Annotated in this window: 37 protein-coding genes and 2 pseudogenes; 16 read left to right on the top strand and 23 right to left on the bottom strand. The window is 46.5% G+C overall.

Annotated elements, in window-relative coordinates:
* Positions 1-89: 89 nt before the first annotated feature.
* From QUA62_RS23330 to QUA62_RS23390, 13 genes and pseudogenes are all read right to left on the bottom strand, one after another.
* Entirely contained in the window at positions 90-527 is a 438-nt protein-coding gene (locus tag QUA62_RS23330) for a DUF3574 domain-containing protein (RefSeq protein ID WP_333407062.1), read from the bottom strand.
* 577 nt (positions 528-1,104) lie between these two features.
* Positions 1,105-1,464, bottom strand: coding sequence for a hypothetical protein (locus tag QUA62_RS23335; protein WP_333214380.1), 360 nt, complete (start codon positions 1,462-1,464; stop codon positions 1,105-1,107).
* A gap of 330 nt (positions 1,465-1,794) precedes the next feature.
* Complete coding sequence (locus QUA62_RS23340) at positions 1,795-2,877, bottom strand: ABC transporter ATP-binding protein (RefSeq protein WP_333407064.1); 1,083 nt, start codon at positions 2,875-2,877, stop codon at positions 1,795-1,797.
* 168 nt (positions 2,878-3,045) lie between these two features.
* Positions 3,046-3,909 carry a carbohydrate ABC transporter permease gene (locus tag QUA62_RS23345; protein WP_333214384.1) on the bottom strand — a complete coding sequence of 288 codons (864 nt, stop codon included), beginning with the start codon at positions 3,907-3,909 and terminating at the stop codon, positions 3,046-3,048.
* Between the two features lie 57 nt (positions 3,910-3,966).
* Positions 3,967-4,875: a carbohydrate ABC transporter permease gene (locus QUA62_RS23350; RefSeq protein ID WP_190737363.1), complete on the bottom strand. Its 909-nt coding sequence runs from the start codon at positions 4,873-4,875 to the stop codon at positions 3,967-3,969.
* Positions 4,876-5,023: 148 nt separating this feature from the next.
* Positions 5,024-6,337: an ABC transporter substrate-binding protein gene (locus QUA62_RS23355; RefSeq protein ID WP_333280999.1), complete on the bottom strand. Its 1,314-nt coding sequence runs from the start codon at positions 6,335-6,337 to the stop codon at positions 5,024-5,026.
* A 570-nt stretch (positions 6,338-6,907) separates the two neighbouring features.
* Entirely contained in the window at positions 6,908-7,090 is a 183-nt protein-coding gene (locus tag QUA62_RS23360) for a hypothetical protein (RefSeq protein WP_333407066.1), read from the bottom strand.
* A 147-nt stretch (positions 7,091-7,237) separates the two neighbouring features.
* Positions 7,238-8,572 (bottom strand): DUF4912 domain-containing protein, encoded by a 1,335-nt coding sequence (locus tag QUA62_RS23365; RefSeq protein ID WP_333281004.1) that lies wholly within the window; start codon positions 8,570-8,572, stop codon positions 7,238-7,240.
* 98 nt (positions 8,573-8,670) lie between these two features.
* Positions 8,671-8,934, bottom strand: a complete 264-nt coding sequence (locus QUA62_RS23370; protein WP_333407067.1) for a hypothetical protein — start codon at positions 8,932-8,934, stop codon at positions 8,671-8,673.
* Between the two features lie 455 nt (positions 8,935-9,389).
* Positions 9,390-9,522, bottom strand: a pseudogene (locus QUA62_RS23375) (ISKra4 family transposase); the annotation flags it as partial.
* A 54-nt stretch (positions 9,523-9,576) separates the two neighbouring features.
* Complete coding sequence (locus QUA62_RS23380) at positions 9,577-11,490, bottom strand: TolC family protein (RefSeq protein ID WP_333407069.1); 1,914 nt, start codon at positions 11,488-11,490, stop codon at positions 9,577-9,579.
* 53 nt (positions 11,491-11,543) lie between these two features.
* Positions 11,544-12,716 (bottom strand): ABC transporter permease, encoded by a 1,173-nt coding sequence (locus tag QUA62_RS23385; protein WP_333281010.1) that lies wholly within the window; start codon positions 12,714-12,716, stop codon positions 11,544-11,546.
* Between the two features lie 73 nt (positions 12,717-12,789).
* Positions 12,790-14,502, bottom strand: coding sequence for an HlyD family efflux transporter periplasmic adaptor subunit (locus tag QUA62_RS23390; RefSeq protein ID WP_333281013.1), 1,713 nt, complete (start codon positions 14,500-14,502; stop codon positions 12,790-12,792).
* Positions 14,503-14,639: 137 nt separating this feature from the next.
* Between QUA62_RS23390 and QUA62_RS23395 the strand changes: the two are divergent.
* Both QUA62_RS23395 and cysS read left to right on the top strand, forming a co-directional pair.
* A pseudogene (locus tag QUA62_RS23395) lies at positions 14,640-14,804 on the top strand (Uma2 family endonuclease); the annotation flags it as partial.
* Between the two features lie 71 nt (positions 14,805-14,875).
* Complete coding sequence (gene cysS, locus QUA62_RS23400; protein ID WP_333407071.1) at positions 14,876-16,459, top strand: cysteine--tRNA ligase; 1,584 nt, start codon at positions 14,876-14,878, stop codon at positions 16,457-16,459.
* Positions 16,460-16,550: 91 nt separating this feature from the next.
* Here cysS and QUA62_RS23405 read toward each other — a convergent pair whose 3' ends face one another.
* Positions 16,551-17,501 carry an alpha/beta hydrolase gene (locus tag QUA62_RS23405; protein WP_333407073.1) on the bottom strand — a complete coding sequence of 317 codons (951 nt, stop codon included), beginning with the start codon at positions 17,499-17,501 and terminating at the stop codon, positions 16,551-16,553.
* A 146-nt stretch (positions 17,502-17,647) separates the two neighbouring features.
* On the opposite strand from QUA62_RS23405, the gene QUA62_RS23410 reads away from it, so the two are divergent.
* Positions 17,648-18,760 carry an AI-2E family transporter gene (locus tag QUA62_RS23410; RefSeq protein ID WP_333407074.1) on the top strand — a complete coding sequence of 371 codons (1,113 nt, stop codon included), beginning with the start codon at positions 17,648-17,650 and terminating at the stop codon, positions 18,758-18,760.
* Between the two features lie 429 nt (positions 18,761-19,189).
* On the opposite strand, the gene QUA62_RS23415 is transcribed toward QUA62_RS23410, so the two are convergent.
* Entirely contained in the window at positions 19,190-20,125 is a 936-nt protein-coding gene (locus QUA62_RS23415) for an OmpA family protein (protein WP_333407076.1), read from the bottom strand.
* 240 nt (positions 20,126-20,365) lie between these two features.
* Here QUA62_RS23415 and QUA62_RS23420 point away from each other — a divergent pair, with 240 nt between their 5' ends.
* Positions 20,366-21,037: a hypothetical protein gene (locus QUA62_RS23420; RefSeq protein WP_190658483.1), complete on the top strand. Its 672-nt coding sequence runs from the start codon at positions 20,366-20,368 to the stop codon at positions 21,035-21,037.
* A gap of 164 nt (positions 21,038-21,201) precedes the next feature.
* Positions 21,202-23,121 carry an abortive infection protein gene (locus QUA62_RS23425; RefSeq protein WP_333407078.1) on the top strand — a complete coding sequence of 640 codons (1,920 nt, stop codon included), beginning with the start codon at positions 21,202-21,204 and terminating at the stop codon, positions 23,119-23,121.
* A 175-nt stretch (positions 23,122-23,296) separates the two neighbouring features.
* On the opposite strand, the gene QUA62_RS23430 is transcribed toward QUA62_RS23425, so the two are convergent.
* From QUA62_RS23430 to QUA62_RS23445, 4 genes are all read right to left on the bottom strand, one after another.
* Positions 23,297-24,496: a DUF4335 domain-containing protein gene (locus tag QUA62_RS23430; protein ID WP_333407080.1), complete on the bottom strand. Its 1,200-nt coding sequence runs from the start codon at positions 24,494-24,496 to the stop codon at positions 23,297-23,299.
* A gap of 3 nt (positions 24,497-24,499) precedes the next feature.
* A complete protein-coding gene (locus tag QUA62_RS23435; RefSeq protein WP_333214411.1) occupies positions 24,500-25,126 on the bottom strand; it encodes a DUF3038 domain-containing protein in 627 nt (208 codons plus the stop codon).
* 279 nt (positions 25,127-25,405) lie between these two features.
* Positions 25,406-25,984, bottom strand: a complete 579-nt coding sequence (locus QUA62_RS23440) for a hypothetical protein (RefSeq protein WP_333407082.1) — start codon at positions 25,982-25,984, stop codon at positions 25,406-25,408.
* Positions 25,985-26,060: 76 nt separating this feature from the next.
* Positions 26,061-28,265 carry a cation:proton antiporter domain-containing protein gene (locus QUA62_RS23445; RefSeq protein ID WP_333407084.1) on the bottom strand — a complete coding sequence of 735 codons (2,205 nt, stop codon included), beginning with the start codon at positions 28,263-28,265 and terminating at the stop codon, positions 26,061-26,063.
* 435 nt (positions 28,266-28,700) lie between these two features.
* Here QUA62_RS23445 and rpsB point away from each other — a divergent pair, with 435 nt between their 5' ends.
* From rpsB to QUA62_RS23480, 7 genes are all read left to right on the top strand, one after another.
* Positions 28,701-29,528: a 30S ribosomal protein S2 gene (gene rpsB / locus QUA62_RS23450; RefSeq protein ID WP_190731913.1), complete on the top strand. Its 828-nt coding sequence runs from the start codon at positions 28,701-28,703 to the stop codon at positions 29,526-29,528.
* 322 nt (positions 29,529-29,850) lie between these two features.
* The gene (tsf, locus tag QUA62_RS23455) at positions 29,851-30,510 is read left to right on the top strand and encodes a translation elongation factor Ts (protein WP_190658473.1); all 660 of its coding nucleotides are present in this window, start codon (positions 29,851-29,853) and stop codon (positions 30,508-30,510) included.
* Positions 30,511-30,713: 203 nt separating this feature from the next.
* Positions 30,714-31,655 (top strand): hypothetical protein, encoded by a 942-nt coding sequence (locus QUA62_RS23460; RefSeq protein ID WP_333407086.1) that lies wholly within the window; start codon positions 30,714-30,716, stop codon positions 31,653-31,655.
* Positions 31,656-31,659: 4 nt separating this feature from the next.
* On the top strand, positions 31,660-31,797 hold the full coding sequence (locus tag QUA62_RS23465) for a hypothetical protein (RefSeq protein ID WP_333407088.1): 138 nt from the start codon (positions 31,660-31,662) through the stop codon (positions 31,795-31,797).
* Positions 31,798-31,937: 140 nt separating this feature from the next.
* Positions 31,938-34,451, top strand: coding sequence for an ATP-dependent DNA helicase RecG (gene recG / locus QUA62_RS23470; RefSeq protein WP_333407090.1), 2,514 nt, complete (start codon positions 31,938-31,940; stop codon positions 34,449-34,451).
* Between the two features lie 554 nt (positions 34,452-35,005).
* On the top strand, positions 35,006-37,090 hold the full coding sequence (gene fusA / locus QUA62_RS23475) for an elongation factor G (RefSeq protein ID WP_333407092.1): 2,085 nt from the start codon (positions 35,006-35,008) through the stop codon (positions 37,088-37,090).
* 304 nt (positions 37,091-37,394) lie between these two features.
* Positions 37,395-38,039, top strand: coding sequence for a Uma2 family endonuclease (locus tag QUA62_RS23480; protein ID WP_333407094.1), 645 nt, complete (start codon positions 37,395-37,397; stop codon positions 38,037-38,039).
* Between the two features lie 164 nt (positions 38,040-38,203).
* On the opposite strand, the gene QUA62_RS23485 is transcribed toward QUA62_RS23480, so the two are convergent.
* Positions 38,204-39,586: a UDP-N-acetylmuramoyl-tripeptide--D-alanyl-D-alanine ligase gene (locus QUA62_RS23485; protein WP_333407096.1), complete on the bottom strand. Its 1,383-nt coding sequence runs from the start codon at positions 39,584-39,586 to the stop codon at positions 38,204-38,206.
* Positions 39,587-39,994: 408 nt separating this feature from the next.
* Between QUA62_RS23485 and QUA62_RS23490 the strand changes: the two genes are divergently transcribed.
* Entirely contained in the window at positions 39,995-41,275 is a 1,281-nt protein-coding gene (locus tag QUA62_RS23490; RefSeq protein WP_333407098.1) for a hypothetical protein, read from the top strand.
* Positions 41,276-41,562: 287 nt separating this feature from the next.
* On the top strand, positions 41,563-41,895 hold the full coding sequence (locus tag QUA62_RS23495) for an RNA recognition motif domain-containing protein (RefSeq protein WP_006635107.1): 333 nt from the start codon (positions 41,563-41,565) through the stop codon (positions 41,893-41,895).
* 239 nt (positions 41,896-42,134) lie between these two features.
* On the opposite strand, the gene clpS is transcribed toward QUA62_RS23495, so the two are convergent.
* On the bottom strand, positions 42,135-42,416 hold the full coding sequence (clpS, locus tag QUA62_RS23500; RefSeq protein ID WP_190658451.1) for an ATP-dependent Clp protease adapter ClpS: 282 nt from the start codon (positions 42,414-42,416) through the stop codon (positions 42,135-42,137).
* A gap of 288 nt (positions 42,417-42,704) precedes the next feature.
* On the opposite strand from clpS, the gene QUA62_RS23505 reads away from it, so the two are divergent.
* A complete protein-coding gene (locus QUA62_RS23505) occupies positions 42,705-43,301 on the top strand; it encodes a DUF3172 domain-containing protein (RefSeq protein WP_190658449.1) in 597 nt (198 codons plus the stop codon).
* A 214-nt stretch (positions 43,302-43,515) separates the two neighbouring features.
* Here the strand turns inward: QUA62_RS23505 and QUA62_RS23510 are convergent, their stop codons facing one another.
* Entirely contained in the window at positions 43,516-44,844 is a 1,329-nt protein-coding gene (locus QUA62_RS23510) for an AMIN domain-containing protein (RefSeq protein ID WP_333407100.1), read from the bottom strand.
* Between the two features lie 90 nt (positions 44,845-44,934).
* Between QUA62_RS23510 and QUA62_RS23515 the strand changes: the two genes are divergently transcribed.
* Positions 44,935-45,492 carry an NUDIX hydrolase gene (locus QUA62_RS23515; RefSeq protein ID WP_333407102.1) on the top strand — a complete coding sequence of 186 codons (558 nt, stop codon included), beginning with the start codon at positions 44,935-44,937 and terminating at the stop codon, positions 45,490-45,492.
* Between the two features lie 47 nt (positions 45,493-45,539).
* Here QUA62_RS23515 and QUA62_RS23520 read toward each other — a convergent pair.
* Positions 45,540-46,040: calcium-binding protein (locus tag QUA62_RS23520; RefSeq protein WP_445301704.1), on the bottom strand; the 501-nt coding region annotated here is incomplete at its 5' end.

Consider the following 46,040-nt stretch of genomic DNA (forward strand, 5'->3'; position numbering starts at 1 on the left):
GAAATCAGTTCACTATCTTCTTACACTTTCATTCTGGAAGCTTTATTCTATGCAGCTTCATATTAAATTGGTATGATTGGATAACCGCATCAGAAAGAAACCTTAACTTCGCTGGTAGCCCGCAACACAGATTCTTGCTGGAAAGTGCGCTTGTAAGTTTCGATAATTTCATTAATAGCTTGATTTTTTTCCTGGCTACTTTCATAAATCAAAATAACTATTTTAGATTTTTCTCGAATCAGAATTCCCGAACTGTTGAGAAATTGCCCCGATCCGTCTAATACCGTTAGCCCTTCCCGAAAGCGAGGGGTAATAACTGCGCTGACAAACTCCTGCCATTCTGCTTCAGAAACTGGCTCGCCTCCCGGTTTAGTTAACCCAAAATACAGTTCATCTTTGAGGAGATTTGTTTGCTTGGCGTTAGTATCCGAAGTTTCAGGAAGTTGAGCGCGGGCAATTGTTGCCGGACAAACAGGCAGGATGAACAGCAGGCCGGTCAAGCAAAGAGTGTTAAAATGTTTATTCATCAGGAATTACGCGGAACTTCTATATGTAGGGTGCAACCTAAGTGCCTTACCCCTTATTTATTACTCTCAAGCGAGAGGGACAAAAGTTTGTGTAGTTTGACCTCGAACTCGCATTCCAGGGGCGATCGAAGCCAGATAGGAGTTTGAAGTGAAAAGCGGTTTTAACTGACCTAATAGCACCATTTTCATGGACCAGCTTTCCGGCGTGTTCCACTCATACTTCAATTTTCTTGTGGGCCGTTGCTCAGAGCAACGCCCTTGAAATGCTGATTGAGAATGTTGCAATATCTCAGTTTCAACCGCCGAGTCTTATCAAGGGGTTTTTAACGCGACTTTGATTTAATTTAACATAAAAAGCTTCCTACTCAAAAACCCAGTTTCACATGAGAAACCGGGTTTATGAACGTCAGCCTTAGTTTATTTATGTTCGCCTACTTGATTGTCTCTGCCGTATTAAGTAGCTCAACCTATTTAAACGTCAAACTGTTCACGCCTTGAGAAACCCGCCAGGGCGAACACTCTTGAGGCTGCCCCTACAGCAATCAGGTTTCTCAGTGTTAGATTTTTTTAGCTGGACCTACTTATCCTTTAATTCGCGGACACTTCTCTTAGCAGTGTCTTGGTACATCTCACCGAATTCTTTCACGGCTGCTCCTGCCTCTTGACCAATCTTCTGAACTCGTTCGCCCGGAGAGTCTGACGTTTCGCGAGCTTCTTGCCTCCATTCCCGCGTTGTTTGGGGTCTTTCAGAATTGTTTAGATCTGCCTTTGAGCTGGCTTGCCCGCCAATACCTTGGTTACTGCGCGCCGAATCAACATTTGTTGTCAGAAGCAGAAAACCGACTAGGACAACACTCAAAAAACTCTTGATTTGAAAGCCCTTAAGCAGGGAACTAATGCGAGCAATGGCTGTGGAAATCAAATTCATCTCGGTCATACTCCCTAAGTTGATTGGTGATAATTTTCAACATTTTTTCATCTACTAATTGACTTGCTCCAACATGAGCAGTTAACGCGAGGGAAAGCCAACTTAGCTTCAACTTGCCATTAACCACATAAATAATAGAGTTATAGGTTAGCGATAAAATCTGGTAAACACGCAACCTATGTGTCAGCCAATTAGCTTTTTCACACATGAATATCACCTTAACAGCAGCCAAAGAGTTCTACCTCTAACTAAAGTCATAACTTAGTTATAAGCAAAAAAAATATTTTTCAGCACAGGGTTAGACCATTTCTAATCAATCATGCTATGCAGGGCAAATTCTTATTGCAAGCGATCGCCCGTTTTCACGTCAAACCAGTGCAGCAACTGAGGCGGGAAAACCAGCTCTACAATTTCTGAATTCCAGTGGCGGTCATTGGGCAGCAAAGCCCGCACCGTTACTGAGTCCACGCCTTTAACTCGGACGCTAACTAAATTTTGCATTCCCAAGTTTTCCACTAAATAAACCTCACCTTTAATGGCGTCTGGGCCCGGCACATTGCCGGACTCAGCATCTGCAAAGCCGACGTGTTCAGGACGAATTCCTAAAACAATTTCTGGCGGCACAGTCGGCATATTTGGGAGTGGAACTCGAAAATCCCCCAACTTAGCAAAATTTCCCTGGCATTTAAGCACGAGCAAATTCATTTGCGGGCTGCCCACAAAACCGGCTACAAACTGATTTGCAGGACGGGTATAAATTAAGTGTGGCGGATCGAGCTGCTGCACGTTGCCGCTGTTGAGAACTGCGACTTTTGTAGAAAGCGTCATTGCTTCCGTTTGGTCGTGAGTTACATACACTACAGGAGCTTTTTGGGAGGAAAATAATTGTTTGAGTTCTGCCCTAACTTTTTCCCGCAATAATGCGTCGAGATTGCTCAAAGGTTCGTCGAGCAAAAATACTTCCGGTTGGCGCACTAATGCGCGGCCGAGGGCTACTCGCTGTCGCTGTCCGCCTGATAGTTTTCCGGGTTTGCGATCGATTAATTCCGTCAATCCGAGGGATGTTGCAACTTCCGTCACTAACCGATTGATTTCGCTGGAGGGGATTTTGCGAAGTTTGAGGCTCGACGCCATATTCTCGTAGACTGTCATGTGCGGATACAGCGCGTAACTTTGAAAAACCATTGCAATATCGCGATCGCCCGGTCTGAGATAAGTGACATCGCGATCGCCAATTCTAATCTCGCCTCTAGTCGGCTGTTCCAACCCTGCAATTAACCTGAGAGTCGTAGATTTGCCGCACCCCGACGGCCCCAACAAAGTCAGAAATTCCCCTTCGCTGACATCCAAACTAATGTCTTTTACGGGAACTACTTTAGGGCTGTAGGTTTTATTGAGGTTTTTGAGTTGCAATTTTGCCATGATTTTTAAACTGTTGACTGTTGACTGTTGACTGTTGATGTTTACTCGTTACCAGGCTCTGCCTGGTAACGCATATCCGGAGGCTCTGCCTCCAATTTTCCTGTTTAAAAAGCGAGGCAGAGCCTCTAGATATCGGTTCCCAGGCAGAGCCTAGGAAGGAGTTCTAAACTATCCTTTTACCGCCCCCGCAGTTAAACCTTGAACGATGCGACGCTGGAATACTAAAACCAGGAAAACTAAGGGTAATGTTCCCAAAACGGTGGCTGCGGCGATCGGGCCGTAAGGAATCTCAAATACTGACACTCCGCTGAGTTGAGCCGTGGCGACGGGGATTGTTTTTAGAGATTCGCGAGTCATAAATGTTAGTGCAAAAATAAACTCGTTCCAAGCTGAAATAAATGTCAAAATTCCAGTTGTGACTAAAGCTGGAAATGTCATGGGTAGCACGATTTGCCACAGCATTTGAAAAGTGTTGTATCCGTCTACTTTAGCCGCATCTTCCAAATCTTTTGGCAACTGTTGAAAGAAACTCCGCATCACCAAAATTGTCAGCGGTAAATTGATAGCGGTGTAAGGAATAATTAATGCTAAATAATTATTCCCTAAACCCAAAGCTTTGACAATTTCTAGAAGTCCTAAAAATAGCAGCACCGCCGGAAAAAGGGTAACTATCGTCACAGTTGCCAGGATGATTCTCTCCCCCCACAGCCGCAACCGGGCTAAAGCGTAAGCTGCGGGAGCGCCTACAGCCAAACACAGCAATGTCGAAGTAATCGAAACAAAAGCGCTATTTAAAATGTAAAGTGCAAACGGGCGACGCTGGAATAGGGACAGGTAATGCTCGAAAGTAATTCGTTTGGGAATGTAGACGTTGGGAATCGCTGAAATATCTGCATTTACTTTGAAAGAAGTTAGCACCTGCCAGATAATAGGTGCGAGGAAATATGCGACGATTAATAGTGCTGAGATTGGCAAGATTAATTGGCGGATGTCAAAGGTTTTTTTGGTGGGTTGTTCGCGGGCGATCGACATAATTTATACCAATGAAATAAAAGTGTAACTGTTGGCAATCCCACATCTAAAATCGTCTTAGTTTCCTCCGGCTGCATTGACGCGGGCTCTCGATAACAGGTAAGCGGCGATCGCAACTGCTGCCACTAACAGCAAAAAAGTACACACCACCAAAGCCGCCCCGTACCCAAAGTCTAAATACCTCATCACCGTGCTGTAAATGTAGATAGAAACCGTCTCCGTTGCCCCCGCCGGCCCCCCTCCCGTCATCACCTGAATCAAGTCAAAAATGCCGAAAGATTGGGCAAATCGAAACAGCAAAGCAATCACAATTTGGGGCATCAGCAGGGGCACAGTAACTTGACGGAAACTCTGCCAGCTACTCGCGCCGTCAATGGCGTGGGCTTCGTACAAATCACCGGGAATTGATTGCAATCCTGCTAGCAAAAGCAAGCTGACAAAGGGCGTCGTTTTCCACACATCTGCTGTAATCACTGCCATCATTGCCAAAGTCGGATCTCCCAGCCAGCTAATGCTGTTTTGAATCAATCCCAAACGCCTTAAAATGTCGTTAATTACGCCGTATTGGTCGTTAAAAATCCACGCCCAAGCTACTCCCATCAATGCAGTCGGCAGCGCCCAAGGTAGCAGGGAGATTGTGCGAACAATGCCGCGCCCTGTGAAAGATTGATTTAAGACTAAGGCAATGCCCATACCAAGAATTAATTCCAGCAAAACAGAGACGACTGTAAATACAGTGGTGTTGCCTAAAGTTTGCCAGAAACGCCCGTCCCCTAACATTCGACTGTAGTTAGCAAAACCGGAAAAAACCAGTTTTAATTCTGTACCGAGGTTTTGGGTGAATAAACTCAGCCAAAAAGCGCGCAATATTGGGTAAGCAAATACTAGCATCAGAATTATCAAAGCTGGTGCTACTAATATCCATCCGGTTTTTTGTTCGCGCTGTCGCATCTTGTCTAATTGCATATTGTTCACCTTTAATTTATTTTTGGGCCGGATAGAAGCCCACCCCAGAATTGAATTAACTTTTTGTGGAACAGGCATCTTGCCTGTTTCCAACTCTTTGTGGAACAGGCATCTTGCCTGTTTATAACAGAATAGCAAGATGTCAGTTTTACGAAGCTTGGGGTTGTTTTAAACTGCCTAATAAATTGCGAGTTTCGCTAGCTGCTGCTTTCATTGCTTGTTCTGCACTCATTCTCCCGGTAAAAGCTGAACTCAAATAGCGCTGCAAAATATCAGAAGCTTGAGCGTATTGTGCCAGGGGCGGCCGCAAAGCTGGCCGTTCCACTACTTTTAGCAGTTGCGGGTAGTGGGGATATTTGGCGACTATTTCTTTGTTGGTAAACAGCGATTTGTAACTGGGAATTAAACCGGTTTCTAAAATAAATTTGCGCTGGGTTTCCTCGCTGGTAAGATACTGAATTGCTTTCCAAGCTTGTTCTGGATGTTTTGAGGTTTTGGCAATTCCCCAGCCCCAGCCACCCAAGCAGGAACCGCCTGTTTTACCCGTACTGCTGAGCATTGGCTCGATCGCAATTTTGCCTCTAACATTCGATCCTTCGGCATTTGCCAGCTTCCAAACATACGGCCAGTTTCGCAAAAACAGCGCTTTGCCATTTTGAAACAACAGCCGGGTTTCTTCTTCGCCGTAGGTGGTGACGCCCGGAGGAGAGATACCGGAGGCGATCGTTTTTTTGAGAAATTCCACTGCTTTAATTGCCTCGGGTTTATCTAACCCAACTTCAAAAGTTTGAGGGTTAGCCCAAAAGCCGCCAAAACCGGAGAGCACCTCGACAAACATTGCAGATACTCCCTCGTATTGTTTGCCTTGCCACAGATAACCCCAAGTTGCTTTTCCCTGTTTCTGCAAGTTTTGAGAGATTTTTACCATCTCTTCAAAGGTTTTTGGCACTGGAATTTTCGCTTGTTCTAAAATGTCTTTGCGGTAGTAAAGCATTCCGGCATCGGAAGCGTGGGGAATTCGGTAAAGTTTGCCTCGATACCGCCCGCCTTCTACGTTACCTTGGATGAATTTTGATAGTTGTTCGGGGGAAATTCTGTCTGTCAAATCGCTTACCCAACCTGCGGCCGCAAATTTGGGAACCCAGACAATATCCATGTTGATGATGTCGTAGGGCGATTCGCCTAAAAGAAAGGCAGATGTGTAAAGATTTTCTATGAGGTTGGTGTCAAAAGGCCCTTCTATGAGGTTGATGCGAATGTCGGGGTTTTTCTGTTCAAATTCTTTGACAAAGGGTCTCCAGTTAACAATGTCTTGGCCTTGCATTAACATGGTGAGCACGACTGGCTGTTGAGTCAGTGCCGGCAGAATAAATAAAAGCAAGACGGTGGCTAATGTGACAGCGAATAAGGCTAAAAGGCGAGGCTTCTGCCTTCGTTGCGGCGGGGAATTGATTTTTTGCATTTGTTTTTGAGAAGTGGCTGTGCGATCGCCTTCTTTCTCTCATAACTCGCTTTCTTTTGTTTCGCTGGATTTACCGAGTTTGTGCAATAAAAATTTAAGTAAACTTTAGCTTACTTAATAATGCTTGAGTGAAGAGTGCAAATTTTGATTTAACTAGCAACAACGGGATTTAAGTAAACATCTATCTACAGATAGATATTAATAAAATTGTCTGATATCAATTCCGGTTGCCCTCCTCATGATTGTTAACTGTTTGCTATTGACTAAAATTATGATTTCGAGCAAACTGACTTTTTGGACATTTGAAAAATACCGCTGCAACCGGAAACGATATAAGTAAGATAGCCGTTGTCAATCGGATGAAATAAAGTAGAAACTTAGGCTTTGCCTAAGTCCCTACAGATGCTCGCATACAATCTATATTTATCCCTACTTTTCCGAATAGCTATAACTTTTGTCGATCGCCCACTTGCCAGGTATTTTGCCATATAGCAACCGCCCTGATGGTGAGGACATTCTTAATTGCTAAAACCCATGCAGTAGATTGATTCTTCCTTCTCTCCTAGATAACTAAAACTTCTCTCCTAGATAACTAAAATTTTCTTCCTTCTCCCTTCTTTTTTCTTCCTTCTTCCTTCTTCCGACTTCCATCGGACTGACATCCGTTACATCCGTTACATCCGTTACATCCGTTACAGAATCCGTTGCCGAACTTCCTTCTTCCTTCCAAATACAAAAAACACCGCTCCTCAAAACAGGAGAACGGTGTATAGGGGGTGTTATGGGTTGTTGTCTGCGATTAACCTTAACAAATCACGATCGGCTGAGGCTATGCCTTGTGATGGTTCAAAAATTGGCACAAACCTGCATAAGCGCCCGCCGCTCGATCGACCTTTGGGATTAGCCCAACCATTCCACAACGGCATCCTGCTTGGTATTGGTGCGCCGTTCTGGAGTTTCGCGGTTGAATTTCAAGTGGATGGCGCGGTTTTGTTCGCCGTCTGCGGCTACGGCAAAAATCGGATAGTCGATTAAGCCGTCTTGGAAGGACATCTGGAAGCGGAAAGTGCCGTCCGCATTGAGTTTAATCGGCTGTCCGCCTACGTAGACGGTAGCATCGGGTTCGGTGGCGCCGTAAACGATCAGTTCGGCATCAGCAACTAACCAGAACTGGCGGGGGCGCATCGGGGCGGCGAAGCCAACTCCCGACATACCAACACCTGACATACCGAAACCGGACATCGTGAGGCCGGACATACCGACACCCGACATGGTGAGGCCGGACATACCGACACCCGACGCGGTGAGGCCGGACATGGTGGGAGCAGCCCACATTCCGACGCCGGAGGGGAACACGTAGGAACTTACAGCTTGTTCGTGGATGCCGACTTGCTGGACGGAACCGGCGACGTGCTGCATGGAACCAAAAATAGAACCCGCTACCCGCAGGGATTCGGCAGATTCTGCCATGCCGAAGATTTGTTCGTAGATGGCGTTGCTGGGGCTGAAACCGAAGCCATTAGCTGCTTGTGCCATTTTCTTGGCCGGAGGAACCAGTTCGGCGAAGGTTTTGCCTTGCAACTCTTCTTCCCAATCGAGGCTGATGAATTGATCTTCAATCCAGTCGCTGGGATAGACGGGAGGAACGCGGACTTGGGCCGATCGAGCTAATACCAGCCAGCGGCCATCTGCACAGCGGTAGCCGATGTCGATCGCGTAGTCCCGATCGCTCACCGGGATTGGCACGTACCATTCCCGCGCCAGTTCGTCGCAGGGATATTCTTGAATGCTGTGCGGGCTTTGAGTTTCGAGGTTAACATCTGTAACGTCGTAGAGCCGCAGCGCTAGTTGCTGTCCTCCTTGGCGACGCAATTCTTCTTTGCGATCGTTGGGAATGTCCCAGTAAGTGTAGGCCCATTCTGGGTCGCGGGGCATTAAAACAACCCGGCTTTCGCCGTAGCCGTTGGGCAAATCTGCTAAACCTTCATCTACAGACGACAAAGAACCGCCTGTTCTATCTTCTTGACCGAGTTCAAACTTTGCTGCTTCCACTGCTTCTTGTGCCTCTAGTTTGCGAGATGGGCTGTAGGAAAATTTAGTGCGCTGAATTTCTTGAATTGATGCCAGAAGTTGCGATTTCCGCATCCGACTGTAGCGAGAGACTCCACATTCGCTAGCAACTCTGCGGAGTTGTCGCAAAGTCATCTCTTCTAATGGTGGGCGTTCTTTTGCCATGAGTTTGTTCTCCACTAATTTGGGATGGCGGGTTAGATTTTTCCTCTCAACACAAAAGTGTTGACTTTTTGAGTTAGAAACTCTTTTTAATCCACATATTATCGAGCTTCCAAATCTCTCCAACCTTTGAAGCCTTGCTTGTTTTTAGCTTGTCTTGTCCCCAATGCGATCGGGGGTTTGGACTTCTGGGCTTCGCCGCGCACCGTCAGATCTAAATAAAGCTTTATCTGTCGATTCTTGATTGACAAGATCGATTTTGTGAGTGCGATCGGTGCTGCTAGCAACGCTGTGCTGGCAGCACACGCGCTATTCGACTCCCAGTGCTGCTTAATCCAAGCATTTCTTTGGGATCGCTTTGTCATGACTCAATGTTGCAGACAACTTGCGATCGGGTCAAGGGGTCTTTTGCCTCAATCCTGGGTACTTATACGCATTTTCGGGATTTTGGGGATCAATATGTCAGGGAATCTTGACATTTGGGAGAGTTGGGGGATCGGTGTTGAAGCAAATGTGAGGATTTGATGACAAATGCGGAGAGGGGCTTTTGATGGGTTTGGAGGGTGGGGGCGATCGTTTAGAATGGATATGTCTTTGCGAATATGACAAAGTGGAAGACTTTCTCTATAATCCAATACGCTTGGGTTAGTGCTAAAAAACAGATCGTGCGTAGGTTGGGCCCGTGGAACGAACCCTCCGTTTCACTCCGCCCAACATTTTCGCTACAATTTTCCTTAACTGAACCGTATTGCTCTATAATCCTTCTAACAAGAAGGCTTCGCGGGAGCATCCCGATTTTGCAAAAATATTAAACTGCAAATTAACCATTCAAGTAGGCACAACGCAGTTGTAACATTTGCGAAACACTTTCAGATTTCTACTGTGAAGAATGAAATTTTTAGCCTTGTACCTATCTGCTTGACGGCTGATTCTACCGCTCCCGATCCGATGGAGCCTGGTTGGAATTACTGACAAGTCTCATTCAATCCGATAACAACTAACTAACATCATTCTTCATTTTCAATCCTCACCTGCCACGTCTCCAAAGTAGTACCTATTATTTTATCAAGATTTGTCAAAGCATTAAAATAGGCAATTTTCGCATCAAGTTCTGCATTTCTAGCCTCTATTAAATCCTTCTGAAGATTCACAATATCGATACTCCGAGAACTTTCCACTCCCAATCTTCTTTTTTCTTTCTCTATTTCTAATAGCTTTTGCGCTAACTCCCTTGACTTTTGAGCTAGTTCTACTTGCTTAAGATTCAAATTTATATCTCGAATTGCATTTTTGACCTCAACTTCCAGCTTTTGATTGTACTCCTTTAACTTATTCTCAGCTTGTAATAGCTTAACACGACTATTCTGAAACTCTCGCTCAATTCCTCTATTTCCAAATTCGCGAGTCAAAACCAGTCCCGCTCTCAAATCCGAGCTGCTGTCTGAAAGATTAGTAGCATTATTATTATAACTTGCATTTACATCCAATTGCCATTTTCGATTATTTTCCGCTAGTAGCAATTTATATTTAGCGATTTCCCGGTCGAGCTGTACTTGTAAATAACCAGGACTATTTGACAGAGCTAATGGTAGAATCTTAGAGAAATCCAGAGGGCTAGTCTGTACAGCAGCAGCTTCTCTTGCTATTATATTAAGATTGCGATCGAGGTCTAGAACTTGCAGCAGTGCTAATCTTGCCTTCTTCAGTTGCTCCTCACTAGCTAATACTGTCACTTCCAGATCTGCCACAGCTTTTTCACTTGTAAAAATCTCAACTTTTGCTACCCTTCCTGCCTCAATCAAAACCTGATTAATCTCCAATTGCTGACGGGCAATTTCCAGAGAACTTTGTGAAATTTTAACTTGTTCCTGAGCCCTAATCAACTTTCGATAGATTAAAATTACTGAGGTAATTGTCTCAATTAGCGTCGATTTCAAACTCAGAATATTTCCTTTTTCACTCAGGCGAGCAATCTCAATTGGTGCTCGATTGACAGCAACTCCAGCTCCCCTTAACAGAGGTTGGGTAAAATTTAACCTGAGATTTTGACTTAAAGAACCTTCACTATTAATGCCAAAACCATTCGCATCTTGTCCTTGTTTACCACTCCACACAAAACTTATATTTCCTCCTGTGGGAATTTTGACACTCACCTGGGCAGATAAATCGACTTCGCCAGTAGTAGCGACTCTTCCCCCATTCCTCAAAGGAATTGATGACACGGATAGTCTCGGTGTAAAAATAGGGACAAATAAGCCTTCTGCTACGGCTAAATCTTGTTTTTGGACGATGCGTTCGAGGTATTGATTTTTGATATCTCTGTTGTTTTCTAAGCCTAAAAATACAACTTCCTGGAGTGTCAGTTCAACCCCTAATTCATCCGCTATAGATTGCTGTTGAAGAGTTGGATTTTGGGTATTTTCAGGTATGGGTTCTGCTGTTATTTCTGGATTGGGTGGAGCTTCAGAAATTACTATTGATTCGGGTTGAACAGGTTTTTTTTGAGTAGTAGAAGTTGTTAATACTTGGGAATTGGGAATTGGGGATTGGGAATTGGGAATTGGTGAGGGTTTGATTTTACTTGTTGGATTTTCGCCGGGGAATTGAGGAATAACTATTCTCTGGTTGGTAGTTGGCGTTTCTCTCTGATTTTGGGGTTTAATGAGCGCCTGATTTTGCGGTGGATTTTGGATGTGTGGGAGATGTTTTTTAGTGGTAAGTGGCAGAATTTTGGGCGCGATCGCAGGTTTAGAGCTAACATCAGTTTTGACTGTTGAACTAGACTTAAAAGCAACAGCAAATATCGCCAATAGCCCACAGGTTGCAAGCATAACTAGGCTAAAACGAAATATCCAAGGAATATCGTAGCGAGCAGGAGAATCGCTATTTGGGAGATAATCTTCGTGCGGTTGCTCAGTCATGCTAACTCCAGTGATTTCTGCAAGTAATTCTATGGCGATTTCCTACGGGATGACTACCCTTGACGCAGCGCCTTAACAGGATCGAGTTGACTAGCTCGCAGAGCCGGGAGAAATCCAGCTCCTACACCCACCGCTAATGCCGCTCCTAGAGCCAAAGCTGCTGTGTTGCTGTCAAATTTATAAGGCAACTTAAAAACATCCGCTACCACCACCGTTAACCCGTGTACCGTCACAATAGCAGCAATTCCCCCCGCTAAACTCAGAATTACTGCTTCTAGAATAAACTGCAACATTATATCTCTCTGAGTAGCCCCGATCGCACGTCTCAAACCAATTTCGGGGGTACGTTCCATCACCGCCGCGATCGTAATATTAGCAATACCAACCCCTCCCACCAATAGCGAAATTACCCCCACTGCCAATAGTCCCTGTGAAGCAAGTTCCAGAGTTTCCTGCTGCTCCAAAATTTCCTGAACATTGTTCCAAGTATTAACCTCTGCCTTGGGAAAGCGCTGCTGCAAAAGTTTTTCTGCCTGCTTTTCCATTCCTTTAATATCTTTAAGATTGTAAGGGCGCACCGAAATTCTCCCAATTCTTTGGCTACCTGTCATCGCTTTGTAAACCGACATCGACACCCACATTTCAGCTTCGGGTTTGTCAAAAAAGCCTTCCTTGCTCTCCATTACGCCAACAACAATGTAAGGTCTACGCTTAGCATAAATGCGCTGACCTACACGTTTGGTGCCACCTTTAAAAAGTTGTGTCGCCAGCATTTCATCAATTACCACTACAGGTCGATAATTAGTAAAATCATTAGGTGAAAAAAAACGCCCCTCCATTAATCGCCGCCCCGATGTCAATAAATGATCTTGAGAAACAGCGAAGATATTAGTTTCCGCTTCTTCAGCCTGAAATATAACTTTTTCGTTATAACCAAACCAATTTGCTGCGCTAATCGCCTGAATTCCTTTCAGCCGATTCCGTAAAAATTCCATATCTTCTAACTTCAAACCCAAGTCATCCGAAATACTGATTCCCAGTTGAGGTGCTTCTCGCTTGGCCAGTTGTTCAACAATTACGGCGCGACTAATATTGCGTACTTGCAGCGTTGCGCTGACCGCAGCTACACCCATAAAAACTCCGACTGTAGTTAGGGCAGATCGCAAAAGATTGCCACTTAGGGAAATGCAAGTAAGGCGGAGGAGGTCTAAAGGAGAAAGGCTCATAAGTAATTAAAAATCACAACTCAACATTTCGTACATTAATAAAATTAGCTGATTTGATCCTATTCTTTAATCTTTATTCCTGCTCGGCACCCTCTGTTTTTTCTTTCTTTTTAGTTGTTTTTTCTTCCTGAATAGGAGTTCCTGGTTTTAAGGAAGGTTCAGGAGGGGGTATCACAACACTGTCACCTGGCCGCAAACCAGAAGTTATTTCTACCTGTGTCAATCCTTCTAAACCTAATGTAACTGACCGTTTCTGGGCTTTGCCTTGACTGTCACGAATCCACACAAAAGGCTTAGACTCCGATCGCACAATTACCTCTGTATTTAAAACTACTACCTTCTGGCGCTGCTGCAAAATTATCTCCACATTCACTTGACTCCCTGGAATCAAAGTCCGGGTTGGAGCATCGAGTCTTACTGTTGCAGGAACCGTTGGTTGATTGCCTTGATTAGAGCGGTCGTTTCCTTTACTCTCACCACTGTGAGCAAGAATATATAAGCTGTCTACTTTTCCTGAAAACTGCTTAGAATTGGGACCAATAATGCTGATGCGAACGGACTGATTGGGTCTAACTTTAGCAGCATTGAGGGTAGAAAGCTGTAGTTTTACCAGTTCTTGTGAAGGGTCACCTAATGTCAAAAGTTCTGTTTCCCGCTTCACTCCGTCGCCATTTTTAACTTGAACATTAAGTACCTTACCATCAATAGATGCAGTCACAATATTGTTTTTAAGTTTTTGTTCTTTTTCTTGGTATTCAAGCAGAGAGCTTTGGAGTAGGCGACTATTTGTGCTAACGTTGAACTGAGCTGCTCGCAGTAGGGAATCAGCAGTAATCACTTCTTTCTGAAGTAGTTGTTCTTTGTCTTGCAGTTTATTTTTTAAACCTTTAAGAGCGAGGAGATCCGTGTTAATTTGAAGCTGTACATCTCGTAAAGTGGTTTTAGCGGTGCGAACTGCCCCTTCCTCCGATTGGAGGGCATCTCCCGAAATATAACCTTTTTCAAATAATACTTTAGAATTGGTAAGTTTCCGATCGGCAGCAGCCAAACCCTCCTCAGCGTCAACAACTTTCTTTCGATTATTTGCCAAGGTAAGTTCCTTTTGTTGAATTTCTAATAACTCGTCATTTTGCCCGGATTTATAATTTTGAAGTTTCCCTTGGGCGATATTTAGTGCTTCCTGAGCTTCGGCAACTTTTTGGCGGAAGCTTTCTAGAGTGAGTTTTTGTTTCTGAATCTCCAATTCTTGCTTGATGAGAGTTGTTTTCTGTTCGGGGTTACGAAGGGTAATTAAGTTCTGACCAGATGTGATGGTTTGCCCGATCTTTACTAACACCCGATCGACAGTACCATCATCAGGAGATTTCAGAGTTTGTTGACCACCCAATTCAACAATACCGCTTTCGTTAATCGTATCTTCAATATCGCCAAGTTTGACGGGTATCAAGCGCACTCCTATGGGTTCGGGAGGTCGATTTTGATATAACCCGTAGGCAAATAAGCCGCCGCCGATGCCTAGAGTGAGAAAACTAGACCACAGTAGCCATTTGACTCCTGTGTTGAAACTATTTTTTTCTTTATATTTCACTGTCAACTCCTCCCCTACAAACTGTAAATAACTGTTAAGCGTGCGCGATCGCCCTTTAACCGTTTTGGTTACTGTTTGGATAAATAAAAGGCAACTTTGGGGCTGAGATATTCTAGCATCTGTTGACGTACTACTTTCTCTCTTCCCTTCTAAGGTCGCTATTTCTTCTGAATCTGTATTGCTTTCTAAGTCTGACAACCTGGAACCATTGCGAGAAAAAATGCGGGAATATAGCCTTTCTCAGTAACATGAGGTGCTCTTGGGGATTGGGCATCGGGCCTAAAAGTATGGGGCATCGAACTAGCCCGTGTATTTCACTTTCTTGAGAACCGCTATACATCGCGAATGGATCTCGTTTGGGGTGGTTAATCGATCGCAAAAACCAGAAAGTTGAGATATACAGACAAAATCAGGATGTGGAAATATTAGATAATCCTAGCACTTTGTCAGGGGAAGATGTGTTACCGGGATTTGTCTTAGATTTAACAGATGTTTGGTAGCGACACCGAAAGATTCACCAACCGCAATATAATAAATTAGAGCAGTACATCAATCCCAAATCTCAAATCCCATGCCTCTAACGCTTTACAACAGCTTGACCCGTCGCGAATCACCTTTTGAGCCCCTCGAACCAGGAAAGGTGCGGATGTACTGCTGCGGCGTTACGGTATACGATTACTGCCACGTCGGCCACGCCCGCGCTTACATTGTTTGGGACATGGTGCGGCGTTATCTGATGTGGCGGGGATACGATGTGCGCTACGTGCAGAATTTTACAGATATTGACGACAAAATTCTCAACCGCGCCCGCGAAACCAATTCCACAATGGAAGCTGTGGCCGAACGCTTCATCGAGGAATATTACGTAGATATGAAAAAGCTGAATATTCTCAGGGCAGATGAATATCCCCGCGCCACCCATACAATGGACGGCATTAAACGCCTGATTCACGAATTAGAAAATAAAGGTTATGCCTATGCTTCCGGCGGCGACGTTTACTACAACGTGAGACAGTTTGCCGATTACGGAAAACTTTCCGGCCGCAAGTTGGAAGAAATGCAGGCCGGGGCTAGCGGCAGATTGGAAACCGCAGAAATAGAAGCTCAGAAAAAGCAAGATTCCTCTGATTTTGCCCTGTGGAAAAGCGCTAAACCGGGAGAACCTGCTTGGGATTCACCTTGGGGAAAAGGTCGCCCCGGATGGCACATCGAATGTTCGGCGATGGTGCGCGATTGCTTGGGTGAAACTATTGACATTCACTGCGGCGGTTCCGATTTAACTTTTCCGCACCACGAAAACGAAATTGCTCAATCTGAAGCCGCGACGGGCAAGTCACTTGCTAAATATTGGATGCACAATGCTTTTGTGACTGTCAATGGCAAAAAGATGTCGAAATCTTTGCACAATTTTATTACAATTCGCGATTTGTTGGAGGGGAATTGGTCGGGTGATTTGGAATCTAACCCCCCCCAGCCCCCCCTTGGTAAGGGGGGGAGTAAGAATGAGTCCGCCCTTGGTAAGGGGGGGAGTAAGAATGAAGGAAGCGAGAAGTCAAAAGCGGTGGAACCGATGGCGGTAAGGCTGTTTGTGTTGATGGCGCAGTATCGCAGTCAAATAGATTTTACCGAAGAGGCGATCGCCTCCGCTAAAAATGGTTGGCACACTCTTAAGGAAGGCTTACTTTTTGGCAGTCAACACGGCTCGAAACTGGGTTGGGATGTTGATAAAATTGATAAATTGACTGGAGAAGATAACACATTAGTCCAGCAATTTCAAGCAGCTATGGATAATGATTTCAATACTCCCGGCGCTTTGACTGTTTTGTTTGAATTGGCTAAGGAATTGGGCAAGGAAGGCAATGTTTTAGTGCATCAAGGCAAAACAGAAACTTCACCGGAATTGTTGCAGAAAAAATGGGTGACGTTGGTGAGTTTGGCTGGGGTTTTGGGTTTAGAAGTTCAGCCGGAAAGTGATAGCAATGATGCGGTTGACGGTTTGAGTGATGCGGAGATTGAGGCGATGATTCAGCAGCGGAAAGATGCCCGAAAGGCGAGGGATTTTGCTGAGGGCGATCGCATTCGCAATGAACTTAAGGATCGGGGCATTACTTTGATAGATCAAAAGGATGGTACAACCATCTGGCACCGGAGTTGAAATTTAGAGTTTTTTAACCGCAGATGAACGCGGATGAACGCAGATGAAATTCCATCCGCGTTCATCTGTGTTCATCTGCTGATATCTGAGGTTAAAAACTCCCATTGACAAACTCCGCAACAGCCGCGACAAATTCTGCGGTTGATTCGTAGGGCAAAACATTCCGCCCCGGCATTAATAAACCTTCCGCGTTGGGAAAATGGGCTAAATATTGCGCTAATCTTTCATCGGGCTTCTCTTCTTTACCCGATTGACTGATACTTGAGGCTTTTTCTCCCATGACAACGAGTGTGGGTCGATCGAACTTTTGAATCGTACCGCTATAATCCTGGCGCCAAAACCCCGCTAAAAACGAGAAAACCGCGTGACGGCTGTCAGGATTTGCCGCCCCAGCCTGCAAAGCATCCAACCATTCACTGTCAACTTTTGCCGCATCGCCAAACAGTTGTTTTACAGAAAAAGAACGCAAAAACTCAGCGCGTCTGGCGTAGCGGTAAAAAGCATTTCCCAAGGGAGAATCTAACAAATTCCAGACAATTCTTTGCTGTCTTTCTGTCGAATGTTTGTTCATTACCGCCCAAGCGGGAGGCCCGGCGAGGACTAAGCCGCGAATTAAATTTGAGCCGCTTTCCTGCTGCCTTTTTGCTAAAGCCAAGGCTACACATAGTAAAGCACCTTGCACGAGTACGATCGCAGGTTTTTTGACTACAGTTTCCAAGAAATACTGCAACTGTGCGGCCCAATCGTCAGGATAGCAAGCCACAGCCGGCATTTCGCAATCGCCGCAGCCCAACAGGTCGGGATTGTAAATCGGGTTGGTGTTACCTGCTTTGTACCAACTCTCACCAAATCTATGCCAAAAGATTCTTGACAAACCAACTCCTATCGGATGAATTAATAACAAAGGGAGGCTATCTTCTGTCGCAGTAGTTGGGTTATAAACTTCATAAGCACAGCGATAATTTTGCCATCCGTAAAACAGCGTTGGTGACTTTATAGACGAAATAGTGGAGAAATGTTGGGTTGAATATGGGGGTTGCATATTATTTTTTTTTGAACCGATGTTACTTTTTATTATAAGATGAGTAGGTGCGGGTTTTACCCGACATATATTTGGTAAATGAGAATATAAATAAACCCGCCCTGCGGGATGACATAAGCGCCAATACAAACCTTGATTACTTAATCATGTCAGAACAGCGGATTACCATTTCTTTACCTAACTTGCTGCTAATTGTAGCATCGTCGTTGCTGCTAGTGCTGCTGTGGCAATTGCGGAGCCTGCTAGTAATTCTAATGATATCAGTCGTGCTGGCTGCTTCGATCGTCCCGATCGTTAATTGGGCCCAAACGATGCGGGTTCCCCGCTGGCTGGCGGTGATTATGGTTTATTTAACTCTCATCGGCGGATTTAGCGGGACGGTAGTGTTAATCGGGCCCACGGTAATCGAACAAATAGAGTTACTGCTGCGACAGTTACCACTGTATGTTGAAAGTTTGCGAACTGTGGCAACTAATTTATTGAGTCGCCTAACCGACGATGCCCCAACCTTGGTGGGTCAGTTGGTGGACACTCAATCGCTGACTAATTGGCTGATTCGATCGAGTCAACAACTGGTTTTGCGATCGTACAGTTTAACGAGAGGCATTCTAGGTGGGGTCTTCAGCCTAGTTTTAGCATTATTTATTTCAGGTTACATGGTTGCCGACAGCGACACATTAATCAAAAGTTTGGTGCAATTTTTCCCTAAACCTTGGGACGCAAGATTAGCCGCACAAGCCGCGCCAATCGGTCAAAGAATGGGGAGTTATATTCGCGGGCGAGTGTTAGTTTCGGGCATTTTAGGGATATTTATTACCACAGGTTTGAGCATTTTGGGAATGCCGGAATTTTCTTTAGGCTTGGGTGCGATCGCAGGTGTTACCAACTTGATTCCGTTCATCGGCCCCGTGTTGGGAGCAGTACCAGCATTAATCGTAGCATTAGCTAAAGGTGGCTGGGTACTTTTGTGGGTATTACTGTTATTTGTAATTATCCAGAATTTAGAAACTTACGTACTCGATCCTTTGCTGGTTGGTTCATCGGTTGGTGTGCATCCTTTATATCAATTGCTGTCTGTATTGGGCGGCGTTCAAGTATTAGGAATTATTGGAGCGGTAATTGTGCCGCCTTGGTTTGCGGGAGTGGCAGCTTTGATTGAAAACTTGTATTTAAAACCAAAACTTAGGAGCGAACATCGAGAGGCAATAGATCGGGCTAAAAATAATTCTGACTTGCCACCTCTTACACCTTCGGCGTGATAGCCGGGAAGATGGGGAAATGGGGGGAGCATCTCAATGAAAGCAGCCAAGCCCCAAATTGGAGTTAGGAGTTAGGAGCCAGGAGCCAGGAGGAAAGAGTCAGAAGGCAGGAGCCAGAAGAAGTGTTTTTACAAATATGAGATGCTCCCGAAATGGGGCTATAGGGAGAGGGGAATTGAAATATTTAATTTATATCGTTTCTGTTGGCATCGGCCTAATATGCTTGAAAGTGCAGTGCGAGCTTAAGAAATTGCAAAAAAAACACTCACCATATCTTAATCTCGCACTATTAACTAAAGACTAGACTTGAATTTTAGCCTTCCCAAACAATCTTGAAATGCCTCTGCGTTGCCTCTGCTGTTCCCCTCTCAATCAAAATATTTATGCAATAAGTCTAATGACTGGTGACTGATTACCGAGCGCTAAAAACTAAGGATTAATTGCCACTTCAATGCGACGGTTGCGCTGCCGATTAGCATCAGAACTATTATCCACCGAAGGGCGACTTTCCCCATAGCCGATCGCCACCCAATGATACTTCTGACCTAGCACACCAGACAAATACTGCACCACAGCCTGAGCCCGCGCAAACGACACATTGCGATTGTCCCCCGCTTCCCCCGCGTCGTCAGTGTGCCCCGCAACGCGCACAGTTGCCCCCTCGTGATTGCCCAACTCCGCCACCAAATTGTCCAAAATCGCATTAGTTCCGGCGCGCAAAGAAATGCTGCCAGTATCAAACAAAACATCGCTGGGTAGAGTCACCATCAGCCCATCCCCCCCAAACACCGGATTATTGGCATTCTGTGGCGTAGTATTCACCGTTTCAGGGTTCAGACTCGGGCTGCTGCCGATCGCCGGTAAAGCAGGGGCAAGACTTGCCGCCGTTTCCGGCGCCGCCAATTCCCGCGACATCAACTGCAAACGCTTTTCCAAAGTTTCCGTCGGGCGGCTGCTGCCCAACTGACTCTCCAAAGCCGCCGTGCGACCAATCAGCGCGTTGAGTTCGCCCTGCAACTGTCTCAAATCCGACTGCAATTTCTCTCTCTGGGCAGGACTGACTTTGGACTGGGGAGTCGGTGTAGCGCTTGGTGGCGGAAGCGTCGGAATTTGCGTTGCTGGGGCGCGTTTCGGGCTGGAGGTCAAATTTTGAGTTACACGCAGCAATCTCTCTGCCAGCGGCATCTCCGTCGCGCCTGACGGATAAATTTGAGCGATCGTCATCCCCAAAACCCACGCAAAACCGCTGCCCACCCCCAGCAGCAGCAGTCGAAAAATCAGTGACAGTACAAGCAAACCTTTTCCCCGCGACTTAGAGACGCGAGTGGGGGGGATTGAAGGTTTTTGCTTAAAAGATCGCGTCATATTTCATCCCTCTCGGTGTACATACCAGATTAATTTCGATACTATCTTACCTATCCGATTGGAAATTTGAGATTTGAGATTTGAGATGTGCCCTCCCATCTAAGATCTAAAAAAGAAACCCGGTTTCTATAAATCAGGGGTTTAGTGGCGAAGCATCGAGGCAGAAAGCAGGTTTCTAGTCCGTTGCGTGCCACCCTGAATCTGTTGGATAATTCAGTAAAACTTTTGGAAAAAAAACCGATGACTGACCCTTTAAATAGCCCTTATCCCGTTCCTTGGGAATGGATTACTGCCACTCATGCTAAAGTGAGTTCCACTGCCGGCACAGGCCTCCGCTATTATCGCAGTCCATCCCTAGTTTCAACTAACGGCCAATACGCAGCTTACAGTCGAATTGAGTTGCAAGTGCAGCCGGAATTCTCCCGGTGTCGGGTTAGCAGTGTCATGTTTGTGGAAAATCTCAAAACCGGCGAACTGCAAACAGTGGCGGCTGCTTCGCCACTGGCAGAAAGTGGGATGTATGCTAGCGATGATACAGATATGTCCGGGACGATCGCCATTTTAGTGCCTGTTTCTTGGAATCAAGACGGTTCCCGCATTCTCGCCCGCGAATTTGAAGCACTTTTCAACTCTTCCGATATGTCCGACTACGGTGTCATTTGGGACAAAAATGATAATTACACTTATACCGTTGCTCCCGCTCGCAGTCTTTACACTCATGCTGTATTGTTGGGTTGGAGTCAAGTTTGTCCCGGAAAAGTTCTGTTCCGCGCCGGCAATTTGGGCGATCGATCTTGGCCTCTTTGTGCCGTTGATATGACAGGGCAAACGGTAGCAGTCACCGAGGACAAACCCCTAGTTTTCGGCAGTCAAGCCAGCACAGACTGGATCGAACCTAAAACTCGTTTTTAGATATTATGGCGGTATTCTCTTTGATCGGGCCAACAATTTTTTTAGTGTCAGGTCAGTCTTTAAACCAATTCATTTTGACCTTGGGGCTGATTATTTTAGCTGTTGTTTTTGGTTTAACAGCCTTTATTTTTATTCGCCTTTTTCTCAATTGGTTGCATGGAAAATTGGAAAACACTCGCCTTTTTTTTAGACGTTCGTTAAAAAAAAATACTGGCTCTTTAACCGCTCATATTCCACAACCTGAAAAGGTTTTTTTAGAACCCCGATTCGTAGAAAGTGACGGCAATTTAACGGCTACTATTTTTGGAGGCAAAAGCGATATTTCAGAAGCGCTTGAGCCCGAGATAATCTGTGAAAATCCAGCAGCAGTTGCCTACCTCTACAAGCCGATCGCTCTTTGGCACGGGCGCTTAATTTTGCCGTCAAAGGAAGAACGCCCACCCTACGGTTCAGTGTATTTTGAAGTGATAAATGCACCCAAAAAATATCAATATTTCATTGGCAAAACAGCCTTTTTGAAATGGAGTACAAATCGCCAAGTACAGTTTTTTGTCCACGCAGTAACCCAAGATCTCAAATTCACAAAACAGGCTAAAAATAGTAAAAAATCTGGCAATATCCATCCAGATAGATTGAACGGCTGGCGAAATGTCAGCCCTTTAGAAACTCTAGCAGGCAGCAGACTCGAAGACAGCGTGACTGTGATGCTACGCAGGCCGGTGATTGCAATTAATTATAGCAGCAGCGATCGCCAGGAACTCACGATCGATCGCGAACCAGTACAAATTATCGGACGTTTCTGCGCCTTAGTCTCAATTTTACAGCGAAAAGAAGCCGACAGCGACAAATTTATTGTCCGGCATTTCAACAAAACATCTCAACAATTTGACGGCGCCGCTGAAATAATTCGGATTCCCCAAGTACAGCCCGACAAAAATGGCGTAGCGAGGTCTACCAATCACCTGATCGAACAATCCCCCTTAAATCCAGACGGCTGGTACATTTACGGCGAAAGAGACGAAGACAGTATATTTGTAGTGCAGGCAATCGAACCCCGCAAAATTGCCCAATTAACACCAGATGAAACACATTTCGGTCTCAAAAAATCTCTCGCTTATTTAAACTACAAAAATTGGGAAAATACACCAGCCCAAAAAGGGCAAGCAAAAAGAGTATTGTTAACCCCAAATGAGGCTACAGAAAACGATTCAATCTCTCCTTGGCAAGAAGGAGATATCGGGATAGTGATTCACAGTTTCGGCGGTATCGGCGGCAAAAAAGGCGAACGACCACCGCTGGGGATTGTCACCGGACATTTTGCTTTGGGAGTAGCAAAAGTAGTGCGCGATCGCTTTACCAGCGAACTGCGTTTTGACATAGAATACAAACAAGTTTACGCCCATAATGCCGACGGAATTGTTGCCGGTTCCAGCAAATGGCAAAGCTACATGGGAGACTTGCAGCGCGGCTGGTTGGGCGATCGCCCGGTTTGCGATATCATCTGTAAATTAGATTGCGTGTGTTGCGACTACGATTTTGACGGCATCACCTTGTCGCCTTTAACCGAATTAAACCAGCAACTAGATATCATGATGGCCCGTTACCGCAGCGGAGACGGCACCGGCGCAAGTTTAGTCACCCCAGCAACTTCTTGCGTCCAAGATTCAAGTCAGGCAATTTACGCGACAATTAAAAAAATTACTTCCGAAATAGAGTCAAATCCTCAGATTCAAGACTGGTTGAAAACACATCCCACCGACGCACAAACCCAAAGGTTTCACCAGTTAGTAGCTTTAGGAGAGAGTTTAGAAAAAGTATTAATGCCCCTCGGCATTGTCCGTCCAGATTGGCGGAAAAATGCAAGATTGGCGGGGATTGATGCGGAACTGAAAAAAACCTTTTTTGTCGGTATATTGAACCTGATAAAAGCTGCTATTAGTTACCGAACAATGCTACCCAGGCGCACCCAAGATGAAATAGCCAAAATTTTCTTAAAACAGGGAGCATTTTTGTGGATAATTCGCACAAATCAAGTTGGAGGATTTGACCCAGACATTGAGCCAATCGCACCAACAGGGCTTTGAATCAGCAATCGGTTTGTAGATGATTCGGCGATTGAAATCGCTACTAGAAAAACAAAGTCTGCCTCTGCAGACTAAGAGATTGAGGGAGCATTTAAGCGGGATTTGGTATCCGTCAACCGTCAACAGTCAACCGTTAACAGTCAACAGTTAACCGTTAACAGTCAACAATCAACCATTACCAAGGAGTGACTTGAACATTGCCGTCTGGTGCCAAAACTACGCGGAAATCAGCCAGCGGTTCCGCCGGTGGCCTGGTGCCAACCGGTTTGTAAAGCAACTCCGACAACGGCGTTTCGGATCGATCGACCGCTGCCGAATTCTCGGGCTTGTAACCGACAATCGCCCCGTCTTGGGCCACACTCACGCGATAAACCAACTCCGCATCCGGAGGCTGATTCTTCACAGCTCCGTCAATTTGCTGGGAAAGTTTGCCCCTCAACAGCTCAATTTCTCCTGAATCGGTAATTGGCACGGCTGCTGCCTCAGGGCTTGCCAAACCTTCAGCAACAGGACTGGGCGTGCTTTCCGGCGAAGTGTTCGACTGCGGTGTGGCGCTAGGTGAATCGTCCGACTGCGGTGTGGGGCTTGGTGAAGCGTCCGACTGCGGCGCGGGACTCGGAGTCGGCGAAATCGATTCAGCGTTCGGAGTTTGAGTCCCAGGCACCAAACCGTCCGCAGGGGGCGTGGGATTGGGATTAGGCGAACCCGATCCGCCCGGATTCGGCGTCCCTTGATTCTGGCCCGCTGGATTGGGCTGCGGCACCGGATCTCTCTGGCGCTGGACTTCCGGCACCGGCACCAAGAAAAACGCCATCGCAGCCAAAGCCAAACTCGACACCCCCACCACAGCAGGCAAAGTCCGCTTCGCCAAAGGTTCGGCAGACTTGACGTAACGCTTGGAAATTGGGGTTAATTGCAGCGACAATTCCGGCAGCGTCTGCGTGTCGGCAAAAAACTGATCGATCGCCTCTACCAAGTCAAATAGCTGTACCGTCGTCAAATCAACTTTGGCCGACAGTTCTGTTTTTTGATCGATTGGGGTTGGGCTGCCTGTGGAGGCGGGTAGAACGGTCAATCGGTGCAAATTCCCGTCAATTCTGTGTAACTGCACCATACCCACATTCGGGCCGTAGCGATCGGGATAATGCACTCCGCTCATAAATTCTTGAGCGTAGCTGCTGACGGCCCTCACCAAGCTTTCAAAAAACTCCCGCCCCCCCGTCAGGGGCTCGCCGAGACCTTTCACATAGCATTCAGCGCTCATTAGTATCGAAAGCACCGGCCGTATATCTAACTGGCTGGTTGCCGATCCATCGCTCAACCCTTCTAGAACTAGGGTGCAATTTGGCAGACTGTACTGACGCCTAATAGTCATTTTTTATTCAACTTCTCCATCAAACAGGCTAACCCAGAAGCGCTGCATTCCGGCTGTGCCTGTACAAAATAGCAGTTTGCTCAACAAGTTCAAAGCTAGTTCGTTGAGCTTGTCGTCGGAATCGTAAGCTGCAACTACCGATCGCTTGGGGTTCATGCGCGATCGAAAGTGAGCTCGAAAGCGTTCTAAATACTCGGCCAGTGCCAGGTTCTGGTTGAGGGGGATATTTCTCGATCGCAACTGCTGCGAGTCTAGCAGCAACTGCCGAATTGTGGCGGTTAACTTACGCGCCATATTACAGGCGATCGCCACCAGCGCTTTTGCCTCCACCATGGTAAGCGAGCGGCGCTGCGTGTAGCGTCTCAGCGGGTTAGTATTACGCATCAGCCAAAGGGCAACCCGATTTTTGATAATTGATTCCAATTCCAGTTCCTTTGACACGGCCAGCATTTCTTCGGCACCTCCGAGATACAAGGCTTCGATCGCCAGCAACATCAAGTCAATTTGTAATCTGGCTCGGCGGGGACATCCCCCATCGGAAGGCGACAAGTCTGGCAAACTGTCTAAAATTAACGGGTTTGACTGGGTAAGCGAAGTTTCTGACGGCATTAATATCACGGCAACATCCATTCCAAACAAACTATACGGGCACGGGGGGTCTTGAGCAAGACAAATTCTCAACCAAGAACTTCTCTGGGATACTTTATTTTTATCATTGACTTTTAGGCATATTTTCTAATTTAGCAGCAACCGACCGTCACAGGCGAGCTCCAGCGGGAGTTTGATCTGCCACTCCCTACCCACGTCGCCGGAGCTTTGTGATTCCTTGCTTCGTTAGGGGAGAAGGGGAGAGTCGAAAAGCGACAAAGAATTACCCATTTCCCATTTCTTATTCTCTATTGGGATCAATCAATGTTCCTGCTTCTGGGGTTGCACCGCCGCTTCTCTTTGAGCCGTAAAATCTGTAGCCGCCGCCTTATCAGTTAGACTAATTTTTCCTTTGAGGCTTTCTTGCTCCACAATTCCGCGCATTTTAACAGAACTGTTTTGACCGGTTGCTGTGGAGTCGCTGCAACCAGCTAAATTAGCAACCGCACCCGACAAGTTCAATCCTTGAGTTTCCCACTTACCAAATAGAGAAGGTTTCTCCTGCGCTATTTTTTCCCTGCCCTCCCTGCTGCCCGATCGCACATTACCGCTCAAATAAACACCCGATTGCTCGATTGTCAATACCAAAACATCAGATTCCAGACATTCGGGCAAACTTTGAGGATCGAAGCGATAATTTCCTGCAATTGCCGGAGGAGCCTTTAAATTTGCTTCCCCATAAGCAGTTACTACTTTAAACAGCAGTGCAACTGAGCCGATCGCAACCCCGTAAAATGCCAGCGATTTGAGGCTTAAATGATTCATCATCTTGGTAATTAATAATTGGGCATTGGGAATTTGGAATTGGGCATTGGGCATTGGGCATTGGGCATTGGGCATTGGTAATAACTCACAAATAACCAATAACCAATAACTAATAACTAATAACAACTGCCAACATTCAACAGTCAACTGACTACCTTTGAGGAAGTACCGATGCCAAGTGCGATCGCACTTTAACGTAACACCGCGCAATCAGCAGCGAAGAATGACACTGCACAGCCAATTCATCAGTATACTGTCCCAAAGTTTGGCGCTCAATTCCCCACTCCCGACTCGTACCCGCAATAGTCAAATCAGCATTAGCAGAAGCCGCAACCAGTGCTTGAATTGGCTCAGCCGCCTCCACAATCGGAGTTTCAATGCGCGATCGCACCTCAACTGGTAACTGATCCATCACCCGCTGAAACTCGTAACTCAGCTCATTTCCAGATTCCCCGTCAACCGCCACCCGCAGCACCGTCAAACGGCGTTCCTCGCTATTAACTAACAGTCTCAGCGCCAATTCTAACCCCAAATCATCGTGAATGTTTGCCGCGTAAGGTACTAACAAGTTATTCAATTTGTCCCGGCCTCGGTCAACAAAAATTGCTACATCCACCTTTGCGTTGCTGAGAATTTGACCGACACGTCCTCCCAAACGGTTGCTGGTAAAAGTAGGCCTGTGCCATCCTACTAAAATCAAATCTGCGCGATCTATTTCCGCAATTTGGGCCGTTTCCCGGGCTACATCATTAGTAACGCGAATGATGGGATGTACGAATTTTCTCGCCTCGGGCAGTTCCAAGCTATCAATCAACTCTGATAATTTCGAGCGACGCTCTTGAATAATGCGATCGGCTTCCACAGGCGTACTTTCAAAGGCATAGTCATCATTTAATTCTATCAAACTCAGAGGATGAACCGCCGCCGACTTTAAATCATCACCGCCCATACCAGCAGCAGGCTGCGCCAGCGCTACTGCTAGTCGCAGTAAACCTTTCTGCGTGCTGGGATTGGCAACAGGTACTAAAATTCGATAAGTGGGCAGCAATTTGTTAGCAGTTTCTTCGCTGCTGTCACCAATTTGTAAATCTTCTAATTCTGAATCCTCAGAGTTAACTTCTGAAATATCTAATCTAATTAACCGTTTTGGATAAGTCCACTCCAACAGCGGCGAAGTCATAAAAGTTGTTACTAAAGCCATGATAACTAACATCGTAAATAGCAGCGGCGAAACTACACCCAGGGAAAGACCGATATTCAGGACAATTAGTTCAGTCAAACCGCGAGTATTCATCAGCCATCCCAGCGCTGAAGATTCGCGGTTGCTGATGCCACAAACTCTTGCCGCAACGTAAGTGCCGACATATTTCCCAACAATAGCCACTCCTAAAACTGCGGCACACAGCAGCCACAGTTCTGGACTGTTGAGCAAGCCGATTTGAGTCCGCAACCCGCTATAAGCAAAAAATATGGGCAGCAGAAATATTAGTACAAAGTCTTCGGTTTTTTCGGCTAATTCTCTGGTTAATCCAGCATTTTTAGGCATGGCAGCACCCAGCAAAAATGCACCGAAAATTAAATGAATGCCGATCCATTCAGTAATTAAGGCAGAAGCTACAACTCCCATGTAAATTCCCGAAAGCACTAACTGTGTTAATCTGCCAGTGCGGTTGTACTGTTTGGAAAGTCGCTGCAAGAACCAGCGGACTACAGTCAGCATGAAACCGATGTAAATTAAAGATGCAATAATTGTCGGCAAAGCACCGAGCATCGAATTAGTACGAGTAACTGCGATCGCCACCGCTAACAAACACCAAGCCGTTACGTCATCTACCGCAGCGCAAGTCAAGGCCAGCGTCCCCAATTTGGTATTCTGCAAATTGTGTTCTGTAATAATTCTTGCCAGCACCGGAAAAGCCGTAATTGACATCGCAGCGCCCAAAAACAAAGCAAAGGCGGTAAAGGAAACGCTATTATTTGAAACGATGGGATACAGCAGCAGTGCTAGCAAGCTTCCCAGGGAAAACGGCACTAGAATGCTGACGTGGGAAGTTAAAATCGCTATATCTAAATTGCTTTTGAGATACTTGGGATTCAGTTCCAAACCAATCAAGAACATGAAAAATATTAGCCCCACCTCAGATAGCACGTTGAGGAAGGGAACGGCTTCGGCTGGAAAAAGTGCTGTTGCTAAATCTGGTGCAACTAAGCCAAACAGAGAAGGCCCAAGCATAATTCCTGCTACAATTTCTCCAATGACTTGAGGTTGTTTGATCGCTCGAAATCCTAAACCTACAAGCCTCGAAAGTGCGATGACAATTAGAACTTCAAGCAGGACGAGAATGGGTATGGGCATGGCGTTTTTAGCTTTGGGATTTTTGCGGATCGAGAGGGCAGTGTACTAAAGCTGACTGAATTGCCGAATCGAAAAAAATGGATACCAGCTCGATCGAAGGTAGAAGGCACAAGAGGCGCACCAACAACGCCATTCTCTCACAAGCCAACAAAGGCTTTGGCAACCTCCCATCTGGATTTTTCGTTTTTAAGAAGCGCTTGCAACTAACTGTAACCGCAGCCTGCACACCCCGCACCCAACCCGCCCATTAAATCTCACATCCGGGTGCCAAGCCAACCCTACGGATATCAGATTGTCAGAAAAAGTAGCGCGCTTGTGATAAACTAGAAAAGTTGTTTAAATTCGCACATCCGGGTTTTCGGGTGTTTCGAGGGCGCAAACCTTCAGAAATACGACCGGGTGGAGGATTAACCCGAATCAGGAGTTAAAAATACAATGCCAGTAGTCAGTTTGGCTCAAATGTTAGAGTCAGGGGTTCACTTCGGACACCAAACCCGTCGGTGGAACCCGAAAATGTCTCCATACATTTTTACAGAGCGCAACGGGGTTCACATCATCGACCTCGTGCAAACCGCTCAGCTTATGGAAGACGCCTACGAGTACATGAGAGTTGCCTCAGAAAAAGGCAAAAAGTTTTTGTTCGTGGGTACGAAGCGCCAAGCTGCAGGGATTGTAGCCCAAGAAGCTCAACGCTGCGGTGCTTATTACGTCAACCAGCGCTGGCTGGGGGGAATGCTCACCAACTGGACGACGATTAAGTCCCGCGTGGAGCGCCTCAAGGATTTGGAGCGCCGCGAGGAAATCGGCGCCCTCGATTTGCTGCCGAAAAAAGAAGCTTCGGTACTGCGCCGAGAAATGGCAAAACTCCAGAAATATCTGGGCGGGATTAAATCTATGCGGAAGATTCCCGACGGAGTGGTGCTGGTAGACCAACGCCGCGAGTATAATGCGGTGTTGGAATGCCAAAAGTTGGGAATTCCGATCGTCTCTCTGTTGGATACCAACTGCGACCCGGATTTGGTTGACATTGCGATTCCGGCGAATGACGATGCTATTCGATCGATCAAGCTGATTGTCGGCAAGTTGGCTGATGCCATCTACGAAGGTCGTCACGGTCAGCAGGGCGGCGACTCTGAGGAAGACTACGACTACGAAGGTGGCTACGAAGGCGCCGAATATGATGTCGAAATCGAAGAATTGGATGACCCCAATTATGTAGAACCCGACGACGAAGACGCTGAAGGCGAAGAAACCGAGAGCTAGTATTGCCCTCGCAATCTGACACCAGGAAATTAAAAATTAAAGATTGAAAATTAAAAATAATAATTATTTTTAGTTGGATATTTTTAATTTTTAATTGTACATAGCACGAGTCTAAGTCATTAGTAGAGTTCTGGCAAAAGCATTCATTGTGTCAGGGCCCGAATTAATTCTGGCGCTACACCTACAAAGTCGGTACTAAGATCGACTGGGTATTTCTTCACTCTGGTCTAATCATTAACATTAAAATTAGTGACTAATGACTGATGACTAATGACTGATGACTAATGACTAATAACTAATTTTGATTGGGAACTTAAAGAAGATGGCGGACATATCTGCAAAACTTGTTAAAGAACTGCGCGAAAAAACTGGCGCGGGCATGATGGACTGCAAAAAAGCCCTCGTTGAAAACGAAGGCAATATGGAAACATCCATTGAGTGGCTGCGGAAAAAAGGTCTGGCTTCGGCAGGTAAAAAAGGTGGACGAGTCGCCTCAGAAGGACTTGTAGGCAGCTACATTCACACCGGCGGCCGCGTGGGAGTGCTGGTGGAAGTTAACTGCGAAACAGATTTTGTGGCACGTCGCGAAGAATTCCAAAAGTTGGTGCGGGATATTGCGATGCAAATTGCAGCTTGCCCGAATGTGGAATACGTGAAAGTTGAAGATATCCCCGCCGAAGTTGTCGAAAGAGAAAAGGCAATTGAAATGGGCAAAGATGACTTGGGCAACAAGCCGGAAAACATCAAAGAAAAGATTGTTCAAGGGCGGATTGAGAAGCGCATGAAAGAGTTATCTTTAATGGATCAGCCTTTTATTAAAGATCAGAATATCTCGGTGGAAGAGTTGGTGAAACAAACGATCGCCCAAATTGGAGAAAATGTCCAAGTGCGCCGCTTCGTGCGTTTTGTCTTGGGCGAAGGCATTGAAAAGGTAGAAGCTAACTTTGCCGATGAAGTGGCAGCCCAAATGGGTGCTCAATAATCCAAAATTAAGATTGAGAATTAAAAATTAAAAATGTGAAAAATCAATTTTTTGCATTTTTAATTTTTAATTTTTACAGGACTTATGGACAGACTATATTTGTAGGAGGTAGACTGCAAACCTTGCTACTACAGACAGATAGCGTAAAAATTGTAATACTTTAAAACTTGCGTAAGTCCTATTTTTAATTTTATACGAGAGATATGGTGCGACCAAAAGAGCGAATAGAGCAAGATTTGGCAGGACTCGAAGAGGCTTTAGCAGCCTTGACTTTGGAGTTTCGCAGTACCTACGAAGGTTATTTAACTGCCTTGGGACAAGCGGTGCGGCAGCAGTTAATTTTGGCTTGCTATCACCTTTGCACTCAAGCAGTACCGGAGTCGTTTCTCAAGTTGTCCTTCGAGGGGAGGCAAAAAATGCAGCAGTCTGTAAGAGCTTTGGCTGCGGCGTCGGAGGAAAAATTGCGATCGCTGGTGACTGAATCAGAAGCCGAGAAAGAGGAAGAGGAAGAGGAAGAGGAAGAGGAAGAGGAAGAGGAAGAGGAAGACGACTTCGACAAAGAGGAAGAGGAAGAAGAGGAAGACGAAGAAGACGAAAAGGAAGAAGACCAAAAGGAAAAAAACCAAGTTTCCGCCATTAACTATCTATTTTCATTGGCAAATTATCAATTGCCAAGTGCCAATTCCCCAGAAAGTTTGGCACGGTGGCAAAATATTATTGAAAAGTCGATCGTCCATATACTCAAGCTGCTTTCTCGCGACACCAACCGCTTGCTGCAACAGTCGGGAATCTTGCCGAGTCAATTGCCAGAACCGGTTCTAGAAGCTGCTTCTGGTGCTGAATCCTCCGGCGATAGTGTTGCCGGGCCGCCTAACTTATTAAACTTAATCATTGAAACTGATGCCTCATCAGCATCGCAAAAATTGGCAGAAACCTTGGGTAGTAGGGCGCTGCACATTACAGCGATTAAACTGCGGCTGTCGGAAATAGAGTTTGCCGATGCGGGAACCTCGGCTTGGCGCCAGCAAATTCGTAACCTGTCTGTAAAGTTGAACTCCCTGGGCCGCGATTACCAGAAAAAGCAGCGGGAACTCGCTGTGGTGGAAGCTGAGTCGGCTTGGCGATCGAGTTGGTTTGAAGATTGATCGGATGTTGAAGGAAGAAGGAAGAAGGAAGAAGGAAGAAGGAAGAAGGAAGAGGGAAGAAGGAAGAGGGAAGAAGGAAGAAGGAAGAGGGAAGAAGGAAAAACGTAAAACTTTTAGGCTATTGGGAAACCCGGTTTTTTAAAGAAACCGGGTTTCTCAGTGTTATACTTTTTTGGTGGAAGCTTCTTAAAAGAAAAAGTTAAAATTTAAAAAGTTAAAAATTAAAAAGTTAAAATCTAAAATCTAAAAGTTAAAATCTAAAATCTAAAATCTAAAATTGATATGACTATCGATCGACCCGAATGGCAGCGATTGCAAAAAGCTCTTTCAGTAGAAGCCGATCGCGGATTTAACGACATCCAAGGCAGTCAATACCGCTTCAGCGAGTTTCTGGGCATGAGTTTGAGACAGTTGGCAGGTTCGGTGGCGGCTTCTTCGCGCGATCGAGCTCGACACCTAGCCGCTGAATTTGACACCTACCCTCAGAAAGATCTCGAACAGCGCCAACATTCGATCGCCATTACGGTCAGTTTTTTGAGGCAAATGGAGCAAGTTTGGGAACAAGAAACTCGCCACCAGCAAGAACAAGCAGGACAAGTCAGACCCGCAAACGCTAACGCTTCTGAACCAACCGCCCCAGCAGTTTCCGTTCCCCGAACAGTACCCCTGAGTACAGCACCCCCACCGCCAAGCCTGACTCTCGACCAACAGTTAACCCGCGTCACCGGCATCGGCCCCGCCAACGGCAACCGCTTGGCAAAACTGGGTTTATACACTGTATATGACTTGCTTTACTATTATCCCCGCAACCACATCGACTATGCAAAGCAAGTACAAATTCGCGAGCTGGTAGCTGGGGAAACTGTCACTTTGATCGCCGAAGTAAAGCGCTGCAATTGCTTTTCTAGTCCGAAAAATAAGAAGTTAACCATATTAGAAGTAATTTTAAAAGACCGCACCGGAGAAATAAAAATTAGTCGTTTTTTTGCAGGCCCTCGCTACAGCAATCGCGGTTGGCAAGAATTCAAGAAGCGCGAGTATTGTACAGGTGCGGTGCTGGCAGCTTCTGGGTTGGTGAAGCAGGGTAAATATGGAATTACTTTAGAAAATCCTGAGTTAGAAGTATTAGACGACTCCGGCGGTGCGATCGAATCGATGAAAGTCGGCCGCCTGATACCAGTTTATCCGCTGACGGAGGGGGTTGATGCTGGTTCGGTGAGGCGATCGATTTTGGCTGCAATGCCGGCGGCGAAAATGTTGCCAGAATCGCTACCGGAGGATTTGCGCGAGCGTTACGGTTTAATGGGTTTAGCCGATGCTGTGACTAATATTCACTTTCCGCTTGATCGAGATTGTTTGGCCGCCGCCCGCCGCCGCTTAGTTTTTGACGAATTTTTCTACCTGCAATTAGGACTTTTAAAGCGCCGCCAAACCCAAAGGAAAGCTCAAGCGAGTGCAGTCATCATTCCTAGTGGCAAATTGATCGAACATTTTTATGAAATCTTGCCTTTTGCCTTGACTAATGCTCAGGAAAGAGTAATTAACGACATCCTCAACGATTTAGCTTCGTCGCAACCGATGAACAGATTGGTGCAAGGCGATGTCGGTGCCGGCAAAACCGTAGTAGCCGTCGTGGCAATGCTAGCAGCAATTCAATCCGGCTATCAAGCCGCTTTAATGGCACCGACAGAAGTTTTAGCAGAACAGCACTATCGCAAATTGGTAGGTTGGTTTAACTTGATGCACTTGTCTGTCGAACTGTTAACTGGTTCCACAAAAATAGCCAAGCGTCGCGAAATTCACAACCAATTAGAAACCGGAGAATTACCTGTTTTAGTGGGAACTCACGCGCTGATTCAAGATACGGTGAATTTCCATAAATTGGGTTTGGCGGTAATTGATGAACAACACAGATTCGGTGTACAGCAGCGCGCTAAATTGCAGCAAAAAGGCGAGGCTCCCCACGTTTTGACGATGACGGCAACTCCCATTCCCCGGACGCTGGCGCTGACGCTGCACGGGGATTTAGATGTGAGTCAAATTGATGAACTTCCCCCCGGCAGGCAGGCGATTCAAACCACTGTACTGTCTGCCAAAGAACGCATCCAAGCTTACGATTTGATTCGGCGGGAAGTGGCGAGCGGGCGTCAAGTTTATGTGGTGCTGCCGCTGGTGGAGGAGTCGGAAAAGTTGGACGTGCGATCGGCAATTGAGGAAAAAGAGAAACTTGAAAAAATTGTATTTCCTGAGTTTAAGGTTGGTTTGCTGCACGGTAGAATGAGCAGTGCCGACAAAGATGAAGCAATTTCTAAGTTTCGGGACAAAGAAACTGATATTTTAGTATCTACTACTGTGGTCGAGGTGGGAGTAGACGTGCCGAATGCCACGGTAATGCTAATTGAAAATTCTGAGCGTTTTGGACTGTCGCAACTGCACCAGTTGCGGGGTCGAGTCGGCCGGGGCAGCAACCGTTCTTATTGTTTGTTAATGCCCGGTTCCAAAACGGCGGAAGCCATGCAGAGAATGAAGGTTTTAGAACAATCTCAAGATGGCTTTTTTATTGCGGAAATGGACATGAGATTGCGCGGGCCTGGTCAGGTTTTGGGAACTAGGCAGTCGGGTTTGCCGGATTTTGCTTTGGCGAGTTTGGTGGAGGATCAGGAGGTTTTGGAGTTGGCGAGGGCGGCGGCTCAAATGGTAATTGAGAATGATGAAAGTTTGAATCAGTGGCCGGTGGTGCGGGATGAATTGGAGCGGAGATATCAGCGGATGATGAGCGGGTCGATTTTGACTTAGATAGTTTTGGACGCAGCAACGGGGTTTTTAATAATATTTTCTAGTGGCGGGTTAAGCAAAGATATATCAAAGCCGCCAGTTTATTGCTGCACTCACCCGTCCTCCTCCCCATAGGGCGGTTTATTTGCAGCTACTTATTTAATGTCACTAATGTCAGAAACCGGTTTTGTTCCCCTAAACTCACGTAAAACCCTAGGTTTTTTGTCAGGAAACGCGGTTTATACTTTTTTGCTGAGACTGCTGCCAAATATCAGATCGATCGAAACGTCAAAAACACGAGTTTGTTAGAAACGAGTGCCTCAACCCAAACTACTTTAGGAGAGGATTTTGGCCTTAATCTACGCTATTTTTATGAGGAGCCAGGCTTGGGGTAGTTATTCCACCAAGAATCCTTCGCAGGATTGACGAAGAAGTGTCAAAATTAAGATAGTTCTGCCAGAAACAGGGGAAAGGAAATCTAGCCTGTACTGGCGCCTAAGGCAACATTGATTCCTCGCTGGTTACGCTTGCAGGTGGTCGCCGACGGTTCGTCGCATTTAATCTCAACAGTAATTATGAAAGATCTCACTCGTTATCGAAATATCGGCATCTTCGCCCACGTAGATGCTGGCAAGACCACCACAACAGAAAGAATCCTGAAGCTGACAGGTAAAATCCACAAAATTGGTGAAGTTCACGAAGGCGCGGCGACTACTGACTTCATGGAACAGGAGCAAGAGCGCGGTATTACGATTCAGTCCGCTGCTACCACCTGCTTCTGGAACGAGCATCAACTCAACATCATTGATACTCCGGGACACGTCGATTTTACGATCGAGGTTTACCGTTCTTTGAAGGTTCTCGATGGTGGCATTGGTGTGTTCTGCGGTTCGGGTGGAGTTGAACCGCAATCTGAAACCAACTGGCGCTACGCTAACGATTCCAAAGTCGCTCGCGTCATCTACATCAATAAGCTCGATCGCACCGGTGCAGATTTTTACCGCGTTGTCAAGCAAGTTGATAAAATCCTCGGAGCTAAACCGATGGTGATGGTATTGCCCATCGGCATAGAAGAAAAGTTTTGCGGCGTAGTCGATTTGCTGACCCGCAAAGCCTGGATCTGGGATGACTCCGGCGATCCGATGAACTATACAATTAAAGATGTCCCCGCCGATATGGTCGATGATGTCGAAACTTGGCGCGAAAAGTTGATCGAACTGGCCGTCGAGCAAGACGACACTGTGATGGAACAGTATCTCGAAGGCAACGAGCCGAGCCTGGAAGACCTCAAGCGCTGCATTCGCAAAGGTACTCGCGATCGGGCATTTTTCCCCACTTACTGCGGCTCATCGTTTAAAAACAAAGGCGTGCAGTTGGTTCTGGATGCCGTAGTTGACTACCTGCCGAACCCGATGGAAGTCACACCGCAGCCAGAAGTCGATCTCGAGGGCGAGGAAACCGGCGAGTTTGCGATAGTCGATCCCAACAGGCCATTGCGGGCACTCGCGTTTAAGATCATGGACGATCGCTACGGTGCTCTAACATTCACGCGCCTGTACTCCGGTACTCTGTCCAAGGGCGACACCATACTCAATACCGCCACGGGCAAAACCGAGCGCGTCAGCCGTTTGGTGGAGATGCACGCCAACTCTCGCGAAGAAATTGAATCCGCGCAAGCAGGCGACATTGTGGCGATCGTCGGCATGAAAAACGTCCGCACCGGACACACCATCTGCGACCCCAAAAATCCCGCCACGCTAGAGCCGATGGTATTCCCCGATCCCGTTATTTCGATTTCGGTCAAACCGAAACAAAAGGGCGGCGAAGAAAAAATGGGAGCAGCCCTCACCAAGATGGTGCAAGAAGATCCATCCTTCCACATGGTGACGGATCAAGAAAGCGGCGAAACGATTCTCAAGGGGATGGGCGAGTTACACCTCGACATCAAAGTAGACATTCTCAAGCGCACCCACGGCATCGAAGTAGAAGTCGGCGAACCACAGGTAGCCTACCGCGAGTCGATTACCAAGCGCTTGGAAGACGAATACACCCACAAAAAGCAATCAGGTGGTTCCGGTCAATTTGCCAAAATCGGCTATGTGATCGAGCCTGGTGAGGTTGGAAGTGGCTTCCAGTTTGAGTCAAAAGTGACTGGTGGTAGCGTGCCGAGAGAATATTGGCCAGCAGTCGAAAAAGGCTTTGAAAGCTGCATCGACAAAGGCGTCTTGGCCGGATTCCCTTGCTTGGACTTGAAATTCACGCTACTAGAAGGCGGTTTCCACCCCGTTGACTCGTCAGCAATGGCCTTTGAAATTGCTGCCAAAGCGGCCTATCGGCAGTCTCTGCCGAAAGCTGGGCCTCAGTTGCTCGAACCGATTATGAATGTCGATGTATTCACTCCAGATGATTACATGGGCGACGTGATCGGCGACCTCAACCGCCGCCGGGGGATGATGAAATCTCAGGAGACAGGACAAACAGGAGCGCGGATCAAGGCAGATGTACCGTTGAGCGAAATGTTTGGTTACATTAGCGATTTGCGTACTATGACATCTGGCCGCGGTCAGTTTTCCATGTCCTTCTCGCACTATGCTCCTTGTCCGAACAACATCGCTGAAGAAGTGATTAAGGCGGCAAAAGAGCGTCAAGCTGCGAAGTAATGTATTGAGTGCGACGAAGTGATTCGTCGCACTCAATCACCAATGTTAAAAACTAGAAAAATCTAGTTTTTAACGTTGGTCAATGGAAGTATCCCAATTTTTTTATTTTCGCAGGAGTGTTCGCTGTGAGAACTCGCTAGGGATATACAACCTAGCCAACGTCCCGCTCGCACTCCTCACAAATGCTTTTTACTATCCGAAAGAGATGCTCCCTTCAAAAGTCGCTCTAAAAGGGCGATCCCGCATCAATCAAGATAATGTTGGCTAATATACAATCAATAATTTAACACCCAGGCAGGTAGCCATGACAGCCACCCTGATCCCGAGTCAAAGTAGCGGAATTCTGCTGACAAACATTAGCTGGAAAACTTACGAATCCCTGCTGAATGAGTTAGCCGAACAGGGAGGAATTCGCTTGACTTACGATCGCGGAAACTTAGAAATTATGACTCCATCAGCACCCCACGAAAAGTACAAAAAAATCTTGGGACGTTTTGTAGAAAGCGTGAGTGATGAATTGAATGTTGAAATTTGCAGTTTGGGTTCTCTAACTTGCAGGCGGGAGGATTTGGCTCGCGGTTTGGAACCGGATCAGTGCTACTATATCGAAAATGAGGATGTGGTTTGGGATAAAGAACAAATCGATCTCAATCAAGATCCGCCACCGGACTTAGTTGTGGAAATTGACGTGACTAGCAGTTCGATCGATCGACTTTCTTTATATGCAAGTTTAGGCGTACCGGAAGTTTGGCGCTACGACGGAAATCGTTTAATAATTTATCAGTTGGAATCACAGGAATATGCCGAAAGAGATGTTTCTCCGACTTTCCCTTTTTTGTCGCAAGTTGAGATGCTGCGCTTTTTGGAATTGAGGAGGACTACAAAAGAAAATGCTTTAATTCGCTTGTTCCGGGAGTGGGTGAGGAGTCAAATTCAGGCAGGGGAGTGAAGTAGGGCGATTCCCTTCGGGATAGCTCCGCTTCACGCACTTTAGAGATGATATCATATCGTGTAAAACATGAGTTTGTAGCGAGGAGTTCACTCCGAGCGAGTTTTAGGAAGACTTTAGTCCTCACTACGAACTTAATTATAATTATTGACCCGGACAGGATATTATTCCCCAGCCAAATCAGCGCGAAACTTCTCCACAACTCGATTTAACTCCACGGAATGAGAAGCCTTAAATAAAATACGATCGCCCGGTGTGACAAACTCCTTTAAATGCCTTGCTAAATCTTGGCGGGAATTCTCCCTCGCAATATCTTCTACCTCCACAAAAGGCAAACCCGCCGCACCCGCAGCCATCGCCGCTGCTTCCTCAAAATCAGCAAAAACAAACAAAGCATCCAGATGCAAATCTCGCGCGGCCCTTCCCACTTGTCGGTGAAATTCGATCGCCCTATCGCCCAATTCCTTCATCGTTCCCAACACCGCAATCCGGCGCTTTCCCGGAGTATCTGCTAACAGTCTCAGAGCCGCCAACATCGACTCCAAACCAGCATTATAAGTCTCATCCAGAATCACAATGTCCTGCGGCAAATCGTAGCGGCGCGCCCGTCCATCTGGTAACTGCACAGACAAACCTTGCTTTAAAACTTCCCAATCAATACCTAACACTTTTCCTACCGCCAAAGCCGCCAAATAATTTACAGCATTGTGCCGTCCCGGCAGTGGCAGGGGCAATTCCACACCTTCTACAAACATTGTATTATGATTCAGCAATTCCCCGCACAAATCCCCGCCTTCTAAACCGTAACTTAAAGTTTTTCCCTGCCAAACTTTTGACGCAGTTGCCATTAAGCTGTCACAATCGTGATTGAGAATAGCAATGCTATCCGCAGGCATTTCGGCTAAAAGTTCGCACTTAGCTTGGGCGATCGCCTCTTCCGATCCCAAGCGTCCGATATGTGCCGTTCCTACATTAGTAATTACCGCAACAGTAGGACTCGCAATTTGCGACAGCAGCGCAATTTCGCCACTCCCGCGCATTCCCATTTCAATTACAGCATAATTGTGGGAAGGTGAAAGCTCCAGCAGAGTTTTTGGTACGCCAATTTCATTGTTATAGTTATATTGAGTTTTAAGAACATTTCCCTTCGTTGACAAAACCGCCGCAATTAACTCTTTAACAGTAGTTTTACCTACAGAACCAGTAACAGCAACTACAGGTATACTGAATTGGTCGCGCCACCAACGGGCGATCGACTGATAAGCTTTTAAAGTATCGTCAACGTGCAACAGCGGAAAATTAGGTACTTCCTCTTGCCACTCTCGATCGACAATCGCTGCAATTGCCCCCAAATCCCGGGATTTTGCCACAAATTGATGGCCGTCAAAATTGTCTCCCCGCAGCGCCAAAAATATTTCGCCCCCCTTAAGAGTGCGCGTATCCGTGGCAATACCTGTCCCTAAAGCTGTCAAAATGCCCTCAGACACAGCAGGGAAAGGTACAGTTAAAATTTCAGCAAGTTGGGCGATACTTACGCGACAAACCATAACTAGCACTCACATTTCAAATAATTATTTTCATAGCTAATCCTACCTCGCCCGACCTCACATTTAACTGATTGGGGGCTGCCGACCAGGATTGACCTTGACAATCCTAATATTAAATCGTCAGGCAACCAAGAAATTCTCCCGTACCCCTCACAATCTTTACCAATACTTTACAAAGTCTATGGTGATTTAAGGCCTTGCTAATTACCAACAATTCATGTCATGCTGGTGTTGGTAATTAGTTTAACTAAGCAAAAAATATCGATCTGCTTTAGCTGCTGGCAGATTCTACCCATAAGCCTCATCCGGCGAGCAGCTCGGTTGACTCAATTATTGGGATTCATTGGCCAATTCATTAAGCTAAGAGCGCTGAAAGCTCCTGCCCTAGCCTCGGAGGGTTAATCCACAGTGAACGACTACAATAGACAGAGTTACGAAGAAGAACAGCTACTTTACAACCACTGGCTGGAGTTGGTACAACGAGAGCAGCCTGCAGAACTGATCGGCCGCTTTCGCACTTTGTTTATCGAGGGCGTCGGATATCCCGATCGCTCGATCGCCGACGCACTCGAAAAAATAGCACGCTCAGCACACGCTCAACAAGAATTCAAATACATCCTCAACCGCTGCTGCCACATCCTGATCAACCGCTGGCAAACTTACCCCAGCAAGCAAGCCGCCATCCCTGAATTGATAGCTGTGTTTGAAGAAGCGCCCAAAATATTATTTGGATACAATCGATCGGGGGGGCGAGGCTCCATCCCCAAATTAGTAAATCAATTTATCGAAAGCGAACAGTACCTCACCCTCAAACGCTTAGCCAAAGTCATAACTCACAGCAATGAAGATAGCAGCAACAGCAAAACCCCTGCTAGCCTTGCCCTCGGAACCTTAATTCCCCGTTACCCTTACCTCTACAAACACTGCCTCCTCAGCGACGACAGCACCTACGAACAACAAAAAATCATTAAAAAAATCCAAGCTCAAAAGCAGCAGCAATTTGAGATCAACCTCTCACAATATGTTGCTCACCAAGTGAGAAAAGCTCAAATAGCGCGTCGGGAAACCTCCCTTTCCTTCGGCCGAAATATACAGCCTATAAAAAATCCGACCCTGTTGACCGACCCGGAACTATTCTTTGCCCTCAAGCAATTTGTCGGCAAAGTAGAAGGAGCCGATACCTACAGAGAGCTAGCGGGCCGTTTCACGGCGAACGCCAGCACACATCAGTCCTACCGTTCTTTTAAAGACGACTTGTACGAATACCTGATTTCTTCTGTCACCGATGAGCGCTACGGCAAACGTCTCTTTAACGAAAAATTGTATAAGCAACTACAAAATACCCTGCCCCACAGCGACGATCAAAAGTTTAATGAATTTTTAATGATCAGAACTTGCAGCCAGTTATTGAACTTTTTAGTAGTAGAGAGTCCTGTGCGGCCCAACCACTTTGTCTTCATCGACCTGATCTCAAACCTCGGGCCGACCCAAACCACTGGTTTGCTGCTGAAAATCGTACTAATTTGCGGCAAAGTCAAGCCCTACCTAGAAAAGCGGCTGGCAATTTTGTTCGGTCACTACGAATGCAGTACCCGAGAAGGCGTGGTGTGGTTAGTCAAAGCCCTGGAAAACGTAAACCTAGCTTTGAGTACCAACTTTGGCAAGGTGGATGTATCTTTCCTGCGGTGAAAGCGGGCGGCATAACTTTCTCTGCTTCCACAGCAGGCAAAACATCACACCGATAAACCAGGTTTATGAATACCCTAAAAGTTTTACGTTTAATTAGAACGACTTAATTAACTGCTGAAACCTACTCAAAAGACGCTATTCTATGTTAAAGTACCAAGTGTGAATCAGATTCAGTTGCAGGCTTTGTTCATTGCTACAGAATTGTCTAAAAACTTGCCCTTCTGTATCGGCAGGGGACTCTCCGAAACTGAAATCTTCGCACTGTCTAAATTTTGGAGTTATTCCTCATGTCGATATACGTCGGTAACTTATCCTACCAAGTTACCCAAGAAGACATCACCACCGTCTTCGCCGAATACGGAACCGTTAAGCGAGTACATCTACCTACCGACAGAGAAACCAGTCGCCCCCGCGGCTTCGGTTTTGTAGAAATGTCCACAGATGCAGAAGAAGATGCAGCCATTAGTGCTCTCGACGGAGCAGAGTGGATGGGTCGCGACCTCAAAGTTAACAAAGCTAAGCCCCGCGAAGATGAAGGCGGCCGGGGTGGCGGCAACCGGGGCGGCGGCGGTCCTGGAAAATTTGCTCGCGGAGGAGGAGGCGGAGGAGGACGTTATTAATTTCCTCTTTAGTTTCTTCGGATAAAGATTTGAGATTGGAGAGTTGAAAGTGGCGATCGAGCTCACCTAGCTCGGAACCACTTCCGGCCGTTCCGAAAAACCTATGCTCTTCAAATTTCCATATCTACCGGATTAAATATACCAAAAAGCCAAGGGCCGAACCCTTGGCTTTTTGGTATGAGGGTTGACGGTATGAGCCGGAAACCAACTGGGCGAATCCGTTGCAGTACCGTCAGGTTCTAATCGTCAGGTTCGATGGTGCTGCTCAATCCGTGGTTATTGAGCGTTTCAGCGTAAAACTCAGCGTGTTCGAGAGCGCACACAATCACCAATCCCATCCCGTTAGTATGGGCTTCCATCATCACATTTACCGCCTGTGGCTGAGTCAGACTCGGTACCGTCGCCATCAAAGTCTGCACCACGTACTCCATAGGATTGAAATCATCATTGTGCAGCAGAACGCGGTAGCGCGGTGCAAGCTTGCGGACTGTGGAAGGCTTTTGAATAATTTCGACAGACACTAATCTATACCTCCTGACTTGTAAAATGTTAAAATTTGTCAACTATCTTGAGCCGGATTCCTCCGCTGTGCAAGAGTATGTCACTTTCAGCTATTTTATTGAAATCTGAAAATTCAGACAAGGCAGCCCCTAGGTCGATCGCGAGTTGTGAACGGCACCACCAAACCCAGAGGGGGTGTCCTGGGCCCTCCGCAACCACCTTCCTAGCGCCATAATATTAGAAAGGCGAGATCGGTTAAAAATAACAAACTACTACCTGTTGAGTCTCCAGAACTGAGGGAACCTTATATGAAACGCAAACCTAAATCCTACAACGACGACAGATTCAGCGGCGACCCATCCCGGGAAGATGAAGACTCCGGCTCATTTGGCGGACAGTCGCGGCGTCAACCTCAGTCCGGTAAACCCTCTTTCCTCAATTCTGCCACCCTAGGGATTTTAACAGCCGTCTTTATTCTGGGAATTGGGATTGGCATTGCCTTTAGCTCTACAGCTACAATTAGTCCTGAGAACGTAGCCTCCCGTGAATTTATCGATCGCAGCGCCCCGAACCCAGAACTTTGCGTGCAGTTTGGAGCAAGCGCGATGGTGACAGATATGCGCCTCTACGTCACCCTCAACCCCTTCAACGTCTACATCTCGCAGCCGAGTATGCGCCCCGGATGCGTCCTGCGAACCAATAACTGGGCAATTCTGGAACAAAGAAAACTCATCAGCCAAGACCAAGTGCGGGATTGCAAAAATCGCATGAACACCTTTGGGTTCACCGGCCCGCTGGAAGCTCAACCCGAAATTAACTGTATCTACCAAAACGACGGTGCTAAAAACCTGTTCCTCAACCAACCGGGTTCGATAGCTCCAACCACGGAAGGTCAAAATTTCTAAATCGCCGATATAGCGGTTTTCAGTTGAGTCAATTTCAGATATGGGGTAGGGACTTAGGCTTGGCTTAAGTCCCTACTTTACTTCAGAGAATGGAAAACTGCTCTAAGTAAATATAGAACGAAGAGGTTCGAGCGAAGAAGAAAGTCTTGCTTCTTCCTTCTTCCTTCTTCCCTCTTGCTTCTTCCTTCTTCCCTCTTCCTTCTTCCTTCTTCCTTCAAAAACTGAACTGGGGGAAATCTTCCGTTAACTGAACTTGCAAAATTTGACCGGGTTGAATCGTAGCAGGTTGAGGAGCAGCGACGTAAGTTGTAGCAACACCACCGGCTGCTCCAACCAACAAACCGATGCCGGAAAAGCCGCTCAGCAAGAACAAAGCTAAGCCACCAATACCAGTATTTCGCAACAAACTGCGATCGGAAGGCTGAGCTCGTCGGCCTCCCACGGGTTCCGAGCGAGCCACCAGAGGAATATTGCGACCGTTGAGACTAATAGCTTCGACCACAAATCGACTGCCGAGGTTGGTTGTTTCAAACCGACCGATGACTGGCGTATTAGCAGGTACGATCGTATTACCGCGACTGTCGAGAATTCCCCCTTGCAGCAGCAGCACTTCCTGTGGGCTGGGCTTCGCTTGCAGCCGCAAAGCCCGATCGCCGGGGTATAGCAAACTTAGCTCCGTGCCCGCCGGCAACAAGACATTCGCCCCAGCCGCAGCCTGCAAAGGAGGATTCGAGCGGCCGCGAGGAAGTGGTTCACCAAAAGTAAGCGTCCGCTGTTGGGGTGCAGCAGCAGCCGTTATTTGAGGGTCTAGGCGCGGTACTGCAGCCGCTTGTACCCCACGGCGTTCGTCAAGGCGAACATTGACTAAAGGCACTGTTATCGGTCGGATTTGGTCATTTGGAGTTGGCGGCTGCGAAGAATTTGTAGCGGGATTCAGGGAAGTAGGAGATTCAGGTCGATCGACCTCTGTGGCAGCAGTTGAGTTGGAATCTGTCGGCGGCTGGTTTTGCGGTACTTGTATTGCAGGCTGGGGTTGAGTTTCGGGAGTTTCCATACTCGCAGTCGGTTCGATCGAAGGGCGTAACACCCAGCGATTTTCTACCCCTATTCTTTGGAATTGAACTTTCCCCCCGCTAAAACCGACTCCGGGAGCCAAATTGACCAGAATTCTCGCCCTTCCCGGTTGAACTTGACTAACCCCCACAGAACGCACTGTGCCTTCTGGGTATAGCTGAGTTGCATCTACTCCGATGTCCGTATTGGGCAAATCCACAGCAATCTGACTGGGATTTAGTAGAGAATACTGGGGCGTCATTCCCTCTGGAAGAGTAATTTCTAGCTGATTTGTCGCCGGATCGAATTTCCAACTTGTGAGTGTAGAAGCATTTGCTGGTTCCAGTGTTGCCGGCACCGTCGCAACTGCGGCGACGACTGCTAGACTCAGACTCAGTGACTCGATCGCAAACAATCCCGCTGGTAGAGAATTAACAGTCAATTTTTGTAAGTCTTCCCCAAATCTGGTGAGTAATTTTTTATATGGCATGGTGGCTGGGTGAAGTTTTTGATCGGAAATAGATTATGGATGGGAAAATTTTGCCTTCGGATGACGCTGAAAGTTTAGCATTATGGCGATATGAAAAATTTAACTAAATGGAAATTATTGCGATCGCGCTTCGTTCTTAACAACAAGTGGTGTCAGGTTAGACAAGATGAAATAGAATTGCCAAGCGGACAAATTATAGACGACTTTTTTGTTAATGTCCGACCCCATATCGCCCTCGTATTTGCCACGACAGAGCAGCAAGAACTTGTATTAGTGCGCCAATACAGGCACGGAGTAGGCGAAATTTTGCTGGAACTGCCTGCTGGATCTTTCAACCCTGCTGAAGAGAGCGGGAAATCGGCAGCAGCCAGAGAACTTGCCGAAGAAACGGGATATGTTGCTGAAGAATTTTTGGAACTAGCAACCTTATATGATAACCCTGTAAAAGACACCAATTCTATCTACCTATACTTTGCTAAAAATGTCAAGCTTGCCACCAAAACACAATTAGATATTACAGAAGATATTGAAGTAGTTTTAGTCCCCTTGGCTGAAGTTTTGGGGAAAATAAAAAACCGAGAAATTTGTGTAGCAGGAAGCATCGCAGCTATTTTTTTAGGACTAGACTTTTTGAATAAACAGCGGTAAGGTGCTGTGTGAATGAAGCCTTACACGCTGTTTACGGCGCTTTGGTATTAAGGAGAAAGACTCAGAAAATCCACAGCAGTCAAAGAATTATTAGCCCCAAAAACCTGAGCCAAAACCTGACCAGTCTCCGCAACTTGCAGCAGTGTGGCATTCGCCGTAAAGTTAATTTGCAAAGCCTCAAAACTCAAGCCACCAGCCAGGACAAACTTATCAGTTCCTACATCAAAATTGAGCACAGTATCCATACCGCTATTAGCGCTTAACACAAACTGATCATTCCCATTACCCCCAATCAAAGTATCATCTCCCCCATCACCAAACAGCCAGTCATCCCCAACACCCCCATTGAGAATATCGCTATCTTTCCCTCCGTAAATAGTGTCCTTACCATCATCACCGTTGAGAGTATCTTGACCTTCATTGCCGTATAACAGGTCATCGCCACTACCACCGTTAATACAGTCTTGCTGACCGTCTTCACCCACAGCGCCTCGCAGATTTTCCCCGCGATCGCCACTAATGGTATCGTTACCCTGATCGCCGCACAA

This window comes from Microcoleus sp. MON1_C1 (assembly GCF_036701945.1).
Lineage (GTDB): Bacteria > Cyanobacteriota > Cyanobacteriia > Cyanobacteriales > Microcoleaceae > Microcoleus.

Coding starts and splice junctions, on each gene's coding strand:
- QUA62_RS23440 (WP_333407082.1), bottom strand. CDS start 25,984: ATGCCCAATGCCCAATGCCCAATGCCCAATGCCCAATTCCAAATTCCC.
- QUA62_RS23460 (WP_333407086.1), top strand. CDS start 30,714: ATGGTGCGACCAAAAGAGCGAATAGAGCAAGATTTGGCAGGACTCGAA.
- QUA62_RS23365 (WP_333281004.1), bottom strand. CDS start 8,572: ATGGCAAAAGAACGCCCACCATTAGAAGAGATGACTTTGCGACAACTC.
- QUA62_RS23355 (WP_333280999.1), bottom strand. CDS start 6,337: ATGCAAAAAATCAATTCCCCGCCGCAACGAAGGCAGAAGCCTCGCCTT.
- QUA62_RS23505 (WP_190658449.1), top strand. CDS start 42,705: ATGAAACGCAAACCTAAATCCTACAACGACGACAGATTCAGCGGCGAC.
- QUA62_RS23335 (WP_333214380.1), bottom strand. CDS start 1,464: ATGACCGAGATGAATTTGATTTCCACAGCCATTGCTCGCATTAGTTCC.
- QUA62_RS23480 (WP_333407094.1), top strand. CDS start 37,395: ATGACAGCCACCCTGATCCCGAGTCAAAGTAGCGGAATTCTGCTGACA.
- QUA62_RS23410 (WP_333407074.1), top strand. CDS start 17,648: ATGTCAGAACAGCGGATTACCATTTCTTTACCTAACTTGCTGCTAATT.
- QUA62_RS23510 (WP_333407100.1), bottom strand. CDS start 44,844: ATGCCATATAAAAAATTACTCACCAGATTTGGGGAAGACTTACAAAAA.
- QUA62_RS23495 (WP_006635107.1), top strand. CDS start 41,563: ATGTCGATATACGTCGGTAACTTATCCTACCAAGTTACCCAAGAAGAC.
- cysS (WP_333407071.1), top strand. CDS start 14,876: ATGCCTCTAACGCTTTACAACAGCTTGACCCGTCGCGAATCACCTTTT.
- QUA62_RS23350 (WP_190737363.1), bottom strand. CDS start 4,875: ATGCAATTAGACAAGATGCGACAGCGCGAACAAAAAACCGGATGGATA.
- QUA62_RS23445 (WP_333407084.1), bottom strand. CDS start 28,265: ATGCCCATACCCATTCTCGTCCTGCTTGAAGTTCTAATTGTCATCGCA.
- QUA62_RS23405 (WP_333407073.1), bottom strand. CDS start 17,501: ATGCAACCCCCATATTCAACCCAACATTTCTCCACTATTTCGTCTATA.
- QUA62_RS23465 (WP_333407088.1), top strand. CDS start 31,660: ATGTTGAAGGAAGAAGGAAGAAGGAAGAAGGAAGAAGGAAGAAGGAAG.
- QUA62_RS23340 (WP_333407064.1), bottom strand. CDS start 2,877: ATGGCAAAATTGCAACTCAAAAACCTCAATAAAACCTACAGCCCTAAA.
- rpsB (WP_190731913.1), top strand. CDS start 28,701: ATGCCAGTAGTCAGTTTGGCTCAAATGTTAGAGTCAGGGGTTCACTTC.
- QUA62_RS23485 (WP_333407096.1), bottom strand. CDS start 39,586: ATGGTTTGTCGCGTAAGTATCGCCCAACTTGCTGAAATTTTAACTGTA.
- QUA62_RS23385 (WP_333281010.1), bottom strand. CDS start 12,716: ATGAGCCTTTCTCCTTTAGACCTCCTCCGCCTTACTTGCATTTCCCTA.
- QUA62_RS23330 (WP_333407062.1), bottom strand. CDS start 527: ATGAATAAACATTTTAACACTCTTTGCTTGACCGGCCTGCTGTTCATC.
- QUA62_RS23345 (WP_333214384.1), bottom strand. CDS start 3,909: ATGTCGATCGCCCGCGAACAACCCACCAAAAAAACCTTTGACATCCGC.
- QUA62_RS23430 (WP_333407080.1), bottom strand. CDS start 24,496: ATGACTATTAGGCGTCAGTACAGTCTGCCAAATTGCACCCTAGTTCTA.
- QUA62_RS23435 (WP_333214411.1), bottom strand. CDS start 25,126: ATGGATGTTGCCGTGATATTAATGCCGTCAGAAACTTCGCTTACCCAG.
- QUA62_RS23420 (WP_190658483.1), top strand. CDS start 20,366: ATGACTGACCCTTTAAATAGCCCTTATCCCGTTCCTTGGGAATGGATT.
- QUA62_RS23515 (WP_333407102.1), top strand. CDS start 44,935: ATGAAAAATTTAACTAAATGGAAATTATTGCGATCGCGCTTCGTTCTT.
- QUA62_RS23415 (WP_333407076.1), bottom strand. CDS start 20,125: ATGACGCGATCTTTTAAGCAAAAACCTTCAATCCCCCCCACTCGCGTC.
- recG (WP_333407090.1), top strand. CDS start 31,938: ATGACTATCGATCGACCCGAATGGCAGCGATTGCAAAAAGCTCTTTCA.
- QUA62_RS23380 (WP_333407069.1), bottom strand. CDS start 11,490: ATGACTGAGCAACCGCACGAAGATTATCTCCCAAATAGCGATTCTCCT.
- QUA62_RS23370 (WP_333407067.1), bottom strand. CDS start 8,934: ATGACAAAGCGATCCCAAAGAAATGCTTGGATTAAGCAGCACTGGGAG.
- tsf (WP_190658473.1), top strand. CDS start 29,851: ATGGCGGACATATCTGCAAAACTTGTTAAAGAACTGCGCGAAAAAACT.
- fusA (WP_333407092.1), top strand. CDS start 35,006: ATGAAAGATCTCACTCGTTATCGAAATATCGGCATCTTCGCCCACGTA.